This is a genomic window from Bifidobacterium sp. LH_424, from assembly GCF_056356895.1.
In genome coordinates this window covers 1-57,671 of the sequence record NZ_JBKEVC010000007.1, presented here as the reverse complement: position 1 = coordinate 57,671, position 57,671 = coordinate 1, and the positions used below count along the sequence as shown (strand labels likewise).

General features: G+C 65.1%; 41 protein-coding genes, 1 tRNA gene and 2 rRNA genes (1 of these 44 running past the window's edge). 20 read left to right on the top strand and 24 right to left on the bottom strand.

Translation table 11 applies throughout. The features are described from left to right. On the top strand, nucleotides 1-841 hold the 3' portion of the coding sequence (locus AC1AYP_RS07060; RefSeq protein WP_476502683.1) for an FKBP-type peptidyl-prolyl cis-trans isomerase. 152 nt of this gene lie to the left of the window's left edge; the window shows 841 of its 993 coding nt (coding positions 153-993); its start codon lies off the left edge, out of view; it ends in the stop codon at nucleotides 839-841. 160 nt (nucleotides 842-1,001) lie between these two features. On the opposite strand, the gene nucS is transcribed toward AC1AYP_RS07060, so the two are convergent. From nucS to AC1AYP_RS07010, 10 genes are all read right to left on the bottom strand, one after another. Beyond that, nucleotides 1,002-1,736: an endonuclease NucS gene (nucS, locus tag AC1AYP_RS07055; RefSeq protein WP_476547240.1), complete on the bottom strand. Its 735-nt coding sequence runs from the start codon at nucleotides 1,734-1,736 to the stop codon at nucleotides 1,002-1,004. 266 nt (nucleotides 1,737-2,002) lie between these two features. Then, a complete protein-coding gene (locus tag AC1AYP_RS07050) occupies nucleotides 2,003-2,299 on the bottom strand; it encodes a F0F1 ATP synthase subunit epsilon (protein WP_034528884.1) in 297 nt (98 codons plus the stop codon). After that, nucleotides 2,299-3,786 (bottom strand): F0F1 ATP synthase subunit beta, encoded by a 1,488-nt coding sequence (gene atpD / locus AC1AYP_RS07045; protein WP_476547238.1) that lies wholly within the window; start codon nucleotides 3,784-3,786, stop codon nucleotides 2,299-2,301. Before atpD ends, AC1AYP_RS07050 begins: the two co-directional genes overlap by 1 nt. Nucleotides 3,787-3,795: 9 nt before the next feature. Next, a complete protein-coding gene (locus AC1AYP_RS07040) occupies nucleotides 3,796-4,716 on the bottom strand; it encodes a F0F1 ATP synthase subunit gamma (RefSeq protein ID WP_476532721.1) in 921 nt (306 codons plus the stop codon). Nucleotides 4,717-4,719: 3 nt separating this feature from the next. Continuing rightward, on the bottom strand, nucleotides 4,720-6,348 hold the full coding sequence (gene atpA / locus AC1AYP_RS07035) for a F0F1 ATP synthase subunit alpha (protein WP_476502686.1): 1,629 nt from the start codon (nucleotides 6,346-6,348) through the stop codon (nucleotides 4,720-4,722). Between the two features lie 117 nt (nucleotides 6,349-6,465). Next, complete coding sequence (locus AC1AYP_RS07030; protein WP_476502687.1) at nucleotides 6,466-7,296, bottom strand: F0F1 ATP synthase subunit delta; 831 nt, start codon at nucleotides 7,294-7,296, stop codon at nucleotides 6,466-6,468. A gap of 28 nt (nucleotides 7,297-7,324) precedes the next feature. Then, nucleotides 7,325-7,843, bottom strand: a complete 519-nt coding sequence (locus AC1AYP_RS07025; RefSeq protein ID WP_476502714.1) for a F0F1 ATP synthase subunit B — start codon at nucleotides 7,841-7,843, stop codon at nucleotides 7,325-7,327. Between the two features lie 55 nt (nucleotides 7,844-7,898). Continuing rightward, nucleotides 7,899-8,129 carry an ATP synthase F0 subunit C gene (gene atpE, locus AC1AYP_RS07020; protein ID WP_034528870.1) on the bottom strand — a complete coding sequence of 77 codons (231 nt, stop codon included), beginning with the start codon at nucleotides 8,127-8,129 and terminating at the stop codon, nucleotides 7,899-7,901. A gap of 53 nt (nucleotides 8,130-8,182) precedes the next feature. Then, on the bottom strand, nucleotides 8,183-8,995 hold the full coding sequence (gene atpB / locus AC1AYP_RS07015; RefSeq protein ID WP_476502688.1) for a F0F1 ATP synthase subunit A: 813 nt from the start codon (nucleotides 8,993-8,995) through the stop codon (nucleotides 8,183-8,185). 373 nt (nucleotides 8,996-9,368) lie between these two features. After that, complete coding sequence (locus tag AC1AYP_RS07010; RefSeq protein WP_476502689.1) at nucleotides 9,369-10,403, bottom strand: homoserine O-succinyltransferase; 1,035 nt, start codon at nucleotides 10,401-10,403, stop codon at nucleotides 9,369-9,371. A 189-nt stretch (nucleotides 10,404-10,592) separates the two neighbouring features. Between AC1AYP_RS07010 and AC1AYP_RS07005 the strand changes: the two genes are divergently transcribed. Beyond that, a tRNA-Met gene (locus AC1AYP_RS07005) sits at nucleotides 10,593-10,669 on the top strand. A gap of 184 nt (nucleotides 10,670-10,853) precedes the next feature. Here AC1AYP_RS07005 and AC1AYP_RS07000 read toward each other — a convergent pair. Then, nucleotides 10,854-12,977, bottom strand: a complete 2,124-nt coding sequence (locus AC1AYP_RS07000) for a hypothetical protein (RefSeq protein WP_476502690.1) — start codon at nucleotides 12,975-12,977, stop codon at nucleotides 10,854-10,856. A 400-nt stretch (nucleotides 12,978-13,377) separates the two neighbouring features. Between AC1AYP_RS07000 and AC1AYP_RS06995 the strand changes: the two genes are divergently transcribed. The 3 genes from AC1AYP_RS06995 to AC1AYP_RS06985 all read left to right on the top strand — a co-directional run bounded on the left by AC1AYP_RS06995 (nucleotide 13,378) and on the right by AC1AYP_RS06985 (nucleotide 17,174). Further along, nucleotides 13,378-15,642, top strand: a complete 2,265-nt coding sequence (locus tag AC1AYP_RS06995) for an alpha-1,4-glucan--maltose-1-phosphate maltosyltransferase (RefSeq protein ID WP_476502691.1) — start codon at nucleotides 13,378-13,380, stop codon at nucleotides 15,640-15,642. 66 nt (nucleotides 15,643-15,708) lie between these two features. Then, nucleotides 15,709-16,203 (top strand): inorganic diphosphatase, encoded by a 495-nt coding sequence (locus AC1AYP_RS06990; protein WP_476502692.1) that lies wholly within the window; start codon nucleotides 15,709-15,711, stop codon nucleotides 16,201-16,203. A gap of 392 nt (nucleotides 16,204-16,595) precedes the next feature. Beyond that, nucleotides 16,596-17,174: a manganese efflux pump MntP gene (locus AC1AYP_RS06985; protein WP_476502693.1), complete on the top strand. Its 579-nt coding sequence runs from the start codon at nucleotides 16,596-16,598 to the stop codon at nucleotides 17,172-17,174. A gap of 210 nt (nucleotides 17,175-17,384) precedes the next feature. On the opposite strand, the gene AC1AYP_RS06980 is transcribed toward AC1AYP_RS06985, so the two are convergent. After that, entirely contained in the window at nucleotides 17,385-18,116 is a 732-nt protein-coding gene (locus AC1AYP_RS06980; RefSeq protein ID WP_476532724.1) for a hypothetical protein, read from the bottom strand. A gap of 518 nt (nucleotides 18,117-18,634) precedes the next feature. Here AC1AYP_RS06980 and AC1AYP_RS06975 point away from each other — a divergent pair. The 10 genes from AC1AYP_RS06975 to AC1AYP_RS06930 all read left to right on the top strand — a co-directional run bounded on the left by AC1AYP_RS06975 (nucleotide 18,635) and on the right by AC1AYP_RS06930 (nucleotide 33,462). Further along, on the top strand, nucleotides 18,635-19,378 hold the full coding sequence (locus AC1AYP_RS06975) for a winged helix-turn-helix transcriptional regulator (RefSeq protein ID WP_476502715.1): 744 nt from the start codon (nucleotides 18,635-18,637) through the stop codon (nucleotides 19,376-19,378). Nucleotides 19,379-19,438: 60 nt separating this feature from the next. Further along, complete coding sequence (nth, locus tag AC1AYP_RS06970; protein WP_476547236.1) at nucleotides 19,439-20,107, top strand: endonuclease III; 669 nt, start codon at nucleotides 19,439-19,441, stop codon at nucleotides 20,105-20,107. Between the two features lie 52 nt (nucleotides 20,108-20,159). Further along, nucleotides 20,160-21,725 carry an ABC transporter substrate-binding protein gene (locus AC1AYP_RS06965; RefSeq protein WP_476547235.1) on the top strand — a complete coding sequence of 522 codons (1,566 nt, stop codon included), beginning with the start codon at nucleotides 20,160-20,162 and terminating at the stop codon, nucleotides 21,723-21,725. A 33-nt stretch (nucleotides 21,726-21,758) separates the two neighbouring features. Beyond that, nucleotides 21,759-24,551, top strand: a complete 2,793-nt coding sequence (valS, locus tag AC1AYP_RS06960; protein ID WP_476544830.1) for a valine--tRNA ligase — start codon at nucleotides 21,759-21,761, stop codon at nucleotides 24,549-24,551. Nucleotides 24,552-25,155: 604 nt separating this feature from the next. Then, on the top strand, nucleotides 25,156-26,136 hold the full coding sequence (locus AC1AYP_RS06955; RefSeq protein WP_476547233.1) for a uroporphyrinogen decarboxylase family protein: 981 nt from the start codon (nucleotides 25,156-25,158) through the stop codon (nucleotides 26,134-26,136). Nucleotides 26,137-26,386: 250 nt separating this feature from the next. Continuing rightward, nucleotides 26,387-28,045, top strand: coding sequence for an ABC transporter substrate-binding protein (locus tag AC1AYP_RS06950; RefSeq protein WP_476547231.1), 1,659 nt, complete (start codon nucleotides 26,387-26,389; stop codon nucleotides 28,043-28,045). Nucleotides 28,046-28,105: 60 nt separating this feature from the next. Beyond that, on the top strand, nucleotides 28,106-29,077 hold the full coding sequence (locus AC1AYP_RS06945) for an ABC transporter permease (protein ID WP_476547229.1): 972 nt from the start codon (nucleotides 28,106-28,108) through the stop codon (nucleotides 29,075-29,077). A gap of 29 nt (nucleotides 29,078-29,106) precedes the next feature. After that, nucleotides 29,107-30,060, top strand: coding sequence for an ABC transporter permease (locus AC1AYP_RS06940; RefSeq protein WP_476547228.1), 954 nt, complete (start codon nucleotides 29,107-29,109; stop codon nucleotides 30,058-30,060). Nucleotides 30,061-30,093: 33 nt separating this feature from the next. Then, on the top strand, nucleotides 30,094-31,650 hold the full coding sequence (locus tag AC1AYP_RS06935; RefSeq protein WP_476547227.1) for a Sapep family Mn(2+)-dependent dipeptidase: 1,557 nt from the start codon (nucleotides 30,094-30,096) through the stop codon (nucleotides 31,648-31,650). Between the two features lie 75 nt (nucleotides 31,651-31,725). Beyond that, nucleotides 31,726-33,462: a dipeptide ABC transporter ATP-binding protein gene (locus AC1AYP_RS06930; RefSeq protein ID WP_476547225.1), complete on the top strand. Its 1,737-nt coding sequence runs from the start codon at nucleotides 31,726-31,728 to the stop codon at nucleotides 33,460-33,462. Between the two features lie 22 nt (nucleotides 33,463-33,484). On the opposite strand, the gene AC1AYP_RS06925 is transcribed toward AC1AYP_RS06930, so the two are convergent. From AC1AYP_RS06925 to AC1AYP_RS06910, 4 genes are all read right to left on the bottom strand, one after another. Continuing rightward, entirely contained in the window at nucleotides 33,485-34,675 is a 1,191-nt protein-coding gene (locus AC1AYP_RS06925; protein ID WP_476547223.1) for an AAA family ATPase, read from the bottom strand. A 327-nt stretch (nucleotides 34,676-35,002) separates the two neighbouring features. Next, nucleotides 35,003-37,426: a hypothetical protein gene (locus AC1AYP_RS06920; protein WP_476547222.1), complete on the bottom strand. Its 2,424-nt coding sequence runs from the start codon at nucleotides 37,424-37,426 to the stop codon at nucleotides 35,003-35,005. Nucleotides 37,427-37,726: 300 nt separating this feature from the next. After that, nucleotides 37,727-38,173 (bottom strand): chorismate mutase, encoded by a 447-nt coding sequence (locus tag AC1AYP_RS06915; protein ID WP_476502701.1) that lies wholly within the window; start codon nucleotides 38,171-38,173, stop codon nucleotides 37,727-37,729. A gap of 107 nt (nucleotides 38,174-38,280) precedes the next feature. Continuing rightward, nucleotides 38,281-39,228: an aminodeoxychorismate lyase gene (locus tag AC1AYP_RS06910; protein ID WP_476502702.1), complete on the bottom strand. Its 948-nt coding sequence runs from the start codon at nucleotides 39,226-39,228 to the stop codon at nucleotides 38,281-38,283. 220 nt (nucleotides 39,229-39,448) lie between these two features. On the opposite strand from AC1AYP_RS06910, the gene AC1AYP_RS06905 reads away from it, so the two are divergent. The 5 genes from AC1AYP_RS06905 (at nucleotide 39,449) to AC1AYP_RS06885 (ending at nucleotide 46,852) form a co-directional block, all read left to right on the top strand. After that, nucleotides 39,449-40,321, top strand: coding sequence for a putative hydro-lyase (locus tag AC1AYP_RS06905; RefSeq protein ID WP_476502703.1), 873 nt, complete (start codon nucleotides 39,449-39,451; stop codon nucleotides 40,319-40,321). 30 nt (nucleotides 40,322-40,351) lie between these two features. Beyond that, nucleotides 40,352-41,113, top strand: a complete 762-nt coding sequence (locus tag AC1AYP_RS06900; RefSeq protein ID WP_476502704.1) for a LamB/YcsF family protein — start codon at nucleotides 40,352-40,354, stop codon at nucleotides 41,111-41,113. A gap of 16 nt (nucleotides 41,114-41,129) precedes the next feature. Beyond that, nucleotides 41,130-43,382, top strand: a complete 2,253-nt coding sequence (locus AC1AYP_RS06895; RefSeq protein WP_476547220.1) for a 5-oxoprolinase subunit B/C family protein — start codon at nucleotides 41,130-41,132, stop codon at nucleotides 43,380-43,382. Next, nucleotides 43,382-45,538, top strand: a complete 2,157-nt coding sequence (locus AC1AYP_RS06890) for an acetyl/propionyl/methylcrotonyl-CoA carboxylase subunit alpha (RefSeq protein ID WP_476547218.1) — start codon at nucleotides 43,382-43,384, stop codon at nucleotides 45,536-45,538. The genes AC1AYP_RS06895 and AC1AYP_RS06890 overlap by 1 nt, the downstream gene beginning before the upstream one ends. A gap of 387 nt (nucleotides 45,539-45,925) precedes the next feature. Then, a complete protein-coding gene (locus AC1AYP_RS06885; protein ID WP_476502706.1) occupies nucleotides 45,926-46,852 on the top strand; it encodes a glutamate cyclase domain-containing protein in 927 nt (308 codons plus the stop codon). Between the two features lie 264 nt (nucleotides 46,853-47,116). On the opposite strand, the gene AC1AYP_RS06880 is transcribed toward AC1AYP_RS06885, so the two are convergent. The 8 genes from AC1AYP_RS06880 to AC1AYP_RS06845 all read right to left on the bottom strand — a co-directional run. Further along, nucleotides 47,117-48,409 (bottom strand): ABC transporter substrate-binding protein, encoded by a 1,293-nt coding sequence (locus tag AC1AYP_RS06880; RefSeq protein ID WP_476502707.1) that lies wholly within the window; start codon nucleotides 48,407-48,409, stop codon nucleotides 47,117-47,119. Between the two features lie 360 nt (nucleotides 48,410-48,769). After that, nucleotides 48,770-50,920, bottom strand: coding sequence for a transcription termination factor Rho (gene rho, locus AC1AYP_RS06875; RefSeq protein ID WP_476547216.1), 2,151 nt, complete (start codon nucleotides 50,918-50,920; stop codon nucleotides 48,770-48,772). A gap of 298 nt (nucleotides 50,921-51,218) precedes the next feature. Beyond that, nucleotides 51,219-52,823, bottom strand: a complete 1,605-nt coding sequence (locus tag AC1AYP_RS06870) for an NAD(P)/FAD-dependent oxidoreductase (protein WP_476502709.1) — start codon at nucleotides 52,821-52,823, stop codon at nucleotides 51,219-51,221. A gap of 235 nt (nucleotides 52,824-53,058) precedes the next feature. Further along, on the bottom strand, nucleotides 53,059-54,957 hold the full coding sequence (locus AC1AYP_RS06865; protein ID WP_476547214.1) for a histidine-type phosphatase: 1,899 nt from the start codon (nucleotides 54,955-54,957) through the stop codon (nucleotides 53,059-53,061). Nucleotides 54,958-55,231: 274 nt separating this feature from the next. Beyond that, nucleotides 55,232-55,546 (bottom strand): DUF2469 domain-containing protein, encoded by a 315-nt coding sequence (locus AC1AYP_RS06860; RefSeq protein ID WP_163196996.1) that lies wholly within the window; start codon nucleotides 55,544-55,546, stop codon nucleotides 55,232-55,234. Between the two features lie 157 nt (nucleotides 55,547-55,703). After that, entirely contained in the window at nucleotides 55,704-56,762 is a 1,059-nt protein-coding gene (locus AC1AYP_RS06855; protein WP_476502711.1) for a GNAT family N-acetyltransferase, read from the bottom strand. A gap of 397 nt (nucleotides 56,763-57,159) precedes the next feature. After that, a 5S ribosomal RNA gene (rrf, locus tag AC1AYP_RS06850) occupies nucleotides 57,160-57,276 on the bottom strand. A gap of 155 nt (nucleotides 57,277-57,431) precedes the next feature. Further along, nucleotides 57,432-57,671, bottom strand: a 23S ribosomal RNA gene (locus tag AC1AYP_RS06845); the annotation flags it as partial.

Below are 57,671 nucleotides of genomic sequence, written 5' to 3'. Positions count from 1 at the left end.
GACGAAGATGGACCAGATCGCCGGCGTGACGGCGACCGGCGATCTCGGCTCGAAGCCGAGCATCAAGTTCAAGACGCCGATGACCGTGCAGAACAACACGTACGCGGTCGTGCAGAACGGCGACGGCGAGACCATCGAAAAGGGCGACCGCGTGTGCGCCCAGGGCATCGCGATCAACGCGAAGGACGGCTCCGAGCTGATGAGCTCGTGGGAGAAGAACACGCCCGACTGCTCGATCCAGCTGTCCGACTCGAACCTCAAGCAGATCCCGCCGTACACGAAGATGGTGGGCCTGAAGCTCAACTCGACAATCGTGTTCGGCGTCAACGACTCGAACAGCTCCGGCACGTCCTACCTGCTCGCCTACACGCTCGTCTCCCGCTCCAAGGACCTGACCAAGGCCACCGGTGACGTCGTGACCGACATCCCGTCGAACCTGCCGAAGGTGACGCGCGCCAAGAACGGCAAACCGTCCATCGACATGAACGGCCAGGGCTCCGTGGATTCGCTGGTCGTGCAGACGCTCGTCAAGGGCAAGGGCAAGGAGCTCACCAAGGACAACACCGCGGTCGTCAAGTACACGGGCTGGCTGACCGACGGCACGCAGTTCGACTCCTCCTGGTCGAAGAACACGACGCTCGACGCCGACCTGTTCAGCGATTCGACGAACGGCCAGCATCAGGTAATCACCGGCTGGCAGGAGGGTCTGCGCGGCCAGACCGTCGGCTCGCAGGTGCTGCTCATCATCCCGCCGGACAAGGCGTATGGCGACACCGCCCAGGGTTCGATCCCCGCGAACTCGACCCTCGTCTTCGTCATCGACATCCTCGGCGCCTACTGATCGGCGGGTAGCGAGTCTACGATTGGCCCCCTCTGACGAGGGGGCTTTGCTGTTGGAGGAATCGTCCGTGATGCGCGTGGCGGCAAGGCGCACCGAGGGAAGGCGTGCGCAGGCACGTCGACCGGAGGAGCAACGCGGCCGACGCGCCATCACGGCCTGTTCAGAACAGACGCAGGGAGTCGTCCTCGGTACCCTTCATCTCCTCGTAGTCGAGGATCAGGCAGCGGAAGCCGCGGTCCTCGGCGAGGACGCGCGCCTGCGGGGTGATGGTCTGCGCAGCGAAGATGCCGTGCACGGGGGCGAGCAGCGGGTCGCGGTTCAGCAGTTCGCAGTATCGGGTGAGCTGTTCGACGCCGTCGATGCCACCGTGGCGTTTGATCTCGATGGCGACGTGTTCGCCGTCCGCGTTGACGGCCATGATGTCGACCGGGCCGATGGCGGTCGGGTATTCGCGGCGCACGAGTTTCGCGCCGTCGCCGATGCGGTGGATCTGTTCGGCGAGGTACTGCTGCAGATGGTCCTCGACGCCGTCCTTGACGAGACCGGGATCGACGCCCAGATCATAGCTTTCGTCCGAATACACGTGGTACAGCGTGACTTCCAGGATGTCCGACGACTTGTCCGCCGTGACGCGCAGCACCTTCTCGGGCTGCGGTGCGGTTGCGTCCGCCGCGTCCGCATCCGTCGTGTCCGCGCCCTTCTCCCCCGCTTCCGGGACGATTTCGCGGATCGTGCAGGGGGCGCTCATCCAGTTCAGCGGCTTGTACGAGCCGAGTTCGGAGAAGATCAGCAGGCTGTTGTCCGCCTTGATGAGCAGGACGCGCCTGGCGAACGGCAGGGATGCGTTGAGTCGTCCGGAGTATTCCGCCGAGCAATCGGCCACAAGAATGCGCATAACGGCTCACTGTACCGCATCCTCCCCACCCCACTCACCACACCTCACCCACAACCCACTCACACCCCCGGCGCAACTCCCATGGTGCGGTAAAACTCCCATGGTGCGGTAAAACTCCCATGGTGCGGTCGCCGAAAACCGCATGATTCCGAGGATATGGAGAAAGTGTGTTGCCGCACCATGGGACGAAAAAGCCCTCTTCGGGATTCCTTGAATCCTGAAGAGGGCTTTAGGACGCCGAGGTCAGCGGGTCGATGGGGACCCGGTCACTGCTCGGGACCGGAGTACTGCACGTCGTGGCCGCGTTCGACCGCGACGGTCAGCTTGTTCGAGTCGAAGGAGATGAATCCGTCGGTCACCTCGAACGTGTGACGGGCATCGTCGGGCTCGACCACAGTGAGCGTACCCTGCTTGATGACCGTGAGCACCGGCTCATGGTTCGGCAGGATGCCCATGCCGCCTTCGGAGGCGGGGATGGTCACGCTTTTCGCCTCGCCGTGCCACACGGGGTGGTCGGCCGCGACGATGTTCACCTTCATCGTGGTCTTTTCCGATCCTGCCATCACGCACCCAGTTCCTTCTGCATCTTGTGCCACTTCTCCTCGAGGTCGTCGATGCCACCGATGCCGGAGAACGCCTGCTCCGGGACGTCGTCGTACACGCCGTCGCAGATGCGGGTGAAGGCCTCGATGGTCTCGTCGGCCGGCACGTAGGAGCCCGGACGACCGGTGAACTTCTCGGCCACGTAGAAGTTCTGGCCGAGGAACTGCTCGATGCGGCGGGCGCGGTTGACGGTGGTCTTGTCCTCTTCGGAGAGCTCGTCGATGCCGATCAGGGCGATGATGTCCTGCAGCTCCTTGTTACGCTGCAGAATCGCCTTGACGCGGTTGGCGCACTCGTAGTGCTTCTGGCCGACGTAACGCGGATCGAGGATTCGCGACGTGGAGCTCAGCGGGTCCACGGCCGGGTAGATGCCCTTCGAGGCGATGTCACGGGAAAGCTCGGTCGTCGCGTCGAGGTGGGCGAAGGTCGTGGCCGGGGCCGGGTCGGTGTAATCATCGGCCGGCACGTAGATGGCCTGCAGCGAGGTGATGGAGTGGCCTCGCGTCGAGGTGATGCGCTCCTGGAGCGCGCCCATCTCGTCGGCCAGGTTCGGCTGGTAGCCCACGGCGGAAGGCATACGGCCCAGCAGCGTGGACACCTCGGAACCGGCCTGCGTGAAGCGGAAGATGTTGTCGATGAACAGCAGCACGTCCTGGTTCTGCACGTCGCGGAAGTACTCGGCCATGGTCAGTGCGGTCAGCGGCACGCGCAGACGGGTGCCCGGCTGCTCGTCCATCTGGCCGAAGACCAGGGCGGTCTTCTCGAGAACGCCGGCCTCGTCCATCTCGCCGATCAGATCGTTGCCCTCACGGGTACGCTCGCCGACGCCGGCGAACACGGAGACACCGCCGTGGTTCTGCGCCACGCGCTGGATCATCTCCTGGATGAGGACGGTCTTGCCGACGCCTGCGCCGCCGAACAGACCGATCTTGCCGCCCTGCACGTACGGGGTCAGAAGATCGATGACCTTGATGCCGGTCTCGAACATCTGGGTCTTGGACTCCAGCTGGTCGAACGCCGGCGGGTTGCGGTGGATCGGCCAACGCTCGGTCACGGTGATGGTCTCGTCCGGCTTCTTGTTGAGCACGTTGCCCGCGACGTCGAAGACGTGGCCCTTGGTCACGTCGCCGACCGGCACGGAGATCGGCGCGCCCGTGTCGAACACGGAGGCGCCGCGCACCAGGCCGTCGGTCGGCTTCAGCGCGACGCAGCGCACGGTGGAGTCGCCGAGGTGCTGTTCGACCTCGAGGGTGATCGTGGTCGACTTGGCCTCGCCTTCCTCCTTGGCGCCCGTGTTGACGATCGTCACCTTCAGGGCGTTGTAGATGTCGGGCAGATGGCCCACCGGGAACTCAACGTCGATGACCGAACCCTGGACTCGGGTGACGCGTCCGTGAATCGGCTCGCCGTTGCTCTCGGAAGCCACAGTGGTCTGTTTCTCAGCCATAGTGCGTTCCTACTCTTCCTTTGTATTCAGCGCGTCGGCGCTGCCGATGATCTCGGTAAGTTCCTGCGTGATCGAGGCCTGACGCGAGGCGTTGAGCTTGCGCGTGAGATCGTCGATCAGATTGCGTGCGTTGTCCGTAGCCGTGTGCATGGCGTTCTGGCGGCTCGCCGTCTCGGAGGCGGCGGCGGTCAGCAGGCACTCGTGGATGCGGGACTGGATGTACTTCGGCAGAATCGCATCCAGCACCTCGTCCAGGCTCGGCTCGAAGGCGTACAGCGGCGAGACGTCGTCCGAATCGGAGGACTCCTCCTCGGACGCGCGCGTCGTCGGCGCGCCCACGATCTCGACGGGCAGCATGCGCAGCACGCGAACCTTCTGGACCACCATGTTGATGAACTCGGTGTAGACGATGTAGAGTTCGGAGACTCCGCCCTGGTCCGCCGGCTTCATGTAGGCGTCCATCAGAGCGTTGGAGATCGTCTCAGCGATTTCCACGCCGGGCTGGTCGGTGTCGCCCTCCCATGTGGCCGCGACGTCGCGGTTGCGGTACTTGTAGTACGTCGAACCGCGACGCCCGTACACGAACAGCTCCGGCTTCTTGCCGGCATCCTCGAGACGAGCCAGCAGCGACTCGGTCTCGCGGATGATCGAAGAGGTGTACGGGCCGGCCATGCCACGATCCGAGGTGAGGGCGAGAACGGCCACGCGCGGGTTGTTCTCGTCCTTCACCGCGATCGGATGCGTGATATGGGTGTGTGCCACCAACGCTTGCACGGCATCGAAAATCGCATCGGTGTACGGCTTCGCGTTCAAGGCGACGTCACGGGCCTTGGCGATGTGCGAAGACGCGATCATCTCCTGGGCGTTGAAGATCTTCTCCAACGACTCGGTGGAGTGGATGCGTGATTTCAATGCGAGTTGCGAGCCCATGGCTTACTTCTCTCCCGCCACGATCTTTTCCTGCTCGACCGGGGCGGCCTTGGACACGTCCGGCTTCTTGTCGACCAGCGGCTTGCCGGTGGACGACACGAAGGTCGCACGGAACGCATCGACGGCCTTGGCCAGCTCCGCCTCGGTGTCGGCGGTGAAGTCCTCGGTCTCGCGGATGGTCTTGAGGATGTCGGTGTTGTGATCGAGGTAGTCCAGCAGACCCTGCTCGAAGGGCAGCACGTCCTTGAGCTCGAGGTCGTCGAGCTTGCCGTGGGTGCCGGTCCAGACGGACACGACCTCCTGCTCCATCGAGTACGGATGGAACTGCGGCTGCTTCAACAGCTCGGTCAGGTGGGCGCCACGGGTCAGCTGGGCCTTGGACGCCGCATCCAGATCGGACGCGAACATGGCGAAGGATTCCAGCGAACGGTACTGCGCCAGGGAGATCTTCAGCGTGCCGGAGACCTTCTTGAGAGCTTTGGTCTGTGCGGCGCCGCCGACTCGGGAGACCGAGATGCCGACGTCCACGGCGGGACGCTGGTTGGCGTTGAACAGATCGGACTGAAGGAAGATCTGGCCGTCGGTGATGGAAATCACGTTGGTCGGGATGTAGGCGGACACGTCGTTCGCCTTCGTCTCGACGATCGGCAGACCCGTCATCGAGCCGCCGCCGAGGTCGTCGGAGACCTTCGCGCAGCGTTCGAGCAGACGGGAGTGCAGGTAGAAGACGTCACCCGGGTAGGCCTCGCGCCCCGGCGGACGGCGGAGCAGCAGGGAGATCGATCGGTACGCCTCGGCCTGCTTCGACAGATCGTCGAAGACGATGAGGACGTGCTTGCCGTTGTACATCCAGTGCTGGCCGATGGCCGATCCGGTGTACGGGGCGATGTACTTGAAGCCGGCGGAATCGGAGGCCGGGGAGGCCACGATGGTGGTGTACTCCATGGCGCCCGCGTCTTCGAGGCTCTGCTTCACGGAGGCGATGGTGGAGCCCTTCTGGCCGACCGCGACATAGATGCAGCGCACCTGCTTCTTCGGATCGCCGGATTCCCAGTTCGCCTTCTGGTTGATGATGGTGTCGATCGCGATGGCGGTCTTGCCGGTCTGGCGGTCGCCGATGATGAGCTGGCGCTGGCCGCGGCCGATCGGCGTCATCGCGTCGATGGCCTTGAGGCCGGTGGACAGCGGCTCGTCGACCGGGTGGCGGTGCATCACGTCCGGAGCCTGGGCTTCAAGGATGCGGCGGCCTTCGCTCTTGATCTCGCCGAGGCCGTCGATCGGCTTGCCCAGCGGGTCCACGACGCGGCCGAGGTAGCCGTCGCCGACGGGCACGGAGAGCACTTCGCCGGTGCGGCGCACTTCCTGGCCTTCCTCGATTCCAGCGAAATCGCCGAGGATAACCACGCCGATCTCACGGGCGTCAAGGTTGAACGCCAGGCCGAGCGTGCCGTCTTCGAACGTCAGCAGCTCATTGGCCATGCAACCAGGCAATCCCGTCACGTGCGCGATGCCGTCACCGGCCGTGGCGACATAGCCCACTTCCTGGGTGGGAGTGTCGCTCGGCTGGTAGGACGACACGAAGTCGTCCAAGGCCTTGCGTACCGAGGCGGGATCGATGGTCAGTTCTGCCATGATCACTCCTTCATTTGGTTTCTTGTTCAGTGCAAGTCTTTGCTTGTGTGTTCAGCCGTGCGGCGCTTGCGGAGGCCGATGGCCCCGCCCGGCGCACGCGGGCCTGTCAGTCGGTGCTCAGTTCGTGCCGGCCTTCACCGTGCGGTGGAGATGTTCGAGCTGCGCGACCACGGTGTTGTCCGTGACCTCGTCGCCGACCTGGATGCGCATGCCGCCCAGCACGGACGGGTCGACCACGGCGTTGATGTGCACCGGGCGTCCGACCTTCGCCGTGTAGATCTTCACCAGTCGCAGGATCTGCTCCTTCGTCAGCGGGGTGGCGGTGGTCACGGTGACCATCGACTCGCCCATGTGGCGGGAGAACTTGTTGATCAGCCACTGGATGGTCTCCAGATAGCGGCGACGGCGCAGGTTGCACGTGGCGTGCTCGGCGAGACGCATCGTGACCTTGTTGAGGCCCTTGCCGCCGAACAGCTCGCGGAACAGCGCGACGCGCGCCTGGCTCGTGGCCTGGTCGTCGTACAGCTTGGCGCGCACGACCGGCAGGGTCAGCAGCGCCGAGTTCAGCTGGGACAGCTCGATGGACACCTTGAGCGTGGCGCCGGTGGCGTCCGCGTAGTACATCATCGCGTCGACGCCGAAGTCCTCGACGGCGTTCGCGATGTGGCGGGCCTTGCTCCACTGGCGACCGACCAGATCGGTCAGGATCTCCATCGTCATCGGGTGCACGCGGTCGCCGACGATCTCCTTGAGAACGGCCACCTTGTCGGCGACCGGACGGGACGGGTCGGTCAGCGCGCGCTCGAGCGCGATGTTGTCATCCAGCACACGGGTGATCGTGAACAGTTCGTTGCCGATCCGCCACGCGTCCTCACGGGTGTCGCGAAGCTTCGGGGCCAGCGAATCACGCGACTCGCGGTCTGCAATACGAGATGCCTCTCCTCGCATGGTCACCTCCCTTTCTCGTTGCGGATGTTCACTTCTTGGCGTCCAGATCGTCGAGCATCGAATCGATCATCGACGACTGCACGTCCTTGTCCTCGAGCTTGGCGCCGAGGATCTTGCCGGCCAGCGCGGTGGCGAGCGTGCCGACCTCGCCCTTGAGGGAGACGAGGGCCTGCTGCTGCTGCGATTCGAGGGAACGCTGAGCGTTGGCGGTGATCTGCGCCGCATCGGCCTCGGCGCGGGTGCGCGCGTCGGCGACGATGTGGGAGGCTTCCGCACGGGCGTCGTCGCGGATCTTCGCGGCTTCGACGCGGGCTTCGCTCATCTGGGCCTCGTACTTGGCCTTGGCCGCGTTGGCGTCCTTCTGGGCCTGCTCGGCCTTGGCGATGCCACCCTCGATCTTGGCGGCGCGCTCATCGAACACGGCCTGGAACTTCGGCAGGAAGAACTTGTAGAAGAATACGGCGACGATGACGAGGATGATCAGCGACCACACGATGTCATAGGTCTCAGGCAGGAACAGCTCGACGCCGCTCGCGGCTTCAGTCACCATAACGTCTTCCTCCTTTCATGTCCTTGGAGATTCGTTTCGGATGGGCTATCGATCACTGGAAGATGAAGGCGGCGACGAAGCCGAGCAGCGCCAGCACCTCGACGAACGCCAGACCAAGGAACATCAGCGTCTGCAGGCGGCCGCCGAGCTCGGGCTGGCGGGCCGTGCTCTCGATGGTCTTGCCGATCAGGATGCCCAGACCGATGCCGGGGCCGATGGCCGCGAGGCCGTAGCCGACGACGTTCAGGTTGCCCGCAACCGCAGCGAGGGTAACGATATCCATGGTTGTTTCCTTTCTGGTTATTGCCGTGATAGCAACAGTTTGTTGTCCCTGGGTCAGTCGGCCTCGGGGAAGCTCATATTGATGTACGCGGTCGTCAGGATCGCGAAGATGTAGGCCTGCAGGCAGGCGACCAGCGCCTCGAACAGGAACATGAACATGCCGGCGGCGAAGGTGATCACGCCGAACGGGGCCATCGCCTTGTTGGCGATGTCGATCAGGAAGAACTGGGTGGCCGACAGGCACAGGCCGAGGATGAGGTGGCCGGAGACCATGTTGGCGAAGAGTCGGATCGTCAGCGAGAACGGGCGGATGACGAGCAGCTCGAGCAGCTGAATCGGCGACAGCAGGATGTAGATCGGCGCGGGCACGCCCTTCGGGAAGAGCTCGTCACGCAGGAAGTGGCCGAGGCCCTTCTCGCGGATGCCGGCGATCCAGTACTGGCAGAAGCACCACATGGCGAACACCAGCGGCAGCGTGATCGTCGCGGAGGCTGCGATGTTGAAGCCCGGGATGATGCCGCACAGGTTGAACACCAGCAGCGTGCAGAACACGGTGGTGACCATCGGCACGTAGCGCTTGCCACGCACCTCGCCCATCACCTGGTAGACGATCTGGTCGCGCACGAACTCGATCAGCCATTCGACCGCGCCCTGCCAACGGCCCGGAATCAGCTTCACGCGGTGCGCGGTGATGCCCAGCACGATCAGCATGATGATGGTCGCGAGAATGCGGACCAGGATGATTCGGTTGATGGCGAACGGGGTTCCCTGGAACAGCAGTTCCGGAGGGAGAAAATCGTCGATGCTCGGGTACTCCGGTTGCGTGGCACTCGCCAACGTCAGCGAGTTGAGTGCAGCACCAATCATTCGCGCCTCCTGCTTCTTCTAGTCAGGTGTCAGTTTAGACCAACTGGGTCGGCGAATGTGACGTGTCGATGAATTCGTCTTCCGTCTTCCCTCTTCGGAACCACCGGCCTCGGCATGGGGTCGGGCCGGCGTCGAGCTCCGAAATTGACTGATTGCCGATTATTGGCCGGTCTTGGGACAAAACCAAATGGCCGCCACATCGGCGTGTTGTCGTATTACATCGTTGGAACGACGCGGGTTTCCGGCTTTTTCAAGCGGTTTTCCAGAAGTAATCCGTTGCCATATTGTGACCATTTACCAGACCAAATAATGGACGTTCACTGTCCGCATCGCAAGCAGGCCGGCTCCGAAGCAACCCGAAATCGGCCTTGGATCAGCCCCGGATCACCCCGTAGCCGTCGTGCGCGAACGGCGCGAAACCGTCCTTGCGGGGTCCGCCCGGCTCATGCCGGATCGACCGGTCCGTGCCGAGCCGCTTCTCGGCCCGCAGTTCCGGCACCTCCGTCAGGTCGTACGGCGTGGTCTGGTACACCCAGTTGAGCCAGTTGCGCCACAGCAGGTTCGCGTGCGCGCGCCACGCGAACAGCGGCTCGATCGACGGGTCATCGTGCGGGAAGTAGTTCTTCGGGAACGGCACGTTGCTCATGCCCTTCGCCATGTCGCGCTCGTACTCCTCGGCGAGCGTGTACTTGCCGTACTCCCAATGCCCGAGCGCGAACACCTCGGAGAAATCGCGCGTGGCGATGAGCCCCGGCCCCGACTCCGGCCCCCACGTGAGGATCTGCAGATCGGGGTTGGCGCGCACATCGCGCTCGTCCACGCCGGCGAGGCGCGAGTGCGGCTGCAGCGCGATCTCGTCGAAGCCGTTCGTCAGGAAGCAGTATTCGTCCTGCAGATACTGCGGGAACACGCCGAACACCTTCTCGGCGTAGTCGACCTTGCGCACGCCGTAGCGCCGGTAGAGCGCGCCCATCGCGCCCCAGCACAGGTACATCGTGGAGAACACGTGCGTGGACGCCCAGTCGAGAATCGTCTGGAACTCCTCCCAGTAGTCCACCTCCTCGAACGGCATGTGCTCGACGGGGGCGCCGGTGACGACGAAGCCGTCATAGTAGTTGTCGGCGAACGCGTCGAGGTTCTCGTAGAACTTGAGCAGATGGTCGGCGGACACGTGCGTGGCCTCGTGCGTCGAGGTCTTCATGAAGTCGACCTCGACCTGCAGCGGGGATTTCGAGATGAGACGCAGCAGCTGGGTCTCGGTCTCGATCTTCTTGGGCATGAGGTTCAGGATCACCAGCTTGAGCGGGCGGACGCGTTGACGCTCCGCCTCGGGCTTCTCAAGCGCGAAGATGCGCTCCGAGTCGAGGATGGCTCTGGCCGGCAGGCCGCTGGGAATCTTGATAGGCATGTCTTCATTATGGCCATAACGCGGATTTGCCGCACGTCGCAGGCTTCCCCGACGCCATACTTCTTTCTTATCGCGGATTATCAACCCCCGCCCCGCGAACCACGCAAACGCGACACGCCGATAGCGCTCCGATTTGACGTATACCGATTCGCCGGTATCTTAGATAGAGCTGTCGCAAAGACAAGCCGACGCGGGGTGGAGCAGCTCGGTAGCTCGCTGGGCTCATAACCCAGAGGTCCATGGTTCAAATCCATGCCCCGCTACCAACAGAAAACGCTAGGAATCACAACGATTCCTAGCGTTTTTCGTTTTCCGAGCCGGGCGCTTGCCGGGCAGATACCCCCTCAGCCGGCTTCGCCGCCAGCTCCCCCTGAAGGGGGGCGCAAACCGCTGGTCACCCTTCAGAGAAGCAGTCCACTGTAGGTGGGCCGCCACGGAGGCGGACCTCTGCTACAGGCTCCGGCGCTTGATCACGGCGAGGATGAACGCGCCCACCGCGAGCGCGGAGATGCCCACGCCGAACACGAATCCCACGTTCACGCCGGTCTGGGGCAGCGGTTCCTTCGGCTCGTCCGGTTTGCACTCCTCCTCCACCGGTTCGCACGGCTCGTCGGGGTTGTCGGGTTCGCATGGCTCGACCGGTTCCTCGGGCTCGCACGGCTCCTCGGGTTCCTCCGGTTCGCATGGCTCGACCGGCTCATCCGGTTCGCAGGGTTCCTCCGGCTCCTCCGGTTCGCACGGCTCCTCGGGCTCGCACGGCTCGTCCGGCTCCTCGACGGTTACGCGCGTGTGCTCCCATTTGTCGTCGTAGCGGCTGGCGGCGGGCATCACGCGGTCGTCGCCGGCGAATTTCCAGACGAACACGTACCAGCCGTGGCCGTCCGCCTTGATCTCGACCGGATTGCCGTGCGCGTCGGGCGATCCCGCTCCCACGCGGATCCGCCCGTTGACGGCCGGATACTCCCAGGTGCCCACGAGTCGGTGGTTGGCGTCCTCGGCGGGCTCCTCGGCACCCTTCGGCTCGTATGCGTCATCGTTCGCGGGATCGTCCGGGTCGCCGGACCACCAGACGCTCACCTGCGCGAGCGGCTGGTCGGCGCCGATGCCGTAGGCCTCGTCGCCGGCGAACGTGCCGTGGTCGTCGGGGAATCCCTTCACCGTGATCGTGTCGCTCAGGTGCGAGCCGACCTGCGCCGCGTGCTCGGTGACGGTCGATTCGACCTCCAGCTTCGCGCGGTTCGAGTTGCTTTCGGTCGCGTCGAGGAACGGCGTGACCACGTCAGCGAGCACGTATTCCTTGGCTTCGTCGCTCTGTTTCGACGCGTCGATCGCCCACACCCAGGTGCCGAAGCCGCCGCGCGCGGGCGCGTGGTACGGCTTGCCGTCCTTGCCGGTCGCCTTCGCGGTCACCTGCTGTCCGGCGCCGGTGAACGTCGCCTCGCCTTGGGCGGCCGGCTCGTAGCCGCGTCGTTTCACGCGCGCGAGGAAGTCCTCGACGCTTTCGCCTTCCTTCGGTTCCATGCGGTCGACGAGCCGGTCGGCGGGGATGTCGTCGAAGTACCAGCCGTCGGCGACGAGCTTCAATCCGTCCTTCCAGTGATCGTCGTCGCCGGCCACGCCGGAGGTCACCTGGTCGCCGACCTCCTGCCCGGCGTCGACGATCTTCGCCGCGGTGACGGTGGCGAGCGTCGGCGTGAAGTCCTTGCGCACGCGGAAGGCGACGCCCACGTTGGACACGCTTTCCTGCTTGCCGAATCCGATGTAGTCCTGGTCGCTGACGAACTGTTCGATGCGCGGACGGTCGTAGCTTGAGTGGACCTTCACCTCGCCTTTGCCGGTGGCGGTCCACGTGTGCCGTATCGGTTTCAGATCGGTCACGCCGCTCACGACGGCGCCCGCCGCGCCGCCGTCGCCCGCGTCGAACCGCGCCGGGCCTTCGATGCGCAGTTCGTAGCGGATGCCGGCGATGCCCTGGCCGCCGGCGTTGGTCACCTGCACGTCGACCCATCCGTTGCGCACGCCGTCGACCGTTTCGGATTCGACGCGGATGCCCATCGGCACGCGCGCGCCCGCCTCCTGCCACAGTTCGGCGGCCCGCGCGTCGAGTCCGGGATGCCGTTGCAGGATCGCCGCGTAGTGCCGTTGCCATTCGCCCGGATCCGCGTCGAAGTGGTCGTGCACGAGGATGCCGATGGCGGCATGGGTGCGTGCGTCGCGGTTCTCCCGATAGTGGTCGGCGAGCCATCCGATGCGTCTCGCCGCCTCGCCGTCGTCGCGGATGTGCGACGACGAGTAGCTGGTTCCGGCGGTCTTGCCGGCTTCCATGCAGTAGACGAGGCGTCCGTCGGCGGTTCTGGTGATCGCGCCGATCCGTTGCCCCTTCAGCGTGCCCACGTCGTATTCGAGATACGTGTTCACCGGCGCCCAGCTCATGCCGCCGTCGGCGAGCGCCGCGGGTACGCCGACGGCCATCATCGTCATCATCGCCGATATGGCCGCGATGATCGCGGCGAGACTGGGGCGCTTCCGTGCGCGCGTCTCACCATGCGACCCGAGATTCGATTCGTCGGTCATGCTCGTGTCCTCCCTGTCCTGCGCCCCGATGGGGCGCTGCTTGTTCCCTACGTCCGCCCTCGTGCCGGGGCCGTCGGACGGATGCGTTCATGTTCGCGGAAACGGGCGGCGCGCACCCCGTTTTCCGGGCCTTGTGGTCGGAGCCCCCGAGGCCGGGCGTGTTGTGGATAAGTTCAAACGTTTGCTTGTCCACATTCCGCCGATTCGGGGCGCTTCCCGCGACGGTCGTCCACAAACGTTGTCGCCCGTCCACCGGGTTATCCACCGCGACGGGCCGAAAAGGCTGTATTTCCGGCACACCCGCCCCTACAATGGGTGCCGTGGCACATCCAAGGTCGCGTGGCCGCAACATTGCGCTGCGGTCCGTGCGATACGTGTGAGAAGTAAGGAGGAGGTCGCCATGTCGAAGACGACCAACAGCGATACGAACAACGCCGTGGCCGATACGAAGTCGGAGGATCACGAGGCGGCAACGGCGGAGAAGGGCGTCAAGACCGCGAAGACCACGAGGAAGAGGACCACCACGCGCCGCCGCAAGGCCGCGAAGCCGACCCAGGTCGAGGTCACCGTCGTGGGCGAGACCCCGGCGCAGTCGATTCCCGTCACCGAACCGGGCCAGTTCGGCCGCATCAACATCATGGACGTCACGCCGAACGAGGAGCGCGGCGTCTACCCGGCGCGCGTCGAGCTGGGCGAGCCGTTCGAAGTCACCGCGCAGGTGTTCATCGAAGGCCGCACGAAGGTTGGCGCCACCGCGGTCGTGCGCAACCACCGCGGCAAGGAGATGCAGCGCATCCCGATGACCTGCGCCAACCCGGGTCTCGACCGTTGGGCCGTGACCCTGACCTGCGGCGAGCATTCCGACGTGAAGCCGTGGGAGCCGGAGTTCGCCCAGATCAAGCGCCAGCTTGGCGAATGGTCCGTCACCGTCGAGGGCTGGGAGGACACCTACCGTTCCTGGCTGCACGACGCCGCCATCAAGGTGAAGGTGAACGACGACGTCGAGAACGCGCTGATCTCCGGCGCGCAGCTGCTCGACCGCTGGGCGCACACCCCGGACGCGAAGCTCAAGGCCGCCCAGCGCAAGGTGCTCGAGGCCGCCGCGAAGACGATGGCCGACGAGACCCTCTCCCCCGAGGATCGTCTCGCCGCCGCCACGACCGCCGAGGTCACCGAGCTGCATGAGACGAACCCGCTGCGCGACGGCCTGTCGGAGAGCGCCCCGCAGCGCTTCCTGGTCCAGCGCCCGAAGTCCAGCTTCGCCGCCTGGTACCAGTTCTTCCCGCGTTCCGAGGGCGCGTATGTGGACGAGGAGACCGGCAAGATCGTGCAGGGCACGCTGAAGACCTCCGTCTCCGGCCTGGAGCGCGCGAAGGCCGAGGGCTTCGACATCGTGTACCTGCCGCCGATCTTCCCGATCGGCCACACGAACCGCAAGGGCAAGGACAACTCCCTCGTCGCCGGCCCGGACGATCCGGGTTCGCCGTTCGGCATCGGCTCCGAGCTCGGCGGCCACGACACCGTGGACCCGCTGCTCGGCACGATGGACGATTTCAAGGCCCTGTGCGCGAAGGCGCATGAGCTGGGGCTGGAGATCGCGCTCGACTTCGCCCTGCAGTGCTCGCCCGACCACCCGTGGGTGAAGGAGCACCCGAACTGGTTCCGCACCAAGCCGGACGGCACGATCGCGTTCGCCGAGAACCCGCCGAAGAAGTACCAGGACATCTACCCGATCGACTTCAACGCGGACATGCCGGGCATCGAGCGCGAGGTCGAACGCATCATGGACCTGTGGGTCGAGGCGGGCGTGACGATCTTCCGCGTCGACAACCCGCACACGAAGCCGGTGCGCTTCTGGCAGGACGTCATCGCCGCGGTCACGAAGAAGCACCCGGAGGTGCTGTTCCTCGCCGAGGCGTTCACCCGCCCGGGCATGATGCGCGCGCTGAGCTACGTGGGCTTCACCCAATCGCACTGCTACTTCCCGTGGCGCAACACGAAGGAGCAGCTGGAGGAGTACCTCGGCACCACGAACGGCGACGACGGCTACTACCAGCACAACACGTTCTGGCCGACCACGCCGGACATCCTCACCGCCTACGTGCGCGACAACGGCATCGCCGGCCACGCGGTGCGCGCGGTGCTCGCCGCGATGGGCTCGCCGAGCTGGGGCATCTACAACGGCTTCGAGCTGATCGAGAACCAGCAGCGCGACGGCTTCGAGGAGCAGCGCAACAACGAGAAGTACGAGATCAAGGTGCGCGACTGGTCCGAGGCGGACAAGTTCGGCATCGCCGAGCTGCTCACCTCGCTCAACCGCATCCGCCGCGAGCATGTGGAGGCGTTCAGCTACCACAACCTGCACGTGCTGGAGACCAGCGACCCGAACATCGTCGCGTTCGCGCGCCACACGCCGGCGAACCTGACGAAGTCCGGCAAGCCGGAGACGCTGATCGTGGTCGTCAACCTCGACTGCCACAACGCGCATCAGGCGATGGTCCACTTCGAGATGCCGGAGTTCGGCGTCGATCCGAAGTGGGGCGCGCATCTGCGCGACGAGCTGACCGGCCGCGACTTCGCCTGGGGCTGGGACAACTTCGTCTCGCTCGCCCCGTGGGCGGATGTGGCGCACGTGTTCAGCGTCGTGCACGAATACGGCGAATGATTCCGCCCGCCGCGTGTTTCGCGGTAAGGTGATTAGCGAACAACAACCAATCAAGGAGAAACCGAAATGGCTGAAACCTTCAACGTCGTGGTCGAGATCCCGCGCGGTTCGAAGAACAAGTACGAAGTCGACCAGGAGACGGGCCGCGTCTTCCTGGACCGCGAGCTGTTCACCGCCATGGGCTACCCGGACGACTACGGCTACATCGAGGGCACGCTGGGCGAGGACGGCGATCCGCTGGACGCGCTCGTCATGGTCCGCAACTCCGTGTTCCCGGGCTGCGTCATCGAGTGCCGCGCCGTGGGCCTGTACCACATGGAGGACGAAGAGGGCGGCGACGACAAGGTGCTGTGCGTGCCGGCCGATGTCCGCTACGACGACATCCAGGACGTCAAGGACGTCAACGAGTACCACCTGAAGGAGATCAAGCACTTCTTCGAGCAGTACAAGGCCCTCGAGCCCAACAAGGAAGTCCTCCCGGGCGACTACTGGACCGGTGCGGACGTCGCCGAGAAGGAAATCAAGGAAGCGCGCGAGCGCCTTGCTGAGGCGTCTAAGTGACAGTCCAGTGGACTGTCACTAGCCGAAGTGAGCGGCTTGCCGCGAAGCACGCGTGAAACGCGTGACGCGAAGTGATTTCGCGTGATTAGGCTCCCCTTGCAGGGGAGCTGGCCCGCGAAGCGGGACTGAGGGGTAGTCGGATCAAGCATCCACTACCCCTCAGTCGTCTCCGACGACAGCTCCCCTGCAAGGGGAGCCGGTTTCACTGGAGCTACATGCCCCATCGAACGACGACGGCCCTTCTGCAAGGGGAGCCGAAAGACCGGCATCGGTATATAATCGAATACCGTAATTTCACCTAGGCGTAGGCGGCGTGTGGGAACGCTGGTCGAGGCCCATCCCGTGGTGACGGCCATCGGGCCGCCGGGGGATGAACCATTCACGCACACACCATGATTTCGATGATTATCCAATCGTTGCTGATTTCCGTTTCCGTTTCGATGGACGCGTTCGCCGTGTCCATCGGCAAGGGCCTGACCGTGAAGAAGGCACGGTTCATCGACGCCCTGAAATACGGCCTGTGGTTCGGCGGGTTCCAGGCGCTGTTCCCGCTGCTCGGCATCTTCGCCGCCTCCGCGTTCGCCTCCTACGTGACGAGCGTGGACCACTGGATCATCTTCTTCCTGCTGGCCGTGATCGGCGGCAACATGATCCGCGAATCGTTCGAGGAGGACGAGGAGAACGCGAAGGAGACGCCCGAATTCGACTGGAAGCACATGCTGCCGCTCGCCGTGGCGTGCAGCATCGACGCGTTCGCCGTGGGCGTGAGCCTGGGTCTCATGAAGGTCAACATCGCGTTCACGGTCGCCGCGATGGGCGTGGTGACCGGCCTGTTCTCGATCGCCGGCATCTACATCGGCCGCGCGTTCGGCGCCCGCTGGCAGAAGCCCGCACAGATCGCCGGCGGCGTGGTGCTGATCCTCATCGGCGTCAAGGTGCTCCTCGAACACCTGGGCATCATCGCGTTCTGAGCTCGGACTTCGCTGCCTCCCTCTGACGAGGGAGGTGTCATCGCGAAGCGATGACGGAGGGAGAGAAGAAGAGCGGCCGTAGGCCGCGGGGGAAACTGAATCGGCCTCCGGCCGATGCCTTGTCTCCCCCGCGGCCTACGGCCGCGGTCTCTCCCCCACCCGGCTTCGCCGGGAGCCCCCTCGTCAGAAGGGGCCGGATGCGGATAAGCCTCAACCGACGATCTGCAGGAGCAGGGCGGCGGCGAAGACGACGAGACCGTAGAACATGACGGGCAGCAGTGCGACGCCGATCCAGGGGGCACGCTGCGCCGGATCCGGATCGAGCTCCCTAAGCCACCATACGGAGGCGTAGGCGAGCACGAGCGCGAACAGCACCATCACCACGACCACGCCGGCGAACAGGCCGTCGGACACCCTGAACCCGCCGGAGACCACGTACGGGATGAAGTACCAGCCGGCGAGCGAGATCGACGCGGCGCCGCCGGTCACGCAATGCGACAGGGCGCGGATGAGATGCGAACGCTCCTCGCGCAGCATCTGCCGTCCGAACGAGACGATGGTGAGCACGACGAGCAGGCCGGCCACGGCGGCCGCCCAGCGAATCTCGTCGGAGTTCGCGTCGAACAGGGCGCCACGCGCGTCATCCTTCACCATGAACAGTCCGCCCGCGGCGGGGAACGCGACGAACACCAGCGACAGCGCGCCGGCGATGATTCCGATCACCCGGTCCACGATCGTCGCGCGGAACGGCCAGAACACGTGGAACAGCACAAGCGCCACGGCCAACAGCACGATCACGGCCATCTGCGCGACGATGCCGGCTCCCGCGCCGGCCAGCCCCCACACGGCGCCGACCACGATGAGCAACGCGTACGCGAGCGCCTGCACGCCGAGCATCGCCCCGCGCTTGGCGTTCCACTGGCTTACGGCTTCACCGGTCATACCAATCCACTCCCGAATCCACAATGCGGCCTCTTAACTGCACCAATCCTACCCGCCGCGGCGGATGCCGGGCCGCCACCCGCCGGACATCCGCGCAAGCTCCCGCCGCACGCCGCCGAACCCACGGCACCGCACGCCGGCCATATCCGCGACCGCATCGCAGACGCCATCGCATAGTGGACATGACCACATGGTGGATGCATCCCCGCCCCGATTTCCCCCGTTTTCGCATCGGTTTTCCCATCCCGGTCCGCGTCGGAGCAGCCGCCGACTCCCGGAAACGCAACGTTTTCCGCACGCATATTGCCGCTTGTTGTCACAGAAGTTAACATCATGTGTCCCATCTGTGCGCGTACAATGAGGCGCAGAATTCGTAAGGGTCTCCATCACGAATCTCCGATTCGGCGCGCCACACCCGTCTCGGTCATTCCCGCAATGGTCGCCTTCCATCTGACAAGGCCCGGCCCGCGCCGGAGCCCGATACAAGAGAGGGGCAAGACGTGACTGATCTGACGTTGATGACGTTCGCAAGCAACCCCGCCTCCGTGCTGCCGTCGCTCGCCCTGCTCTCCCACCGCGTACGCGTCCTGCCGATGGACGCGGCCAGTCTGGTGAAGATGCCGGAGAACACGATCCTGTTCCTCGACGCGCGCGACGATCTGGCCACCGCGAAGACCCTGTGCAATCTCATCCACGCGTCCGGCCTGTCCACGCCGATCGTGCTGATCCTCACCGAGGGCGGCTTCACCGTCGTCAACTCGCAGTGGGGCATCGCCGACGTGGTCGTCGCGACCGCCTCCCCCGCCGAGGTCGAAGGCCGTCTGCGCCTCGTCTCCGAACGCGGCAACGCACCTGCCGCGAGCGCGAGCACGGCCGCGGGTGACAAGGGCGTGACCACGGAGGACGGCCAGATCCGTTCCGGCGACCTCATCGTGGACACGAACGGCTACACCGCCTCCCTGCACGGCCGCCCGATCGATCTGGCGTACAAGGAGTTCGAACTGCTCAAGTATCTCGTGCAGCATCCCGGCCGCGTGTTCACGCGCGCGCAGCTGCTGCAGGAGGTGTGGGGCTACGACTACTACGGCGGCACGCGAACCGTCGACGTGCACATCCGTCGTCTGCGCGCCAAGCTCGGCGGCGAATACGAGCATCTCATCGGCACCGTGCGCAACGTCGGCTACCGTTTCGACCCGCCGGACGAGGAGTCCGAGGAGTCGGCCGCCAAATCCGCCGCGCGCAACGCGCCGAAGGGCGAGTGACGGCGCGGGCCGTCATCGATCATCCGAGCGCGATCATCCCAATCACCCAGAGCATCCGATATGCCACGTGAATCGAAGCGGGCCCGCGTCGCCCGCATGCACGACGAATACGCGATCCTCACCGGACTGTTCCCCGAACCGAAGTGCGCACTCGACTTCTCGACGCCGCTACAACTGCTCATCGCGACCGTGCTGAGCGCGCAGACCACCGACAAACGCGTCAACACGGTCACGCCGGAACTCTTCGCCCGTTACCCGGACGCCGCGGCGCTGGCCGTCGCGAATCCCGAAGACGTGGAGGACATCATCCATCCACTCGGCTTCTACCGGTCCAAGACGAAGCATCTGCTGGGACTCGCCGCCGCGCTCGACGAGCGTTTCGGCGGCGAGGTGCCACGCACGATGGCGGAACTCACGAGCCTGCCGGGCGTGGGCCGCAAAACGGCGAACGTCGTGCTCGGCAACGCGTTCGGCGTGCCCGGCTTCCCCGTCGACACGCACGTGATGCGCGTGACCGGACGCCTGCGCTGGCGCAGCGACTGGCGCGACCGTCACCCCGATCCGGTGGCCGTCGAGAAGGAGATCACCGCATGCTTCCCGCCCGAGGAGTGGACGGATCTGAGCCACCGGCTCATCCTGTTCGGACGTGCGGTCTGCCACGCGCGCACGCCCGAATGCGCCGACTGCCCGCTCGCCGCCACCTGTCCGTCCGCGCCGTCCGTCGCGTAGCCTCCCGCCCCTTCCGCACCTCGCCGGCGGACTTCCGCGTAGACTGAGCCACATGGCGAATCACGGCAACGGCACACGCAATCCACGCAACGGCAACGCCCTCGACGAACTCAGACGCTGGGGCGTCTTCCTCGGCGTCGCGCTGGCGCTCTCCGCGCTCGTCTGGCTCGGCTGGACGGTCGTGCGGAACCGCGACGTCGCCGCCGTGTTCGAAGACGGCGACGCGGCGGACGGTGCCGTGACGATCGGACTGACCGGCGTGCCCGACTCGCTCGACATCCGTACCGCGTCCGGCGCGCAGTCCGACCGATTGAGCCGCGTGCTCCTCGGCAACGTGTACGAGACGCTGCTCGACGTGGACGACAAGAACCAGATCACCGGCGGTCTCGCGTCGAAGTGGGAGACGTCGGCGGACGGCAAGACGCTCACGCTCACGATGCGCTCCGGCCTCACGTTCGCGAACGGCCACACGCTCGACTCGACCGACGCCGTGTGGTCGATCCAGCAGGCCGTGGAAGGCAAATGGCCGGACGCGGAGGCGAAGTTCAAGCGCCTCGCCTCCGTCACGAACCCGAATCCGACGACGGTGGTCATCACGCTCAGCGAGCCGGATCCGACGCTCACGCGCACGCTCACCGGCCGCCTCGGCATCGTCTACGATTCGGAGGCGAAGATCGACTACGCGAAGCAGACCGCCGGTTCCGGCCCGTTCACCGTCGACTCGTTCAGGGACGGCGTGATGACGCTCAAGGCGCGTTCCGGCGGCGGCGCGAAGGTCGGCACCGTCACGCTCAAGTATTACGCCGACGACGACACGATGATGAAGCAGGCCGATTTCGGCGGCCTCGACATGGTCCTGCCGGATTCCGCGACCTCCGCCGACCATCTCAACGGCGATTCCTCGTTCACGACGACGACCGGTTCCAGCACGCGCAAGGTGACGCTGCTCTACAACAACGACGCCGACTCGATCCTCTCCGACGTGCAGGCGCGGCAGGCGATGCGCCTCATGCTCGACAAGTCCGCGCTGGCGAACGGCCGCGCGGACGTCGCGCAGGTGCTCGGCGGCCCGATCGGCCCGCTCGAACCCGGCTACGAGGACCTCACCTCCATACTGCCGTTCGACAGCGCGAAGGGACGGTCGATGATGAGCTACTTCTCCTCCGGATACATCGGCACGCTGAAGCTCGTCACCACGGCCACGTACACGTCGCTGGCGCAGGCGATCGCCGCGCAGTACCAGACGGTGGGCATCCCCGTCGACGTGGAGACGGTCGACGCCACGCAGCTCGACCAGCGCGCGCAGTCACGCGACTTCCAGCTCATGCTCACCGAACTCGACGGCGAGGACGGATCGGCGATCTTCGCGACGCCCGACTCGACGCCGCACTACACGAACGCGGACGCGCAGTCGCAGTACGCGGCGGCGGCGGGCGCCGCGAACGAGACGGACTATGCGAACGGACTGAAGACGTACGCGCGCACGGTGAGCGAGGACGCGGCCAGCGACTGGCTGTACGCGAAGCGCAACGCGGTCGCCGTGAAGAAGACGCTGAACGGCTATCCCACCCAGCTCACCGACACCCGACTGCCGTTGAAGGACCTCGCAAAACAGTAGGCGTTGTCACCTAAGCCGCATAAACTCGCGTGTATGACTGAAGCCAAATCCATCACGGCCAACCTCACCCCGCTCCCCGACCGCGTGGGCGTGGACGGCCTCGAAGACAAGTGGCGTGCCGTCTGGGACGAACAGGGCACCTACAAGTTCAACGACACCCGCGACCGCAAGGCCGTGTACTCCATCGACACCCCGCCGCCCACCGTGTCCGGCCACCTGCACGTGGGCCACGTGTTCTCCTACACGCACACGGACGTGATCGCCCGCTTCAAGCGCATGCAGGGCTTCGACGTGTTCTACCCGATGGGCTGGGACGACAACGGCCTGCCGACCGAGCGTCGCGTGCAGAACTACTACGGCGTGCGCGTCGACACCTCCCTCAAGTACGATCCGGACTTCAAGCCGCCGTTCGAAGGCACCGACGGCAAGAAGATCGACGCCAAGGACCAGGTGCCGTGCTCCCGCCAGAACTTCATCGAACTGTGCGAGAAGCTGACCGCCGAGGACGAGAAGCTGTTCGAGGCGCTGTGGCGCAAGCTGGGTTTGTCGATCGACTGGTCGCAGACCTACCACACGATCGGCGAGCACCCGCGCCGCGTCGCCCAGAAGGCGTTCCTGCGCAATCTCGCCCGCGGCGAGGCCTACCAGAAGGACGCCCCCGGCCTGTGGGACGTGACCTTCCAGACCGCCGTGGCCCAGGCCGAGCTCGAATCCCGCGAATACCCGGGCTTCTACCACAAGGTGGCGTTCCGTTTCGAGGACGGCACCCCGATCTACATCGAGACGACCCGCCCCGAGCTGCTGGCCGCCTGCGGCGCGCTGATCGCGCACCCGGACGACGAGCGCTACAAGCAGTACTTCGGCCAGTACGTCTACTCCCCGCTGTTCAAGGTGAAGGTGCCGATCCTCGCGCACCCGGCCGCCGAGATGGACAAGGGCGCCGGCATCGCCATGTGCTGCACCTTCGGCGACGTGACCGACGTCGAATGGTGGCGTGACCTCGACCTGCCGACCCGTCCGATCATCCAGCGCAACGGCCGCATCATCATGAACGTGCCGGACTGGATCACCGACGAGGGCGGCAAGGCGATCTTCGCGGAGACCGAAGGCAAGACCACGTTCTCCGCCCGCAAGATCATCGTCGACCACCTGCGCGAGTCCGGCGACCTGGACGGCGAGCCGACGCCGACGAAGCGTATGACGAACTTCTACGAGAAGGGCGACAAGCCGCTCGAGATCGTCACCTCCCGCCAGTGGTACCTGAAGAACGGCGGCACCGACCAGAAGCTGAACGCCGAGCTCATCGAGCGCGGCCGCGAGCTCGAATTCCACCCGGACTTCATGCGCGTGCGCTACGAGAACTGGGTGCACGGCCTGAACGGCGACTGGCTGATCTCCCGCCAGCGCTTCTTCGGCGTGCCGTTCCCGCTGTGGTACCCGGTCAAGGAGGACGGTTCGGCCGACTACGACCATCCGATCACCCCGTCCGAGGACATCCTGCCGATCGACCCGACCACCGACGTGCCGTCCGGCTACACCGAGGACCAGCGTGACGTGCCCGGCGGCTTCACCGCCGAGAAGGACATCATGGACACGTGGGCGACCTCCTCGCTCACTCCGCAGATCGTGACCCGCTGGGAGGAGCCCGGCGAGGAGAATCAGGCCCTGTTCAAGGCCACGTTCCCGATGGATCTGCGCCCGCAGGGCCAGGACATCATCCGCACCTGGCTGTTCAGCTCCGTGGACCGCGCGCACCTCGAGAACAAGTGCCTGCCGTGGAAGCACACGACGCTCTCCGGCTGGATCCTCGATCCGGACCACAAGAAGATGTCGAAGTCCAAGGGCAACGTCGTCGTGCCGAACAAGCCGATCGAGCAGTTCGGCGCCGACGCGGTGCGCTACTGGGCCGCCGCCGCGCGCCTCGGCCTGGACGCCACCTACGACGAGGGTCAGATGAAGATCGGTCGCCGTCTGGCGATCAAGCTGCTCAACGCGACGAAGTTCGCGCTGGCCATCGGCCGCGAGGACGAGAACCACCACGTGTCCTCCGGCACCGAGGCGGTCTGGGATCCGGCCGACGTGACCGAGCCGCTCGACCGCGCCGCCATGGCCCGCATGGCGCTCGTGGTTCGCGAGGCGACCGCCGCGCTGAACAACTACGAGCACTCCAAGGCGCTCGAGGCCATCGAGAACTACTTCTGGCAGTTCTGCGACGACTACATCGAGCTGGTGAAGAACCGCGCCTACGGCACCGCCGACGCGACCGGCCACGTGCCTTCCGAGGCGGCCGTGCGTTCCGCGCGTACCGCGCTGGGTCTCGGCCTCGATGCGTTCACCCGCCTGCTCGCGCCGTTCCTGCCGTACGCCACCGAAGAGGTGTGGAGCTGGATGCACGCCGGTTCCGGCTCGGTGCACCGCGCCGCATGGCCGACCCCGGACGTGTACGAGGCGGCCGCGTTCAAGGTGGCCCCGGAGCTGCTCAACCACGCCGGCGAGGCGCTGGCCGCGCTGCGTGGCATCAAGTCCAAGGCGAAGGTCTCGATGAAGACGCCGATCCTGTCCGTCACGCTGGGCGTGGCCGACGACGTGCGCGAATCGCTGGCCGGTGCGCTGGACGACATCGCCGAAGCCGGCCGCGTGGTGGGCAAGATCCAGTTCGCCGGTCTCGCCGCCGCCGTCAAGGCCGCCAAGGAGACCGTCGACGCCGCCCGTGCGGCAGCGAAGGACGCCGCCAAGGAGGCCAAGGCCGAAACCGAGGCCGCCGCCGAAATCATCGTCGAGCAGTCCGAACTCGGCGAGCCCCCGGCCAAGAAGCCGCGCAAGTAACAGCGGTCTCGCTAACGCAAGCGGGTGCGGGTGCGGTGGTCTCCCGCCGCGCAGCGAGTGTCCCTGCCCTTTGCCTCCCTCTGATGAGGGAGGTGGCGTGCAGCGCCGGAGGGAGAGACCGCGCCACAGGCGCCAAAGACCCGCACTCCGCGCATCCGATTCCCGCTCCCCCTTTCAGGGGGAGCTGTCCGGCCAAAGGCCGGACTGAGGGGGCAAGAAGGCCCAACCCTTCCATCCACCTCACCTCAAGGGGCTCCGACCACTACACCCGGTCGGAGCCCCTCTCTTATTCCCATGGTGCGGCAACACACTTTCTCCATAACGTTGGAGTTCCGCCATTTTCACACACCGCACCATGGGAGGATTACCGCACCATGGGATCACGCACCTCGGGCAGGACAATCGTTATCCTCGCGTCAGAGTCGTTATCGCCGCGTGATAATCAGCCATTGATAATGGCTTATAACCAAAGTCTGTAATTCATAGCTCATGTCGCATTTGGAATCCAACTATTCTGGAAAATCATTCGATGATGGGAACAATCAGGGGGACATTTCTCATCCTTTCATCGTTCCAGATATTTCGATTTCAAGGAGCGAATATCATGAACAAACGTGAACGCGTGCATGCGGCACTCAACGGCGAACCCGTCGACCACGTCCCGGCGGCTTTCTGGTTCCATTTTTCCGGCGATGAGGCGGAGGGGGAAACCAACGTGCAGGCGCACCTCAGGTATTTCCGTGAAGCCGACCTCGATTTCATCAAAATCATGGATGATGGATACACGTGGTATCCGGCACCGGCCGAAGTCGCGACCGAGGGACGTTGGGATCTCGTCAAGCCCTTGACCGCCGATCATCCATACATCACCGGGCAGGTCGAGCGCGCGAAACGCATCGTCGACGAACTTGGCGGCGAGGCGTACGCGTTCTACAACGTCTTCAGCCCATTGATTGTTCTTCGATTCATCTATGACGCCGCAGGCAGGGGCTTCGATGCGGTTACGGCCGATCTCAAAGCCCATCCGATCGAGGTGATGGAAGCCCTCGACGCGATTGCGGTCACCCAGGCACTGCTGTCTAGATTGGTCATCGAAGAGTCTGGCGTGGACGGTATCTACTACAGCGTGCAAGGCGCCGAGCCCAGTCGATTCACGCTTGAGGAGCATCACCGCTTGGTGCGTCCAAGCGATTTGTATGTGCTCGACCATGCGAACCGTTATTCCGAGACCAATATCGCGCACCTGTGCGGATGGGCGGGCAACCGCAACGATCTCGATAAATGGCGGGATTACCCGGCGAAGGTCGTCAATTGGGCGGTGTCGGTCGAGGGCCTGTCGCTGATTGACGGACGAGCGTTCTTCGGCAACCGCACCGTACTGGGCGGATTCGAGACCCATTGGGACGGCAAGGTGCGTCAGGGAATCATCTATGACGGCACCGAGGAACAAATCAAGGACTACACCCGTAAGCTGATTCTCGACTTCGGCAAACGAGGCCTCATCCTCGGCGGCGACTGTACGGTCGATGCGTCGATCGATTGGGAGCACATCCGCTGGATACGTGAAGCGTCCGCCGAATTGTAATCCATCATGAGATTCAAAATATAAATCGGAACAACTGGTTTTCTTGTTTGATTACTGCAAAGTCGGCGGTTGAGAACCATTCATAAATAACATGTATGCCGTCAACACGGAACGTGACTTGCGACATCCATGTCAACGGCATACGGTCAAAATCAACGTTGCAACGGCATTGTGGCATTCGAATCAAATCCGCAATCCAACAACGATAAAAATCGGGGTATACAAAGCCATATACAGAGGGGAAAATCATATGGCCATTCATATCATCAAGCGCTTTTGGCGCAGAATAGCCGCCGCGGGGATCGCCGTGGCCTGCACGGCCGGATTGGCCGCATGCGGCGTGAACACCGGCGCCGGCACCACGGCGAGCGGCGGATCGGGGTCGTCGCAGTCGGGGGACACCATCCGCTACGCATTGTGGAGCAACCCGAACGGCCAGTTCAACCCGGTGACCTATTTCACCGACTACGACCGCGCAATCATCTTCAACGTGTACAGCCGACTCGTCGTGCTCGACAAGGACCAGAACTACCAGCCGTCGCTCGCCAAGTCATACACCTGGTCGCAGGACGGCAAATCACTGACCTTCAAACTGCGTGACGGCGTCAAGTGGCATGACGGTAAGGACTTCACCTCAGCCGATGTGGCCTTCACCTACACGGCCACAGCCGAGAAGGACTTCCCGCTCGACCCTCCGGCGCTCGTCACCTATCTCGAAGGTTATGACGACTTCCATGCCGGGAAGACGAAGGACTTCCCCGGTATCACCACTCCGGACGACAAAACGGTCGTGTTCCACTTCGCCACGACCTATTCCGGGGCCCTAAGCACGTTCGCGGACAAGCCCGTCCTTGCCAAGCACGTGTGGGAGTCCACACCGGTGGGACAGTGGAACAAGGCCACCGATCTGCTCAAGCACCCGATCGGCACGGGCCCGTACAAGTTCAAGGAGTTCGTCGACGGCCAGTATGTGTCGCTGACGGCGAACGACGATTACTTCGGAGGCAAGCCGAAGACCAAGAATCTGATTTTCAAGGTCGTCAGCCCCGATACGTTGCAGACCTCGGTGATCAACAACGAGGTCGATCTCGGCGAGATCTCGAACTTCAACTCCAAGGAGCTCGACACCTACAAGAACGAGAACATCAAAGTCGTCGAGAACGAGGGCAACGGCGGCCAATACCTCACCTTCGACGTGAAGAATCCGAAGCTCGCCGACAAGCGCGTGCGTCAGGCGCTGCTCTACGCCATCGACCGCAAGGGTTTGATCAAATCGCTGCTGTACGGGCATGGCACCACGTTCAATGCCCAGGCGTCGCCGTCTGACCCGTACTATCCGAAGGACCTCAACGACTACGCGTACAACAAGGACAAAGCCAAGGAACTACTTAAGGCGGCCGGTTGGACCGACACCGACGGCGATGGCATCCTCGATAAGGACGGCCAGAAGTTCACGTTCACCATCAATTATCCGAGCGGCAACAAGACGCGCGAGCTGTCCGCGCCGATCATCCAGAAGAACCTCCAGGATATCGGCATCGACGCGAAGCTGTCCGAAGCCGACTTCAACACGACGCTGGCGATTCTGCAGGACCCGAACAAGCGATACGACGGCGTACTGATGGGCGGCACCTTCCGACCGCAGCAGTACGGCAGCGCCAACTGGTGGACCCGCTGGGACGAAAACGCCGAAGCCAAGGCCGCACTCGACAAGGTGAATACCACCACCGATCCGGCCAAGCTCAAGGCCGCCGTGGGCGACTATCTGAAACTCGAGAACGAGGAGGTGCCGATGGCCTTCCTCTATATTCCGAACCAAGGCACCGCAGTACGTCCCGGAGTCAAGGGATTCGAACGTTCCACGTATGAGATCTTCTCCAACGTGACCGACTGGAGCATCTCCAAGTAAATCAAAGCGGTGGAGGGGCCGACGGATGCCGGTCCCTCCACCGCGGGAAAGGCCGGTGTCATGCCGATCGTCAAATATATCGGGCGTCGTCTCGCCATAGCGCTGCTGGTGTTGTTCGGCATATCGCTCATTGTGTTCACGGTGATCAACCTGCAGCCTGGCAATCCGTACGCGACCATGTTCAATCCGCAGTCCGACGCGGCGACGCGTGAGGCGCTGCTGCGCAAGGTCGGCTATTACGATCCGATCTGGCTAAAATACGTCAAATGGCTCGGGCGTGCCGTGCAGGGGGATCTCGGCTACTCCATCAAACTCGGCCTGCCGGTGACCGCCGTCATCGCGTCGCGTATCGGCAACACGCTGGTGCTCACGCTCGTCGCCGCGGTCATCGCGTTCGCAATCGCCCTTCCGGTCGGCGTCTATTCGGCGATTCGTCGTGGCCGTGTCTCCGATCGCGCCATCACGATCGTCACGTTCGGCATCATGTCGATTCCGACGTTCTTCCTGGCGATGATTCTCATCCGTCTGTTTTCGGCGCAACTCAAGATTCTGCCGAGCTCGGGCATCATCACGCCGGATCTCGCCGGCGGTTCATGGGACGTGACCGTGGACGTGATCAAACACCTCATTATGCCCGCCACGGTTCTCGCCGCGCTGAGCTTCGCCACTTACAGCCGTTACATCCGCTCGTCCGTCAGTGAAATCCTCGACACCGATTACGTACGCGCGCTGTTCGCTAAAGGAGTCAGCCGCCGCAGCGTCCTCATCAGGCATGTGATGAGGAACGCCGCTAAACCGATCGTCACCGTACTCACCTTGGCCGTGCCCGGATTGCTGTCCGGCGCGCTCATCACCGAGACCGTGTTCTCCTGGCCGGGTCTGGGACGTCTCGGCTACGAAGCGGCCGTGGGGCGCGACTATCCGCTGTTGATGGGCATCACGCTGCTGCTTGCCGTCGCGACCCTAATCGCGAACCTGCTGGCAGATGTGCTGTACATCGTCGTAGACCCGAGAATCAGGGTGCAGTCATGAGCATGAGCATAACGAATACGGTGACCGACATGTCCAATACCATTCCGACCGAAGCCGTAGGCGAATCGGCGTCCCAAACCTCCATCACCGGTTCCGCCGCCGCATCCGCAACGCGGCACAGGCGTAATCGGCTGCTGTCCAACCCGTGGTTCGCCGGAGGTCTGATCGTCGCGCTCGTCATCGTCACGGCTTGTCTCGCCGCACCATTGCTCACACGATATGCGCCGAACGACATCGACTTGACCCGATTGGAGGCCGCACCGGATGCCGCGCACCCTCTCGGCACCGACGCGCTCGGCCGCGACATCCTATCCCGTCTGCTGTATGGCGGACGCATGTCGATTCTCGTCGGCGTAGCCGCCGTGGCCATCCAGGTGGTTATCGGAGTGGCGCTCGGTACCGTCTCCGGATACTTCCGCGGCGCAGCCGACGCCGTCATCATGCGCATCGCCGAGATTTTCCAATGCTTCCCGTTCTATCCACTCGCCATCACGATCGCCGCCGTGTTCGGCGCGAACGTGTGGAACGTCGTGCTCATCATCGGGCTGTTGCAATGGCCGGGTTTGGCGCGACTCGTGCGCGGTGAGGTGCTGTCGATTCGCGAGAACGCGTTCATCGACTATTCCCGCGCAATCGGCGTACCCGTCTACCGCATTCTGTGGGACGGACTGATCCGTAACTGCATACCGGTGATCGTGGTCAACGCGACGCTCGCCGTAACTACCGCGATACTGTCCGAAGCCGCGCTGAGCTTCCTCGGTCTTGGCGTATCACAGCCGGACCCGAGCTGGGGCAACATGCTGTCATCCGCGCAGAGCTTCCGCGTGCTCAGCTACGAGCCGTGGATGTGGATACCGCCGGGCGTCGCGATTGCACTGCTCGTACTGTCGATCAACGCGATTGGAGAATCATTGCAGGAGCATCTGCGGCCACGCTTCAGCTACATCTCCGACATCCTGCCGTCACGCGCAGCGAAACGCTAACGAGACCAGACCACTCACAAGGACTTGATGAACATGACCACTGCAATCGACCACCCGAATCTTACCGAGACGGAACGCACGCTGCTGCGACAGGCCTCCTCATGGTTCGACGACCATCACGATGAATTCACCCGAGACCTACTCGACTGGGTCGCCGTACCTTCCATATCCGATACGACGAAGGCTACCCCTGGCGCACCGTATGGCCCCGAAGTCGCCCGCATGTTCGACGTCGCCGCCGCTCGCGCACACGACTTTGGATTGGATAGCATCGACCGCGACGGCCATGCACTGGAGATCCGTTTCGGAGTCAACGGCTCCGAAACGGGGGCGTCTCCGCTCGGCGACATCTCGCTTGTCTCGCATCTCGACGTCGTACCGGCCGGTCAGGGCTGGACCTACGAACCGTTCAAGCCGTTCGAACGCGATGGATTCGTCGTCGGCCGCGGCAGCTCCGACAACAAGACCGGCGCACTCATCGATCTCTACCTGCTGCGCTTCCTCCGGTATCGTGGTTTCACGCCACGCCACTCCCTGCGCATCCTGTATGGCGGAGCGGAGGAAACCAGCCTCGACGATATGCGCTGGTACGTCGAACACATCGGCGTACCTCATCAGGCCGTGATCACCGACAGCCCGTTCCCCGCCAACAACGCCCAGAAGGGGCATCTCGTCCTTCGCATCGGTCTGCCCGCCGGTGACGTGCTCTCGGGTCTCGATGCCGGAGCCGCCCCGAACGCCGTACCGGGTAGTGCCGCGATCGTCTGGTCCGACGTGGATGCCGTAGCGGCACGAAATGCCGTGAAAGCGTTGGATGACACCGATCTCAAGGCTCGTATCGCCGTCGAAGAGCTTCCCGATGGCACGGACGGAACCGGTGCGACAATCGCCGTGCAAGGTGTCTCCGGTCATGCGGCGTTCCCCGACGGTACGCGCAACGCGATCGTCCTGCTCGCCCGGACCTTGCTCTCACTTGACGGAACACTTCATGCGCTGTCCGATGCGGATCGCAACGCCGCCAAAGCCATCGCCACACTGTTCGCCAGTCCATACGCCGACGGCACGCCGATCGCCTATGAGGATGAGGAATCCGGGCGTACCACGCAGAACCTCGGTCTCGTCCAACCGGGAGCGAAGAGGAACACCATCGAACTCACCGTCGATATCCGTTATGCCGTCACCCAGGAGGGAGCCGCGGTCGAACGCGATCTCACCACGGAGCTGGACCGCTTCGGAGGCCACATCGACAGTGTCGACCGATCCGCGCCGTTCTTCGTACCGAAAGACGATCAGCGGTTGCAGACACTGCTGTCGGCGTATAACGACGTACTGGATGTACATGAGAAACCCAATGCGATGGGCGGCGGCACGCACGCACGGGTTATTCCCGGCGCCCTCAATTTCGGCCCCGGTTTCGGCGCGCATACGTACGCCGATGGCACGCCGATCGCGCATCGACCGGGTTTTCTGCCTGAGGGCCGCGGTTCGTCCCACGGCGCCGATGAATGGTCATCCATCGAGGACGCCAAAACGGCCTTCCTCATCTATCTGATCGGCGTCACGCGACTCGACGAGACGCTTGATGCTTGACGCATACGCGACTTCTCTCACATTACCGATCAGCGGCATCAACACAACCAAACGTTCCAAGGACACCCGACCACCATGACGCAACAACACCGCGATAGCAAATACAGCACCCCAGACGTCGACATCGTGCTCGGCGTGCACGATGTCGACGTGACATTCCATGCCGATACCGATGTGCATGCCGTCGAACGATTGAGTTTCGACGTGCATCGCGATGAAATTCTCGCGGTCGTCGGCGAATCCGGCTCTGGTAAATCCGTCACCGTGCAGGCGCTTCTCGGACTGCTGCCCTACTACGCGGACGTGCGCGGCACGCTCACGGTGGACGATGGGCGTGAGATTGACCTTGCCGACGCGGCGGCGTTGCGTCCCCTTCGCGGTCGATACGCGTCCATGGTGTTCCAGGATCCGTATGCCAGCCTCGATCCGGTGTTCACAATCGGCGACCAGGTCGCCGAGGCCGTCACCGCGATGGACGACTCATCGGACAAGGCCACCGTCCGATCCCGTGTCCGTGAGCTGCTCGCGGACGTACGGCTCGATGATGTCGAGAACATCGAACGCAAGTACCCACACGAACTGTCCGGCGGCCAGCTGCAACGTGTCATGATGGCGATCGCATTGGCAGGCAACCCCAGAATCCTGCTTGCCGACGAACCGACCACAGCGCTTGACACCACTGTGCAGCAGGAGGTGCTCGATCTTCTGCACGACATCAGCACGAACCTCGGCATCAGCGTGCTCATCATCACGCATGACATGGGCGTGGTCGCCGATCTTGCCGATCGCGTGCTCGTCATGCACAATGGCAGGTTCGTCGAACAGGGTGCCGTGGAGGACGTGTTCCGACATCCGGTGGAGGATTACACGAAGAAGCTGCTCGCGGCCGTGCCATCGAGTACCAGGCCGGTTGCGGCGACGGTGACGGAGGCCGGCGGAGGTTCCCCCTCCGGAACAGGAACCAGGAACGATGGGGAAGCCGATGTTCCCATCCGACCCAAGATCTCCGTCAAAGACCTGACCGTGTCGTATCGTTCCCGGGCGGGTGCCATCAACGAGGTAGTGCACGGGGTGAGCTTCGACATCCAACCGCGTGAGATCGTCGCCCTCGTCGGGCAATCGGGCTCCGGCAAATCGACCATCGCGCGCAGTTTGCTCGGTCTCAACCCGCTTACCAAAGGTACGGTACACATCGACGGGCAGGACGTGTCCACGCTGAACCGCAAATCCCTGCGACAGGTGCGATCACGCATTGGCATCGTGTTCCAGAGTCCTTCGGGATCGCTCAATCCGAGGCTGACAATCGGCGAAATCATCGCCGAACCACTCAGGTTCGTCCTGCACATGAAGCGGCGGGACGCCCTCGCCCGCGCCGGTGAACTGCTCGAAACCGTGCATCTGCCCGCGACGCTCGTCGACCGGTACCCGAATGAGCTGTCCGGCGGCCAGCGCCAACGCGTCGCCATCGCCCGTGCCATCGCCGCCAAACCGTCGCTGCTGATTGCGGATGAGCCGACAAGCGCACTTGACGTGTCAGTTCAATCCGAAATCCTCGCATTGCTCAATCAACTTCAGCACGACATCGGTTTCGCCTGCCTGTTCATCAGTCATGATCTGCCGCTGGTACGGAGCTTCAGTCATCGCACCATCGTGCTACGTGACGGCAACATGGTCGAGGCCGGCGCCACCGAGGAACTGTTCGCCCATCCGACGCAGGATTACACACGCAAGCTGATTCTCAGCGCGCCGGTCGCCGATCCCCAGGTGCAACACGAACGGCGGCGCGAACGCGGTCTCGCATACCACCATTGATGTCGTCAGCGGTCGAAGCGACTCATTCGTTCTCGCCCTTGGCGTCTTCCTCCATCATCTTCTGAATGGTCATCTTCATCTGGTGATGTGCGGCGTGCTCCTTGAGGTAATCACGCAGGTAGGGAATCTTGAAGTCGACGTACCCATATCCAGTTGGCTCGATGATGTCCTCCTCGATAAGCTGCGCACGATAGACGCTTGCGTATTGGGGACTGCGTTCGATGCGCGCGGCGATCTCGGAGGTGTTGGACGGTCCGTCATCCTGCGACATGGCGAGCAGATAGTCCTTCGCCATCGCCGACAATCCATCGAAGGCCGGCGCGTGAACCATGTCGCCAAGCTTGAGCTTCGCCCGTCGGATACCTTGTTCCGCGTCCTCGGCGGTGATGTCGTCATCATGCCCATTCACATCCGAATACCGCCATGCCCAATATCCGACGAGCTGAATCATGAACGGATAACCGTTGGTCGCCAACGCCAACTCATTCAGCACTTGATAATCGGCGTTCTTGCCATAACGGGAAATCGTACGCTCGAATGATGTCCAAATCTCCTGCAGATCCACGCTTCCCAGATGGTCCTTCTCGGCACGGCGGAGGAACGTGATGACCTTGTCATTGATGACTTCCTCGACCATGGAAGGCAGCCCAGCGAACACGAACGCGACGTTCCTGTCTTCACGGATGAGATGCTGGATGCCGATGGCAAGCGAGCGAATCTCTTCGATGGATGTTTTCTGCACCTCATCCAGTGTGACGAGAACACCCCGCTTGCTCTCATCCATCGTGTCGAGCTTCTCCCCTATCGCCTGACGCAGGCTATAGGCCTTCTCGCGACGACGAAGTTCGACGGCGCCGAGCTGCACCGACGCTTCGACACCCGGGATGGGTGTGGTGACCGAGGCGGATGGCAAGGTGATGGTGTCCATCGTCTTGTTCCCGCTACTGTCGCGCAGCGCCTGGATGATGCCTTCCGTGAATCCCGGCTCAGCGGTCTGGTCCACAACGAACCATCCGAGACTTTTCGCATAGTCTCCCAGTGCGTTGAGCATAACCGTCTTGCCGACTCCACGGGGACCGGTAACGTAACGGAGACGCCCGGGCGCGCCAACACCATCCACCAGCGCGAACTTGAAATCGTCAAGTACGCTCTGCCGCCCGACAAGAACGGGAGGAGTCTTCCCCGCAGTCGGCTTGAACGGATTCGTCTTCATGGCCGCCGCCTTTCATCATTGTGCGCTGTTCTCTTCCAATATATAAAAACTCTAAAAAAGTCTAAAGAATCTAAAAACTCTAAAAAAGTCTAAAACACACTTTCTTCACATCTGTATTGCTCTACAGCCCCGCATGCGCCCCAATCATCACCCCCACACACGGCCCCGTTCTCCCATGGTGCGGCAACACACTTTCTCCATAACGTTGGAATTCCGCCATTTTCGCACACCACACCATGGGAGGATTACCGCACGGTGGGGAATCTACCGCACCATGAGTGGGATGTACCGCGCCATGGGGTTATATGCGTGGCTTGTGTGTGGAGCTCATAGGCCGGGCTGGATGATGAGGAAGCGGATAGGGGAGCCCGCGGCAGATGCAGAGGACGTGTTGGCGCCCGCATCCGCGGCGCCCACACCCGCGGTGTCTGTATCCGCAGCATCCGCAGCGCCCGCGTCCGCGGTGTCCGCACCCGCAGCGTCCGCAGCACCGGACACCCTGCCACCCAGCTTCGCTTGAACGTCGGCATTGGCGAGCAGCGTTTGGATGAGTGCGCCGGCGTCGCCGAGCGACGCGGCATCGTCGATGAGCTGCGTGGTGTCGATGACGAGACGCGTGCCGGAACCACTGGCACCAGCAGAACCCGCCGCACCCGAACCCGCCGCACCCGAACCCGCCGCACCGGCGGCACCGTTCATGCCGATGTACGGCGACAGTTGCGCCAGCGCGGATGCCACCGCGCTGGCCGCAGAGGACGAATCCGACGCCGACTTCGTCGCGTCACCCGCCGTGCCCGTCGCCGAGGATGCACCATCCGCCGCACCATCGCCCGAGCCAGCCGCGTCACCCGAGTCCGCCGCATCATCCGAACCAGCTGAACCGGCCGAGTCGCCCGAACCGTTCGAATCCGACTTCCCGCCGCTGACGCCCGGCACACCGCCGGCGAACTTCATCACGTCGCCGGCATCGGCTTTGCCCGCGTTCTCGTCGACCACGGTGGTCGTCACGTCGTCGCTCGATTGTTTCGCGGCGCGACGCTCGGCCGCGGCCTGACGCCGTAGACGTGTCGTCTCGGCGCGTGCGGCGAGCGAGTCGTCGCCGGCCATGGCACGATCAACGAACCGTCCCGCCGACGCGGCACCGGATGCGGCCCCCGCACTCTTGGCACCGTCACCAGAAGCACCGTCACTGCCGCCAGTCGTATCGCCATCAGCCACGCCAGCACCCGCGCCGGAACGAGCCGAACCCGAACCGTTCAGTTCCCCCGCGAATCGCAGCAGCACTTGCCGATACGCACTACCCGCGCCGGTACGCTCGCGCGCCGCGGCGAGCGCAGCCATCGCCGCATCCACCTTCGCGGTATCATCCGCATGCGCATTACCGGAAGAACCAGCGGCGCCACCATCTGCACCACCATCCGCCGCACCAGCATCGCCACCATCACCGCCGACGCCGGTGATTCCGAACTCCTTCGCCGTGGCCTCGTTCGCCTCGCCCGCATGCACGGACGCCTCCGCCGACGTCCCGCCGGTCAGCTCGCTCAAGTGCTTCGTGTACGCGTCCGTGTAGGCCATCGAATACGGGATCATCGCCTGCGAGAGCTGCGACTGCCCGGCCGCGTACTCCTTCGCGCCTTCGGTGGTCTCTTCGCCGGCGCGACGACGCAACGTGTCGGCAAGTCCGACGGTGCCCTGCGTGCGCACGATGCGAATCACCTGGTCGAGCGCGTCGGCGGCGCCCGTGTGCTGGTGTGCGGAGGCGAGCGCGTCGGTCGCGTCCGCCTCGCCGAGCACGGCGGCGGCGAGCGGAGTGTCGCCGCTGAGTTCGCCGGCCGTGCCCATCAGGGCGGTCAGCTGCGTCGACGACCCGATCGATCCGGACAGGTGGTTCGTGTACGACCCGACGTAGGCGGTCATGTATTCGGCGAACGCCTTGTCGTAATCGGCCTGTTTCGCGGCGATTTCGCTGGTGGCGAGCGACCGTTCGAGGTCGCGCAACGCGGTGAGCTTGTCGATGAGGTCCTGATGCGCGCCCGCATTCCCGGCTCCCGCACCGACGCCGCCCCCGACGCCCGCACCGGAATCCGGATCCAGCGTTCCGTCGCCCATCGCCGCGGCGGTCGTGGCGAGCGCGGAGACATCGTCGGAGTCACCGGCCGAGGCGACGACGAGATCGCCCATTGTGAATTTCTCCGCGGTCATGTAACAGTCGAGGCGTTCGCCGACGCGCAGCAGGGCGGCGACGACAGTGCTCGAGCCTTGCGTCGTGATGACGGCGTCATGGTTCGCGTTCACATCGTCGGCGACGCGAGTCGGTATCGTGAACGCGACGAGCATGCGCCGCGATCGCATGGCACGCGCCGCATCGCCGCCGAACAACGACGGTGAAAGTTCGATGTGCACGCCGACGAGTCCGCTGGAACCGGCGACCTTCTCGCGGCTCACGTTCGGACCGTCGAGCGAATAGGTGACGTGCGCGCCGACCGGCAGCCGTCGCGCGCCGGCGCGCACGCGCGTGACCGCGCGCGATGCCGCCGACGCCGCGTCGCCGCCGTCCGTCAGATACAATGCGCCGGCGCCGCCGCCCACCTCGGTCACGGTGAGCACGTCGTGGCCGGCGAGCGCCGGGATGGCGCGGTATGCGGCGAGCGCCGCCGAGCCGACCGCGCCGCCCAAGGCGAGCGCCGCCGCGACGACGACCACAATCGCGCAGGTCAACGCGTTGCGGCGGCGGTCCGTAGCGTGGCCCATGGCACCTCACCTCCCAACTGTTTCCGGTGTCTTTGTTCCGGTGTTCCTGTTGCCGACGTTCCCGTTTCCGGCGTCCCGTTACCGGCATCCTCCCACGGGAATCCGGCGGCCGGAATCCTTGTACCGGATTCCCGACGCCGCGTGTCGCGCGACCCCGTTCCTCCATGCGAAAGGCCGCGCACCGGCATGGTGTCGCGGCCTCATCGCGCGTACGTCAGTAAATATAGTCGACCGGTGAGTGCACTCGGCCGTCGCATAGTCGAATGGAATCGGGCGCAGCCGCCTGGGGAAACGGAGAAATCAGGCGAAGACGTCCAGCACGCCCGGGTCTCCCCCGGCCTCGGCGATGCGCTGGTGGCGCTTCTTCGCCTCGGTGACGACGAATTCGCGGTACATCTCGGCGATGTCCGGATCGAGACCCGCGGCCACGGCGATGCGGTGGAGGCGTTCGATCTGGTAGTCCTCACGTTTGTAGTCGGCGGGCGCGAAGCCGGCGCGCGCCTTGAGCACGCCCACCTGCGACGTGTATTTGAAGCGTTCGGCGAGCAGGGAGACGATGGCCGTGTCCACGTTGTCGATGGACTGGCGCAGCGCTTTGATCTTCACCACGGTTTCGGCGGTCTCGGGATCCTCCGCGGCCTTCGCGGAGTCGATGACGGTGGCGTGTTCGCCGGGATTGCGGGTGACGGTGGCGCTCAGCCAGTCGCCGCCGTCTTCGGATGCGGTCGTGCTCGTCGTTTCAGTCATACGAGCTACCTTACTCCAACCGGACTGTCGGGGCACCCCCTCGGTCCGGCGTGCGCCGGACGGCTCCCCCTCAAGAAGGCGCAGGAAACCCCGAACAGCCGGAACCCTCAGTACCGGTAGTCCGGGCCGATGGTGAGGGCGTCGTCGTGGGTGCGGCCGGTGTGGATCGCCTCGTTGGCCTGGGCGATCTCGTCGGCCGAATAGTCGAGCGCGCGGCCGTCGAGCTCGTTGACGGGGATGATCCAGCCGCCGTGCGTCATGTACAGACGGTCGGCCTCGCGCAGTTCGGCGATCGGCAGCTTGCGGTATTCGATGGACTTGCCCTCCTGCCGCGCCCATGCGAACAGTTCGCGCTGGGACGTGCCGTTGAGGATGCCGATCGACGGGTCGGGCGTCACGAACGTGTCGCCGTAGCGGGCCACGATCGACGAGTTCGGGCATTCGAGCGTGTAGCCGTCCTCGGTGTAGAGCACGGCGTCGCCGATGCCGCGGCGCGCGCACTCGCGGTGCACGGCGCAGTTGAACGCGTAGCTGAGCGTCTTCGCGCCGTTGAGCAGCCACGGCGCGCGTTCGGTGATGTCCGACGGGTAGCCGCGGGTCATCGAGGCCATCGTGATCGGGTCGGTCTCGTGCAGCGTGCCCTTCGCATCAAGGAAGATGAAGACGGTGGGCGTGCGGTCGGACGCCTTGCCCACGCCGGTGTCCGGATCGAGGCCGCGCGAGACGATGATGCGCAGCAGCGGGCCGGGTTCGGGGTCGTCGTACGCGTCGATGACCTGTTCGACGCCGCGCGTGATCGCGTCGAAGTTCGGCTTGGGCAGGTCGACCATCGCCGCGGACTGGGCGAGACGACGCAGATGGTTCTCCAGCGAGACCGGGTACCCCTTCCACACGGTCGTCGCCTCGAAGATGCCGTCGCCGCGCAGCACGCTCAGATCGAACGCATTGATGTTGAGCCCGTTCGGGTCGACCAGCGTGATGAGATCGGCGTCGCTCACCTTCTCGTCGCCGAACATCGCCTTGCCGTTGCCCATTCCCAGCACGATCGAACTCATCTCGTTCTCTTCCCTTCCATTCCGTCGTCCTGTCGTCCCGCCATCGGGCCCGCTGCCGGGCCCATCCGCCGGATTCCGTTATCCGCGCCCAACCTAACCGCGGATTGTTTCATGTGGAACAAGCCGCGTAGCACGGTCGAAATGCAACAGTCACAAACGGACATGAACCGTAACGCGACACGACCGTATCGTGTCGGACAGCACAGGAATGGGGGATGTCATGACCGCAATCGCAGACAAGACCGGAATCACGGAAACCGAGAACACCGAGAAAACCACGGAAACTGCCGGAACCGCCGACGACCCGGCACCCGCACTGAACGCCGATTCCACCCCGGAGACCGCACGCCTCGCCTTCCGCGACGGACTCGTGCGCCCGACCTGCGGCATCGCGAAAGGCTACGCGCAGGCGAATCTGATGATCCTGCCGAAGGATCTCGCCTTCGACTTCCTGCTGTTCGCGCAGCGCAATCCGAAACCGTGCCCGCTGCTCGAGGTGATGGAGGCGGGCGAGACCGAGCCGGCCACCTGCCCCGGCGCGGACATCCGCACCGACGTGCCGCTGTACCGCGTGTGGGAGCACGGCAAGCTCGTCGCCGAAGTGCCGGACATCACCGATTATTGGCGCGACGACCTCGTCACGTTCGTAATCGGATGCAGCTTCACGTTCGAATTCCCGCTGATGGAGGCGGGCGTGCCGGTGCGGCACATCACCGCCGGCCGCAACGTGCCGATGTACGACACGTCCATCGCCTGCCGCCCGGCCGGCGCGTTCCACGCGAACATGGTCGTCTCGATGCGCGGCATCCCGTCCACGCAGGTCGCCGACGCGGTACGCATCTCCGGCTACTACCCGTCCGTGCACGGCGCGCCCGTATGCGTCGGCAATCCGGCGGCGATCGGCGTCACCGACCTCACGCACCCCGACTACGGCGACGCCCCGATTCTCGAAAACGGCGACGTGCCGGTCTTCTGGGCGTGCGGCGTGACCCCGCAAGCCGCCGCGATGGCCTCGAAACCGCCATTCGCGATCACCCACGCGCCCGGCCACATGCTCATCACCTCGAAACGCGACCTCGACTACATGGTGTGAGCCACGCGCGATCGGAAAGGAAACACGGACATGACCACCATCGATCTGAACAGCGACATGGGCGAAAGCTTCGGACGCTGGAAGCTCGGCGACGACGAATCGCTGCTCACCGTCGTCTCCAGCGCGAACATCGCCTGCGGCTTCCACGCCGGAGACCCGATCGTGATGCGCCGCACGCTGGGAAACGCGGCGGCGAACGGCGTCGCGGTAGGCGCGCACGTCGCCTACCGCGATCTCGCCGGATTCGGCCGCCGATATGTCGACGACACCCCTGACGAACTCACTGCGGACGTGATGTACCAGCTGGCCGCGCTGGAAGGCATGGCGAAGGCCGCCGGCACGCGCGTACGGTACGTGAAACCGCATGGCGCGCTCTACAACCGGATCGTCACCGACGAAGCGCAGGCGCGTGCGGTGGTCGAGGCGATCCGCGCCGTCGACCCCGCACTCGCGCTGCTTACGTTGCCCGGTTCCGTGGTGGGTCGCGTGGCCGAGGCCGCCGGACTGCGCGTGTTCCGTGAGGCGTTCGCCGACCGCGCGTACACGCCCGACGGCACGCTCGTCTCGCGTCGCCTGCCGGGCGCGGTCATCGCCGATCCGGACGCGGTCGCCGCGCGCGTCTCGCGCATGGTGACCGACGGCACGGTCGAGGCGATCGATGGCACGATTGTGCCGATCCACGCCGACTCGGTATGCGTGCACGGCGACTCGCCGGCGGCCGTCGCGCTCGCGAAGGCCGTCCGCGAGCGCCTCACCGCCGACGGCGTGACGATTCGTCCGTTCGCGGCGTGAGGGGACGGTGAGCGCGATGACCGATGCTGGAACCGACGCCGCGACCGGCATGGAGGCCGACGCCACGGATTCCGACGCGCTGCGGTTCCTGCCTTGCGGCGAAACGGCGATGATCGTCGAATGCGCCGATCTACACGCCGCGCTGGAACTGTACGCGGCGATCGAAGCAGCGGCTTTCGACGGGGTGACGACGGTGCTGCCGGCGGCACGCACGGTGTATGTGGCGTTCGATCCGCTGATTGCGGCGATTGCGGCGACGAATGTGCATGGTTCCCGTGCGAACGTGCATGGTTCGCCGATGAATGTGCATGGTTTGGGGGCAAACGTGCAGGATTTCCGAAGTATCCTGCAGTCGAAAATCACGAACCTGCACGGTGGGGTGCTGAAGACCCGTGATGCGCGGGTCGTGGAGATTCCGGTCGTCTATGACGGCGAGGACCTTGGGAACGTTGCCAAATTGCTCGCCATCAGCCCTGAACAGGTGGTCGCGCGGCACTCCGGGCACGCGTGGAAGGTCGCGTTCGGCGGGTTCGCGCCCGGCTTCGACTACCTCGTGGACGGCGACCCGATCTTCGACGTGCCACGCCGAAAAGCGCCGCGTTTGGCCGTTCCTGCGGGGTCGGTGGGGCTCGCCGGCACGTTTTCCGGCGTCTACCCGCGAGCCAGTTCGGGCGGCTGGCAGCTCATCGGCAGAACCTCCGTTCCGATGTGGAACGATGCCATGAACCCGCCCGCGCTCCTCCGCCCCGGCGACACCGTACGATTCACGCCGGCGCGCGCCGAAGCCACGGTCCGGCGCGCTCTTCAGCACGACACCCCACACGTTGCCCCGGAAAACCTGCACGTCGCATCGGAAAACCTACATGATGCCGCCTCAACCGTACAGGTTGACGGCTCAACCATGCACGTTGACGGCTCGACCATGCATAACGCCCCTTTCTCCGCCCCCGCTGGCGGGGGCTCCCGCGGAGCGGGTGGGGGTGGTCGGTTGGCCAGTCCCGCCGGCACCGCATCTGCCACTCCTGCCGCCCTCGAAGTCGTCAATCCCGGCGTTCTCGCCACGTTCCAAGACGCCGGCCGCAACGCGCCCGAAATGGGCGTCACCGGTTCGGGCGCGGCGGACCCGCGGGCCTTCCATCTGACGAACGAGCTGGTCGGCAATCCCGCGCACACCCCGGTCATCGAGCTGACCGCCGGCAATGCCTCGTTCACCGCCCACGGCGACCTCACCATCGCCGTCACCGGCGCCCCGGTCCCCATCACCATCACCTTCACGCACACCAATACCGACAAAAGTTCCCGGCACAAGCCGGGTGAGGATGGTCGTCGGACCGGCATCCGCCGCAATCCGGAGCCCGCCTTCCCCATCACCCGTCAGGAGGCGTTCCTGCTGCGCGACGGCGAGACCGTGACGATCGGCGCCCCTGCCGCGGGCCTGCGCGACTACATCGCCGTGCGCGGCGGATTCGCAGTCCCCACGATTCTCGATTCCGCCTCCACCGACACGATGAGCGACATCGGTCCAGCCCCGCTCAAGCCCGGCGATCTCCTCCCCGTCAATCCCCTCTCCCGACTCCCCTACCCCATCGCTACCATCGGACTGCCCCAGCCGTGGCCGGATGATCTGCCGCGCGCCGCCGCCAACGCCGGCACTGACGTTGCCGCGCCCGCCCCCACCGAGCTCGCCGTCACCCTCGGCCCGCGCGACGACTGGTTCACCGACGCCGGCATCGCCACGTTCCTCGGCACCACGTGGACCGTCACCGCCCAGTCGAACCGCGTCGGCCTCCGTCTCGCCGCCTCCGTACCAGCGGCAGCCTCCGCACCAGCCGATACATCGGCCGTACCGGCCGTGCTCTCCCCCAGTCGGCTTCGCCGACAGCCCCCTCGACAGAGGGGGCCAATCCCATCGTCCGCGCCGCACACGTCAGCCGCCCCCACCGCGCCGGCCGTATCCTCTGGCTCCCCCACCATCGAACGCCGCAACCCGCATGCCGAGCTGAAAAGCGAGGCGACGATCCCCGGCAGCATCGAGGTGCCGGGCAACGGGCTGCCGCTCATTTTCCTGCGCGATCAGCCGGTGACCGGCGGCTACCCGGTGATCGCCGTGCTCACCCGCACAGCCCTCGCCACCGCCGGCCAGCTCCCACCCGGCACCCAAGTCCGCTTCGTCATCAACGCCCCCACTCGCTCTGCTCCCCCTGCAGGGGGAGCTGTCGCGCGAAGCGCGACTGAGGGGGCACCAGCATTCCACGAAAGGACGGCATAATGCCCCAATCCGCACCAACGCCAACACCAACCCGCCCCCGTCTCTCCCGCGTCCTCGTCGCGAACCGCGGCGAGATCGCGGTGCGCATCATCCACGCGTGCCATGACACGGGTCGCACGGCCATCGCCGTCTACGCCGACCCGGACGCGGACGCCCTGTTCGTCCATCTCGCCGACGAAGCCTACGCGCTCGACGGCGCGACCTCGAAAGATACGTATCTCGACATCGCGAAAATCGTCGACATCGCCAAAAACAAGGCCCACGCGGACGCCGTGCACCCCGGCTACGGCTTCCTTTCCGAAAACGCGGACTTCGCGCAGGCGGTCATCGATGCCGGACTCACATGGATCGGCCCGAGCCCGGAGACGATCCGCATGCTCGGTTCGAAGGTGGAGGCGCGCCGCATCGCCGCCGAGGTTGGCGCGCCGATGGCCCCGGGTACGACGGAACCGGTGCACGACCCGGCGCAGGTGGTCGCGTTCGCCCGCGAGCATGGTCTGCCGCTCGCCATCAAGGCCGTGTACGGCGGCGGCGGGCGCGGCCTCAAGGTCGTCCACGAGCTCAAGGACGTCGAGGAGGCGTTCGTCTCGGCCACGCATGAGGCGGAGGTCGCGTTCGGCAACGGCGACTGCTTCATCGAACGCTTCCTCGCCCGCCCACGTCACGTGGAGGTGCAGGTGCTCGGCGACCGTGCCGGCCGCGTGGTCGCCGTCGGCACGCGCGATTGTTCGCTGCAACGCCGCAATCAGAAGCTCATCGAGGAGGCGCCCGCCCCGTTCCTCGCCCCGCAGACCGAGGACCGGCTCAAGCGCGCGGCGGTCGCGATCTGCGAGCGCGCGCGGTACACGAGCGCCGGCACGGTCGAGTTTCTGGTCGATCCGGACGGCACGATGTCGTTCATGGAGGTGAATACGCGCATCCAGGTCGAGCATCCGGTCACGGAAATGACGAGCGGCGTCGATCTGGTGGCAGCGCAGTTCGCGATCGCCGAGGGCGAGTCCGTGGCGGACATCGTCGCGCGGGCCCGTGCCGACGCCGGTCTGCCGCCCGTCGGCACGATCACCGTGACCGATACGCCTACCGCGACCGCCACGCCCGCCACGCCCGCCACGCCCGGCACGCCTACCGCAGCCGGCACGCCTACCGCGACCGGCACTCCTGCCGCAGCCGACGCCGCCGGAACTCCCGCCTTCCCCTCCCGCGGTCACGCGATCGAGTTCCGCATCAATGCGGAGGACCCGTCGCGCGGGTTCGTCCCATTCCCCGGCACAATCGACGGCCTGCGCGCGCCGAGCGGTCCCGGCATCCGGTTCGATACGGGCGTCGAGGCCGGTTCGATCGTGCCCGACCAGTTCGATTCGATGCTGGCGAAGCTCGTCGTGTGGGCGCCGACGCGCGCCGCGTGCTTGGCACGCGCGCGTCGCGCCCTCGCCGAGCTGAAGATCGACGGCGTTCCGACGGTCAAGGCGTTCGACGAGACGGTCATCAACGACCCCGATTTCACCGCAATGCCCGTCAGTGATATCACCACGGTTGCGCGCGACTCCGGTGATATCACCACCGTCACGCACGATTCCCGTGATACCACCGGTGTCGCACCCGACTCCCGCGATATCACCGACGCACGTGACGCCGCGACGCCCTCCCCTAATCGTTTCCGCGTCTACACGCGATGGATCGAAGAGGACCTGCTGCCGCGCACGGACGCCGCGACGCTCGCGTCCGGCGCTCCCGGCGCGCGCGGCGTCGCGCCGCAACCGGTCAATGCGTGGATTGAACTGGATGGCAGACGCATGCGGCTCGGCCTGCCCGCCACGCTCGCCGCGTCGCTCGCTGGCGTCGGCGGCCTCGCCGGCGCAAATGGTGCGAGCGGCCTCGCGGGTTCCGCCGCACCCGCGTCCGGCATCGCCGGTACCGCGGGCGCGCCCGGTGTTGATGCGCGACCGGCCGGCGCGATCCGTTCGACGATCACCGGCACGGTGGTCCGTTGGCTCGTCGATGACGGTGCGACGGTCGCCGCCGGCGACCCGGTGGTCGTGGTCGAGGCGATGAAGATGGAGACCGAAATCGACGCCCCCATCGCCGGAACCGTCCACCAGCAAGCCAAACCCGGCGACTCCGTCGCCTTCGACGGCCAATTAGGCGAGGTCCGCTGACCTTGGCCCCCTCTGACGAGGGGGCTGTCCGCGGAGCGGACTGGGGGAGAGATACCGCGAACGTAACGTACCAGCTATCTCTCCCCCACCCGGCTTCGCCGGGAGCCCCCTCGTCAGAGGGGGCCAAGACCGTAGGCACCCCCTCAGTCCGCTATCGCGGACAGCTCCCCCTGAAAGGGGGCGCAGAGGAACGAAGCCGGGCCGGCGTCGCAGGCTCGCTCGCCAACATCTCGCCCCTGAGGGGCGCAGAGGAACGAAGCCGCCGCAACCGGCGGACCGCCGCCTCTCGGAGGGACATGCTGCTGCCTTGAGCCCCCTTGAGGGGGAGCTGGCGGCCGCAGGCCGACTGAGGGGGTTCCGTGTACACCACAAGAGAAGGGAATCATCATGGACAGCAATACCGCTTCAATCGCGAACCTCGCGAGTTGGCGCTTCTACCCGCGGATCGCGAAGATCGCGAACCTGGCGAGCCGCGACGTGGGCCGCGGCTCGGAGACGCTGATGACGTTCTCGCGCGGCGACCTGTTCCGCGCGGCGCGCCAGCTCGTCACCGGGAAACCGGCCAAGGCGCTCGTCGTCACCGGCTTCTATATCCCGAAGGCCCAGGTCCCGGCCGCCGAAACCGATGGACCGCTGGGCGCGTTGGAGGTGTGCATGGCGTTGCGCGCGATCGGCGGCGACGCGTGGCTCGTCACGGACGACTGCTGCGAATCGGTGATCCGTCCGAGCGCGGCGACGATGCTGCCGGACGACCATATCCTCATCGCGCCGGTGCGTGACAGGTTCGACGGATGGATGAACGGCGTCATCGACCTGGCGAAGGCGAACGACATCGACACGATCATTTACATCGAACGCGTCGGACCCGCGGCGGACGGCCATCCGCGCAACATGCGCGGCATCGACATCACCGAGTGGACGGCGCCGCTGAGCCGGCTCACGCAGCTGCAACTGCACACGATCGGCGTGGGCGACGGCGGCAACGAGATCGGCATGGGCCGCGTCGCCGAATACGCGATCGAGGGCGTCGTCGACCATGGCGAGAAGATCGCGTGCCGTGTGGCGACGGACGAGCTCATCGTGTCCGGAACGTCGAACTGGGGCGCGCACGCGCTCGTCTGCGCGATGCGCGCGATGGGGCAGCCGGCGATCGACCCGTATCTCAAGTCCGCGTGGCATCGCGAGACGTTGGCGACGATCGTCGCGCACGGCGGCCTCGACGGCGTCCACATGACCAACGTCGCCACCGTCGACGGTCTCGACCCGGACCGCTACTACGCCGAGATCGACGCCCTCAGCGCCCTCGCGGCGTAAGCGCGCGTCTTCACCCCCCTCAGTCCGCCGTCGCGGACAGCTCCCCCTCAAGGGGGCGCAAAGGAATCGTGTATACGCCACATTCCGACTTTCTTGCTCCCCCTGCAGGGGAGCTGGCGGGCGAAGCCCGACTGAGGGGGCTCCCGTACCCCCAGACGCGACAGAGGCGGTTCCCGGAATCACCCGGAAACCGCCTCTTCGTCGCTGCGGACTCGCGGTCCATCACCGCGAACGCGCAACTTCCCGCGACTGCGATCACCCGACTCATGCCTTCGGCACGGAGCCTTCCTGCGCGTGGTCGAAGACCGGCTTGTTGTTCGCGTCGAACTTGTAGATGCCGATCGACGCGGTGGACGGGTCGTGCGCGTCGTTGAACGGTCCGATGCTGGCTTGGCCCTTGTACTGGATGTCCTTGCCGTCCTTCAGCAGCGCGAGGCACGCCTTGTACGAGTCGCACTTCTCGCCGCCGCCCACGCCGGACACGGCGGGCAGGTTCTTGGCCACGGTCTTGCCGTCGGTCGCGCCGCCCTTCTGCGCGGCGAGCGCGGCGAGGATCACCGCGTCATACGTCTCGGCCGCGTAGGTGAAGTCCTTGACCTTCGGGTCGATCTTCTTCACGCGCGCCTGGAACTCGTCGGTCGGATGCGCGCCGGGGATGGTGCCGACGGTGCCTTCCAGCAGTCCCGCTTCGAAGTCGTCGGAATGGTCGACGGTGTTGCCGTCGGTCATGTACAGCTTGTGCGTGTCGATGCCGGCGGTTTTCAGCGCCTTGACGAGCGAGACGGTCTGGTCGAACGCGATGACGAGCACGGCGTCCGGCTTGGCGGCCTTCACGGCGGTGGCGATCGACGAGAAGTTCGTCTCGGTCGGATCGAACGTGTCCTTCTCGCCGTAGACGACGTTGACGCCCGCGTTCTCGACGGTCTTGACGACGACGTCACGCAGCGACGTGCCGTATTCGTCGTTGAACACCGTGATGGCGAGGTTCTTCACGCCGGCCTGGGCGATGACCTGGCCGAGCACGGCGCCCTGCACGGTGTCCGGCGGAATCGTGCGGAAGAAGAGGTCGTTGAGTCCACTGAACGCGGTGGAGGTGGCGCCGTTGGAGATCATCGGCACGCCGGCCGCGGTCACCTGCTTGTAGCTGTTCTTGACGACGGAGCTGGACGGCGGGCCGATCACGACGGACGGGTTCTTGCTCAGCACGGATTGCGCGGCGGCCGTGTTCTGGTCGGCGTGGTCCGCGTCGGACGTGTCGGCGGTGGTGCCGGACGCGTCCTTGCCGAGCACGCCGCCTGCCGCGTTGATGTCGTCGACGGCGAGTTTCAACGTCGCCACGTTGGACGGTCCGATGTACGCCATCGAACCGGTGGACGGGAACAGTCCGGCCGCCAGGAACGCGCCGGAGCCGCCGCTCGCGCCGCCCGACCCGCTCGCGCCCGAATCGCCCGAGCCGGCCGAGCCGCAGCCGGCCAGCGCCATCGCCGCGGCGGCGACCATCGCCGTCAACGCCATGATCCTCGTATGCGTCGTGTTCTTCGTTCGTGCCTGCTTCATAGCCTCATCACGTTCCTCTCTATGCTTCGTGATGTCGGGATTCCCGCTTGATGATTCGTATGAACCGTTCGCTTGAATCTTGGTTCCCGACGGTACGAGGCGCGTGATTCGGCCGCATTGTTCCCGTGTAACCGCCCGGTGACGCCCGAAAACCCGCGGAAACGCGGTGCGCTCACCGGTAATCCCCCCGAAACGAACAAGCCCCGTCCGTAACATAACGTCACGGACGGGGCTCACGATGTCCTCGGCTCCCCTTGTCAGGGGAGCTGGCCGGCGCAGCCGGACTGAGGGGTAGTCACCGGCGGTTCAGGACCGGCAGGACCGGCAGGACCAACCAACCCAGCCGACCGGCTCCCCCACTCAGTTGCCGTTGACCGAGCCGCCGCCGGTCTGCTGCACGATCGCGGCGAGGAAGTCGCGGTTCGTGGCGGTCTTCTTGAGGCGCGGCACGAGCGTCTGGTACGCCTGCTCGGGCTCCATGCCGCCGAGCAGTCGGCGCAGTCGGTAGACGACCGGCAGTTCCTGCGGCGCGGTGATAAGCTCCTCGCGACGCGTGCCGGACGCGTTGATGTCGATGGCCGGGAAGAGTCGCTTGTCGGCGAGTTCGCGCGACAGGCGCAGCTCCATGTTGCCGGTGCCCTTGAACTCCTCGAAAATCACCTCGTCCATCTTGGAGCCGGTTTCGACCAGCGCGGACGCGATGATGGTCAGCGAGCCGCCGTTCTCGATGTTGCGGGCCGCGCCGAAGAACTTCTTCGGCGGGTACAGGGCCTGCGCGTCGACGCCGCCGGAAAGGATGCGGCCGGAGGCGGGCGCAGCGATGTTGTAGGCGCGCGCGAGTCGGGTCATCGAGTCGAGCAGCACGACCACGTCCTGGCCGAGTTCCACGAGTCGCTTCGCGCGTTCGATGGCGAGTTCGGCGACGGTGGTGTGGTCGGAGGCGGGGCGGTCGAAGGTCGAGGAGATGACCTCGCCCTGCACGGTGCGCTCCATGTCGGTGACTTCCTCCGGACGCTCGTCCACGAGCACGACCATCAGGTGGACTTCCGGGTTGTTCGCGGTGATCGAGTTCGCGATGTTCTGCAGCGTGATCGTCTTGCCGGCCTTCGGCGGGGAGACGATCAGGCCACGCTGGCCCTTGCCGATCGGCGAGACGATGTCCATGATGCGGCCGGTCAGCTTGTTCGGCGTGGTCTCCTGCTTGAGTCGCTCCTGCGGGTACAGCGGTGTCAGCTTGCTGAACTGCGGGCGGTTCAGCGCCTGCTCGACGGTCATCCCGTTGATCGAATCGATGGACTGCAGCGGCACGAACTTCTGACGCTGGTTGCGGCGGTCGCCTTCGCGCGGCGCGCGGATGGCGCCGTGCACGGCGTCGCCCTTGCGAAGACCGTACTTCTTGACCTGTCCCATCGAGACGTACACGTCGTTCGGGCCCGGCAGGTAGCCGGACGTGCGCACGAACGCGTAGGAGTCGAGCACGTCGACGATGCCGGCGACCGGCACGAGGTCGTTCTGTTCGCCGCGGGCGTCGCGGTCGCCGCGCATGTTGCGGTCGCCGCGATCGTCGAACCGCAGGTCGCGCACGTCGCGATCGGCGTCGCGACGGTCGTCACGGTTGTTGCGACGGTCGTCGCGATCGTCGAAGTCGCGTCCGCGACCGCGCAGGCGACGGCCGCGACGATCCGCGTGATCGTCGCGCGCGTCGCCGCGGTCGCGACGCTCGCCGCGCATGTTGCGGTCGTTCCGGCCGCGGCGCGGCTCCTCCTCGTCGTCCTTGCGCGGGGCGTTGTCCTGCGTGGGGAGCGTGGCGAGGATGTCGTCGAGATCGCGCACGACCTCCTCCTGCGGCTCCTTCTCCTCGGACGGGCGACGACGGCGACGCACGTTCGCGACGATGATCTCGTCGCCGTTCTCGTCGATGGTGTGACGACGGCCGCGCGGATGTTCCGGCTCGTCGGTCGCCTTGCCGAGGTCGAGCGTGTCGAGCAGGTGCGTGGTGTCGATGAGCGGGGTGTCGGCCGCGGCGTTGGTGCGGCGGTCGCGACGGGCGGGACGCTCCTCGTCGTCGTTCCTGCGCGCGCTGCGACGGGACTTCGGCGCGGGGAAGTCGATGGCGTCAATCGGCGATTCCGCGGTCTGGGCGGCCGGCTGGGCCTCGGCCGGGGCGGCGGATTCGGCGGATTCATGATTCGTCGCGGACTCGGCGACGGGGGCCTCGGTCTGGGCGGGGGCCTGTTCGGCCGCGTTCGATTCGGTCGCGGCGGCCGGCTGCTCGTCGGACTTCGCCGCGGTCTTCGCGCTCTTGGCAGCGGTCTTGGCGGAGGACTTCGTGGTCTTCTTCGGAGCGCGCACGGTGACGCCTTCGGGAGCCGCACCTCCGGAACGCGCCGCCTGCAGCGTGGCGAGCAACTCCGGCTTGCGCATGGTCGACGTGCCGCGCAGACCCATCTGCTTGGCGAGCTCCTTGAGCTCCGGCAGCTTCATATCCTCAAGATTCTGGCTATTGGCCACGGTGTTCTTACCTTTCCACAGCGCCCACCGTTACGGCATACCGCACCGGCACGCGCCTGAAATGTGATTGCGGCCTTGGCCGCTACGAAACGTTCGCCGCAATGCAATGCCCGCGAACTGCACTCACTCTACAACGTCGAGCCGACCAACGCAAAAGCCGATTCCACACCCCTGCGGAAGGAACCGTGCAGAGTATTCCGCGCCCCCTTCAGGGGGAGCTGGCCGCGAAGCGGACTGAGGGGGTTATACGCAAAAGCCCCCTCGGAAAACCGAGGGGGCTATGCAGGAGTCTTACCGACTACTTCTGTTCGTGGTAGGACTTATCGGTGTTGACAGACCACACGTTCTTCTTCGAGGTCTTGCCGGACTTGATGTTGCCGACGGCCTCGATGGCGGTGGCCATGGAGTGGTCCATGTTGTTGTAGCGGTGCTGGCCGTTGCGGCCGACGCAGTAGAGGTTGCCGAAGCCGTCGAGGTATTCGACGAGCTCGTCCATGCGGGAGTAGGTGTCGAAGTAGGCGGGGTACGCCTTCTTGACGCGTTCGCGGTGCGAGTCGAGCACGTCGGCGGGGCCGTTGATGACGTGCATGCGGGTGAGCTCGGCGATGGCGAACTTGGTGGCCTCCTCCTCGCTCATGTTCCAGAAGGCGTCGCCTTCCTCGCAGAAGTATTCGAGGCCGATCCACACGGTGTTGTCGACGTCCTTGACGAGGTACGGGCTCCAGTTGTTGAAGATCTGGAGGCGGCCGACCTTGTAGCCCGGGTCCTGCACGTAGATCCAGCAGTCCGGCACGATCTGCGGGGTGCCGAGCGTGGGGATGTCGGTGGTGTTCTTGAGGCGCAGGTGCTTGACGAGCAGGCCGACGGTCACGAAGTCGCGGTACGGCAGGCCGTTGGCGACTTCGACCATGTCGGCGGGGGCGTGCGTGCCGTCGACGGATTCGCGGCCGGCGTCGATCGCGTTGACGAGGTCCTTGACCGGCATCGAGGAGATGAACTGGTCGGCGGTGAGCTCGTTGCGGTTGCCTTCGGAGTCCTCGGTCACGACGGACGTGATGTGGCCGCCGTCCTGACGGACCTCGACGACCTTCGCGTCGGTGACGACCTTGACGCCTGCGGCCTCGCAGTTGTGCTCGACGGTCTCCCACAGCTGGCCGGGGCCGTACTTCGGGTACCAGAACTCCTCGATGAGGGAGGTCTCGACTTCGGCGTTGGAGCGCTTCTTGGGCATGAGCTTCTGGAACGCGTTCTTGAGCACGCCGAGGATGGACAGGCCCTTGACGCGCTGCGCGCCCCAGTCGGCGGAGATCTGGGAGGGATGGCGTCCCCACAGCTTCTCCGTGTAGCCCTCGAAGAACATCGAGTACAGCTTGCGGCCGAAGCGGTTGATGTAGAAGTTCTCGAGGTTGTCCTCGGGCAGCTTGTGGATCATCGACTTGAGATAGGAGAAGCCGGCGACCATGGTCAGCTTGAAGCCCATCGCCTTGAGCGTGTTGGGGCTCAGGGAGATCGGGTAGTCGAAGAAGTGGCGGTTCCAGTAGATGCGGGAGACGCGGTGGCGCTTGAGCATCACCTTGTCTTCCTTCTCCGGATCGGGGCCGCCCGGCTCCATGTCGTGCTCGCGGCCGAGCTTCTTGTCGTCGTAGGAGGGCGCGCCCTGCAGCGGCAGGACGTCCTTCCACCAGTCCATGATGCGGTCGTCCTTCGAGAAGAAACGGTGGCCGCCGATGTCCATGCGGTTGCCGTTATGCTTCACGGTGCGCGAGATACCGCCGAATTCGCGGGTCTCCTCCAGAACGGTGACGTCATACTTGTCGGCGCCGCCGTCCTTGATGAGCTCCCATGCCGCGGTCAGGCCCGCCGGGCCGCCGCCGATGATCACCACGGATTGCTTGTCGGTCACGTTCATCTCCTTATAACAAAAATCACGCATATCCTACCGGAGCGCCCGGAACCGCACGCCGCGCATGTGCGGATACACACAGAATCATCCCCATCATCGTCGCCATGACGTGACGGAAGTCGCGGCGAAACGGCAAACGGCGAACGGCAAACGGCGAAACCACACGACAAACGATGCGGCCGTCTCGTCCGCAGGAACGAGACGGCCGCATCCTCACGCCGGTACCGTCACACCATCAACGCCGCACCCGACGATCGCGCCACAGCCGGATCGAGACGCCGGCAAGCGCCAGCGCCGTCGCCACGACGGCGAACCATTCGACGCCGGCGCCGGTGCGCGACAACGCGGCGGTCTTACGGACGCCGCCCTGAGCCTGCGGATGACCATTCGGGCTTTCCGTCTGTCCGGCACCGTCTTCCCCGGTAGTGCCGTTACCCCCATCAGTGCCATCGGGAGCGGCGGTCAGGTCGAGGCGGGCGGCGTCGCCGAGGGTGTTGTGCTTGCCGTTCTGGTCCGCGTTGAGGCAGGTCTTGAGTTCGGTGAGCTTGTACCAGTGGGAGCCTTCGGCGATCGGCATGCATTCGTCGCGGAACGGGATCTCGGTCTCGTTGTAGAGCATGCGCACGAGCGGCGTGTAGGCGCGCCCGGTCTTCGGATCGTTGCCGGGCTTGGCGACCACGTCCCATTGCACGTTGGCGGCCATCGGAGTGACCGATTCGCCGCGCCACTTGTTGTTCGCGTAGGTGTACACGTCGGTCGTGCTGTCGGGCGCCTGCTGGGTGGAGCCGGGCAGGCCGAGGAGCGCGGCGAACGGCATCATCGTCTCGGCGTGGGCGAAGCGGAACGTGGCGACGGTCTTCCCGCCGGCCACGCGCTTGTCGATGGCGTTGAAGAAGTCGTCGAGCAGCGGCTGCGCGATCTTGTACGTCTCGTTCTGGCCGGCGCGGCTCGGGCCCTTCTCGTAGAAGTCCTCGGCGTCGAGCGCCCATGCGAACAGCTCGGCGTCCTTGGCCTGGTCGCCGGTGAAGTACTGGTCGAAGTCGAACGTGTGGCTTCCGGTGTTCTCGTTCTTCATGTCGGCGGCGATGATGTACAGGTTGTACAGGTCCATCGCGGCGTCGTATTCGGAGGCGATCTTCTTCTTGGCCTCGCCGCACGCGTCGGCGTCCTTGGCGGGATCGGCGCCGGGCGCACAGTTGACGGCCCCGCCCTTGGTGCCGTCGGCGGTGTTGTACCACGTGTAGTCGCCGGCCTTGAGCTTGTTCAGGAAGTCGTCGGTGAAGATCCGCGAGAGCAGGTCGTGGGCGGCCTGGGTGAGCTGCGGGTCGGCGGCGATCGTGTCCTCCGCGCCGGCGATGGTCTTGTCGTTGGCGACGAAGTCCTCGTATTCCTGGGCGATCTTCAGCGCGTCGCCGGTCTTCGTGGTGCCGTCCGGGTTCTCGCTCTTGTGGAAGTAGAGGGTGTTGGGCGTCTTGTCGAATTTGGCGGTCTCGCCGGTCGTGCCGGCCGGGTCCGCGGGCGTGACGGTGCTGTCCTTGAGCTCGCCGCCGGATGCCTGGTCGAATCCGCGCGCGAAGTTCTCGCCGGATTCGGTGGCACGCGCCTCGCCGGACGTCTGGTAGGCGATGGCCGCGTCGTCGCCGCTCTTCGCGGCGGCGTCGAACAGCGCCTTGTTGCGCTGGTAGGCGCGTGCGCCGATGCCCTGATGCTGGTCGGCGCCTTGGCCGGTGAGCATGCCGTAGCCGTTCTCCACGTTGGCGGCGGTGATGGCGTCGAGGTTCTTCGTGAACTCGTCGCGGATGGCGTCGGATTTGAAGCCGCCGTCCTTGGCCGCGGCCTCGGCCATCTTCTTGAGCAACGCGTCGTACTTGTAGCTGGACAGGCCGCGCGAGCCGTGGCGGGCCATCGACTCGGTGTAGATCGGCTCGTAGCCGGCCGGGGCCGTGCTGTAGGCGGCGATGGTCTCGTCGCTCGGCGCCACGTACGGCTGCTTGCTGCTGTAGTACTGGCCGTCGCCGGACAACGCGGCGGCGGACGGGATCGGCGCGGTCACGCCGCCGGCCATCAGCGTGGCCAACGCGGCGAGACCCGCGACGGAACCTATGATTCCCCTGTGGATTCTCTCTATACGCATGCCCCCGTTCTATCGGGGCAAATCGAACGGGACACGCGTCGGCGAGGTGAACCGTCTGAACTCTCCCCCACCCCCGCATGAACGCCGGGCGACGTCCTTCCCTGCTCCCTTGCGCCCCCTTCAGGGGGAGCTGACGGCCGAAGGCCGACTGAGGGAGCATCCCGTCCCGCTCAAATCTCGAGCCGCCATCTCTCGGCTCCCCTTGCAGGGGAGCTGTCGGCTGAAAGCCGACTGAGGGGTAGACCCCGCTCAGTCCGGCCGCACTCGCTCAGAATCAGTGGATATCGTCCGGAATGTCGATATCCGACTTCTGCACTTCCTCCACGTTGACGTCCTTGAACGTCACGATGCGCACGTTCTTCACAAACCTGCTCGGACGGTACACGTCCCACACCCACGCGTCGGTGAGCTGCACGTCGAAGTACACGTCCTGCCCGGCGGAACGCACGTTGAAGTCCACCTTGTTCGCCAGGTAGAAGCGGCGTTCCGTCTCCACCACGTAGGTGAACAGCTTGATGACGTCACGGTATTCCTTGTACAGCGCCAGTTCGGCGTCGGTTTCGTAGTTGTCGAGATCCTCGGCACTCATGTCTATCGCTTGTCCTTCTCAAACCAATGGCCGCATCGCGACGTTCCCGTCGCCGATGCGGCCCGTCCTGTCGGTCGTACTTTACCGGCTACCACTGTACCGATAGCCCGGTCCTTTGCGCCGTTCCGCCGCCGGCGGCGGTTCCCGGCGCGACGCGTCACTTTTCCGATTCGCGTTTGCGCCCGCGGCCGAGCGTGCGCCACCACGCTTCTTTGGACGTCTTGCGTTCGCTCTGACCGTACGGCCAGTTGCTTTCCTCGTCCGTCTCGCCGGCGTGCGTTCCCGCCGCTTCCGCCTGTTTCGGCGGTAGTCCGAGCCGTTCGCGCGCCTCGTCCGGCGTCATGTGGTGTGCGTCGCCGCGGCTCGGCGCGATTGCGTCGTCGGCGCGCGTCGCGCCGTCCGCCGCATCGGCACCGTCGCGTCGACGCTGCTGGATGGCGATCGAGTGCTCACGCGCGCTCAGCGCCTCCTTCACGCCGGGATTGTCCTCGATGACGTGCATGCCGAACGCGTCGAGCGAGCGGATCGGATCGTATTCGTCGACGAGGGTGTCCATGACGATGAGGTCCTGGTACTTGCCGCTCGCCGGATCCCACAGCGCGTCGCGCGAGGTGCCGGACGGTTCGAAGCCGAGCGACTGGTAGACGGACACGGATCGCGAGTTCTGTTCGGGCACGGCCACCCAGATGCGGTGCATGCCGAGGCCGGCGGGTTCGGGTGCGAAGCCGTAGGTCATGACGCGCGGCATCGCGTCGCGCGAGTAGCCGCGGCCGCGATAGTCCTTGCCGAGGATGACCTGGATGCGTGCGGACCGGGACCATCCGTCGATGTCGATGAGGAAAATCATGCCGATGACGTTGCCGGTAGCCGCGGCGTCGACCTCGTGATCGGCGTCATGATCGGCGTCGGTGAGCAGCGCCCATGCCATCGTGCGACGGGATTCCGGATCGCCCACGCCGGATTCGCTGGGGGCCTGGCCTTCCGTCCACGCGACGGAACGACGGACCCACGCGTGTACGACGGCACGCTCGGCGGCCTCATCCTTGCCGGTGATCTTCGTGGCGCCGCTGAAGGCCTCGAGCTCGTCGAGCTTGGGCAGGTCCTCCACGGTGGCGGGGCGCAGGTGCACCATTTCGCCGCGGATGGGCGGAATCACGATGCGCTCCGGCAGGTCTCGCCGCGGCTCGGTCACCGATGCTTCCGTGTGCTCAGTCATTTCCTTGTCCATTCCCTCGCATTCGTTCGCCTGATCGGCATCGCCTCGTTGAAGCCAATCATTGACGAAACTATCGTACTCGTCTGCATAAACCCTGAAAACCCCCTGAGCACTCCTTCTTCTTGTGCTCCCTCTTGGTGTCGTCTTTTGCTCCCCTGCATTTTCTTTGCGCCCCTCCAAGGGGGAGCTGTCCGCAAAGCGGGCTGAGGGGGTCCGTCACCTGTTGTTGTGGTTCCTCCCTTGGCTCCCCCTGTGAGGGGGAGCTGCCCGCCGGAGGCGGGCTGAGGGGGTGACGCGTGCGGGGCGTGGGTGATGGCGCTCGTGCGCGTGTGTGTCTTGGAATATGCGAGGGCCCTTGGGAGCTGTTGCTCGACCAAGGGCCTTTCTTATCGTGTGGATGCGGCGGCGTGCTACTCTCCCACACTCTCTCGGGTGCAGTACCATCGCCGTGCCAGGTCTTAGCTTCCGGGTTCGGAATGGGACCGGGCGTCTCTCCTGGGCTATGACCGCCGCAAATCTTCTGTTATCAGGGATGTTCCTCCCTGGATGCTGGTGGTTCGGGGACCGGATGGTGGACGCTGTTGATCGCTTGGGTTGTGACGTCACGGTTGCTCCGTGTCGCGTGCATTCGCAGAAGAGGTTGATGCCGTCCCCTACAGGAGGGGATGAATGTGTGTCGCGCTTCCCCGTTAGTACCGGTCGGCTCCACCCCTCGCGGGGCTTCCACGTCCGGCCTATCGACCACGTGTTCTTCATGGGGGGTCTCGGGAACCGTGGTTCCCTGGGAATACTTATCTTGGAGCGGGCTTCCCGCTTAGATGCTTTCAGCGGTTATCCCTTCCGAACGCAGCCAACCGGCGGTGCCACTGGCGTGACAACCGGCGTACCGGAGGTTCGTCCACCCAGGTC

Bases quoted from the DNA above. Each gene is read 5' to 3' on its own strand.
- AC1AYP_RS06975 (WP_476502715.1), top strand. From the start codon at position 18,635: ATGACGTTCGCAAGCAACCCCGCCTCCGTGCTGCCGTCGCTCGCCCTG.
- AC1AYP_RS06995 (WP_476502691.1), top strand. From the start codon at position 13,378: ATGTCGAAGACGACCAACAGCGATACGAACAACGCCGTGGCCGATACG.
- AC1AYP_RS06900 (WP_476502704.1), top strand. From the start codon at position 40,352: ATGACCACCATCGATCTGAACAGCGACATGGGCGAAAGCTTCGGACGC.
- AC1AYP_RS06950 (WP_476547231.1), top strand. From the start codon at position 26,387: ATGGCCATTCATATCATCAAGCGCTTTTGGCGCAGAATAGCCGCCGCG.
- AC1AYP_RS06985 (WP_476502693.1), top strand. From the start codon at position 16,596: ATGATTTCGATGATTATCCAATCGTTGCTGATTTCCGTTTCCGTTTCG.
- AC1AYP_RS07040 (WP_476532721.1), bottom strand. From the start codon at position 4,716: ATGGGCTCGCAACTCGCATTGAAATCACGCATCCACTCCACCGAGTCG.
- AC1AYP_RS06885 (WP_476502706.1), top strand. From the start codon at position 45,926: ATGGACAGCAATACCGCTTCAATCGCGAACCTCGCGAGTTGGCGCTTC.
- atpD (WP_476547238.1), bottom strand. From the start codon at position 3,786: ATGGCTGAGAAACAGACCACTGTGGCTTCCGAGAGCAACGGCGAGCCG.
- nth (WP_476547236.1), top strand. From the start codon at position 19,439: ATGCCACGTGAATCGAAGCGGGCCCGCGTCGCCCGCATGCACGACGAA.
- AC1AYP_RS06965 (WP_476547235.1), top strand. From the start codon at position 20,160: ATGGCGAATCACGGCAACGGCACACGCAATCCACGCAACGGCAACGCC.
- atpE (WP_034528870.1), bottom strand. From the start codon at position 8,129: ATGGATATCGTTACCCTCGCTGCGGTTGCGGGCAACCTGAACGTCGTC.
- AC1AYP_RS06945 (WP_476547229.1), top strand. From the start codon at position 28,106: ATGCCGATCGTCAAATATATCGGGCGTCGTCTCGCCATAGCGCTGCTG.
- AC1AYP_RS07030 (WP_476502687.1), bottom strand. From the start codon at position 7,296: ATGCGAGGAGAGGCATCTCGTATTGCAGACCGCGAGTCGCGTGATTCG.
- atpA (WP_476502686.1), bottom strand. From the start codon at position 6,348: ATGGCAGAACTGACCATCGATCCCGCCTCGGTACGCAAGGCCTTGGAC.
- AC1AYP_RS07000 (WP_476502690.1), bottom strand. From the start codon at position 12,977: ATGACCGACGAATCGAATCTCGGGTCGCATGGTGAGACGCGCGCACGG.
- AC1AYP_RS07050 (WP_034528884.1), bottom strand. From the start codon at position 2,299: ATGGCAGGATCGGAAAAGACCACGATGAAGGTGAACATCGTCGCGGCC.
- AC1AYP_RS07010 (WP_476502689.1), bottom strand. From the start codon at position 10,403: ATGCCTATCAAGATTCCCAGCGGCCTGCCGGCCAGAGCCATCCTCGAC.
- AC1AYP_RS06990 (WP_476502692.1), top strand. From the start codon at position 15,709: ATGGCTGAAACCTTCAACGTCGTGGTCGAGATCCCGCGCGGTTCGAAG.
- AC1AYP_RS06910 (WP_476502702.1), bottom strand. From the start codon at position 39,228: ATGAGTTCGATCGTGCTGGGAATGGGCAACGGCAAGGCGATGTTCGGC.
- valS (WP_476544830.1), top strand. From the start codon at position 21,759: ATGACTGAAGCCAAATCCATCACGGCCAACCTCACCCCGCTCCCCGAC.
- AC1AYP_RS06880 (WP_476502707.1), bottom strand. From the start codon at position 48,409: ATGAAGCAGGCACGAACGAAGAACACGACGCATACGAGGATCATGGCG.
- AC1AYP_RS06980 (WP_476532724.1), bottom strand. From the start codon at position 18,116: ATGACCGGTGAAGCCGTAAGCCAGTGGAACGCCAAGCGCGGGGCGATG.
- AC1AYP_RS06855 (WP_476502711.1), bottom strand. From the start codon at position 56,762: ATGACTGAGCACACGGAAGCATCGGTGACCGAGCCGCGGCGAGACCTG.
- AC1AYP_RS06925 (WP_476547223.1), bottom strand. From the start codon at position 34,675: ATGAAGACGAATCCGTTCAAGCCGACTGCGGGGAAGACTCCTCCCGTT.
- atpB (WP_476502688.1), bottom strand. From the start codon at position 8,995: ATGATTGGTGCTGCACTCAACTCGCTGACGTTGGCGAGTGCCACGCAA.
- AC1AYP_RS06930 (WP_476547225.1), top strand. From the start codon at position 31,726: ATGACGCAACAACACCGCGATAGCAAATACAGCACCCCAGACGTCGAC.
- AC1AYP_RS06890 (WP_476547218.1), top strand. From the start codon at position 43,382: ATGCCCCAATCCGCACCAACGCCAACACCAACCCGCCCCCGTCTCTCC.
- AC1AYP_RS06940 (WP_476547228.1), top strand. From the start codon at position 29,107: ATGTCCAATACCATTCCGACCGAAGCCGTAGGCGAATCGGCGTCCCAA.
- AC1AYP_RS06860 (WP_163196996.1), bottom strand. From the start codon at position 55,546: ATGAGTGCCGAGGATCTCGACAACTACGAAACCGACGCCGAACTGGCG.
- AC1AYP_RS06865 (WP_476547214.1), bottom strand. From the start codon at position 54,957: ATGCGTATAGAGAGAATCCACAGGGGAATCATAGGTTCCGTCGCGGGT.
- AC1AYP_RS06935 (WP_476547227.1), top strand. From the start codon at position 30,094: ATGACCACTGCAATCGACCACCCGAATCTTACCGAGACGGAACGCACG.
- nucS (WP_476547240.1), bottom strand. From the start codon at position 1,736: ATGCGCATTCTTGTGGCCGATTGCTCGGCGGAATACTCCGGACGACTC.
- AC1AYP_RS06905 (WP_476502703.1), top strand. From the start codon at position 39,449: ATGACCGCAATCGCAGACAAGACCGGAATCACGGAAACCGAGAACACC.
- AC1AYP_RS06920 (WP_476547222.1), bottom strand. From the start codon at position 37,426: ATGGGCCACGCTACGGACCGCCGCCGCAACGCGTTGACCTGCGCGATT.
- AC1AYP_RS06895 (WP_476547220.1), top strand. From the start codon at position 41,130: ATGACCGATGCTGGAACCGACGCCGCGACCGGCATGGAGGCCGACGCC.
- AC1AYP_RS06915 (WP_476502701.1), bottom strand. From the start codon at position 38,173: ATGACTGAAACGACGAGCACGACCGCATCCGAAGACGGCGGCGACTGG.
- AC1AYP_RS06955 (WP_476547233.1), top strand. From the start codon at position 25,156: ATGAACAAACGTGAACGCGTGCATGCGGCACTCAACGGCGAACCCGTC.